The organism is Streptomyces sp. NPDC047981 (assembly GCF_040653315.1).
Classification (GTDB): domain Bacteria; phylum Actinomycetota; class Actinomycetes; order Streptomycetales; family Streptomycetaceae; genus Streptomyces.
On record NZ_JBEZNQ010000067.1, the window covers coordinates 1 to 43,668 of the forward strand.

Here is a 43,668-nt window from a genome sequence, read left to right on the forward strand (position 1 = left end):
GGGGCCGCAGGGGCGGTAGGGGTGCTGGCTTCGGGCGCAGGCTCGGGGCCTTGGGGGGCGGGGGGGGGGGCCCGGGGCCCGCGGGGCCCCCCCCGCAACCGGTCCAGACGAACCCACCCCCCCACCGCCCGTCCCTCCTCCCTCCCCACGGACCCCACGCGGCGCCCCCCCCGCGCCGCGCTCCCCATCGGCACCGCCGCTGCCCTGACACCGGTGCCGACCGCCGAGGGCCCCGTGCCGCGACCGGAATCGCGCCACGGGGCCCTTGCGCATGCCCGCCCGCCCACATGCCCGCGCACCCGCCCGCCCGCGCGCACGCATCCACGCCCGCCCGCCCGCATAGTCATGTGACGCGTGTCACATGACATTTCCTGTTCTGGCCTACAACCAATCCCCCTGGCCACAGGTCATGCATGCAGCACCACCCAGAAGCTGGAGAGGCGCTGCACTCGGAGGGGGGTGCAGCGCCTCTTCCGTTGTCACGGCCTGCGGCTACGCCTTCTTCGGCGGGACCGCCGGCATCCCCAGGAACGGCAGCTTCAGCGCGCCGAAGGCGTCCGCCGGGACCACCGGGGCCTTCGGGGCGACGGCCGCGACACGGACGTACGCCTCGCCCTGGCCGGGGCGCGGGTCCGCCTCGCCCTTATTGGGCCACAGCGACATCGCCCGCTCCGCCTGCGCCGTGATCGTCAGCGAGGGGTTGACCCCGAGGTTGGCGGAGACCGCCGCCCCGTCCACGACCGAGATGCCCGGGTGGCCGAAGAGCCGGTGGTACGGGTCGATGACACCGGACTCCGCGTCCGCGCCGATCGGGCAGCCGCCCAGGAAGTGCGCGGTGAGCGGGGTGCCCATGAGCTCGCCGATGTTGGAACCGGCGAAGCCGTTGATCTCCTCGGCGAGCAGGGACGCGGCCCGGGTCGCCTCGGGGATCTGGTTCGGGTTCGGCGCGCCGTGTCCCTGCCGGGCCGTGAGCAGGCCCTTCCCGATGCCGCCCGGCTTGCGGTACGTCGTCAGGGAGTTGTCGAGGGACTGCATGACGAGCCCGATGATGGTCCGCTCCGACCAGCGGCGGTTGGAGAGGGAGCGGGCGGCGAGGGTGGGGTGCTTGACCAGTTCCAGGAGCCAGTTCCGTACCCGATGGGCGCCGTACGGCACCTGGAGGACGGTCATGCCGCCCATGGCGTTGGAGCCCTTGCCGTAGCGGACCGGCTCGATGTGGGTGTTCTCGTCCGGGTGGATCGAGGAGGTGATCGCGACCCCGCGGGTGAAGTCGACCTTCTCCGCGCCGTGCTTCCTGCGGTAGCGCCGGTCGGTGGTCTGGGAGCCGACCAGGGCCTCCGAATTGGTCCGGGTCAGCTCGCCGAGCCGGGCCGAGATCCTGGGCAGCAGCCCGGTGTCCTTCATCCGGTGGAGCAGGGTCTGCGTGCCGTACGTACCGGCCGCCACGACGACCCGCGGGGCGGTGAAGGTACGGCCCTTCCCCTTCTTCCTGTTGTCCGTGGGCAGCGTCTTGACGGCGTAGCCGCCCCGCGAGTCCTCCGTCAGGGCGACGACGGAGGTCATGGGGTGGACGACGGCGCCGGCCTTCTCGGCGAGGTGGAGGTAGTTCTCGTTGAGGGTGTTCTTGGCGCCGTGCCGGCAGCCGGTCATGCACTCGCCGCACTCGGTGCAGGCCTTGCGCGAGGGCCCCGCGCCACCGAAGTACGGGTCGGGCACCTCCGTGCCCGGCGCGGCCTTCACCGCTCCGCCGGCGTCCTCGCCGTCCCCGAAGAACACTCCGACCGGCGCCATGTGGAAGGTGTCGCCGATGCCCATGGCCTGCGCGGTCGCCTTGAGGTGGACGTCCGAGGGGGTCATCGTCGGGTTGAGCCGGACGCCCAGCATCCGCTTGGCCTGGTCGTAGTACGGGGCCAGCTCGTCCTGCCAGTCCGTGATGTCCCGCCACTGCGGGTCCTCGAAGAACGGGGCGGGCGGTACGTAGAGGGTGTTGGCGTAGTTCAGCGAACCGCCGCCCACGCCCGCGCCGGCCAGGACCATGACGTTGCCCAGCAGGTGGATGCGCTGGATGCCGTAGAGCCCGAGGGCGGGGGCCCAGAGGAAGTTCTTCAGGTCCCAGGAGTTCCTGGGCAGCTCGGCCCGGGTGAAGCGGCGCCCCGCCTCCAGGACACCGACCCGGTACCCCTTCTCGGTCAGGCGCAGGGCCGTGACCGAGCCCCCGAAGCCGGAGCCGACGACGATCACGTCGTAGTCGTACGCGTCGTCCGCCTGGTCGAGGTCGTCCTCGGCCTGATTTCGGGCAGGGGGTACCGCGGTCATGGCTCTCCTCGTACGAAAAGGGACGGAAGCGGAAACGGCGTCAGCGCAGGCGCAGGGCCTTCATCGCCTTCAGGGACAGGCTCATGAACGCGGCGTACTTCTCGTCGTCCATCCCGAAGGAGGGCGCGATCGGCATCAGCCGCTGCTGGGCCACGGTCTGGGCCTCGGTGAACTTGAGGATGCCCTCCGAGCCGTGGCGGCGGCCCAGCCCGGAGTCCTTCATGCCGCCCATCGGCGCCTGGACGCTGCCGTAGGCCGGCGCGTAGCCCTCGTTGATGTTGACGGTGCCGGTGCGCAGCCGCGCGGCGACGGCGTGGCCGCGCCGGGAGTCCTTGGTCCAGACGGAGGAGTTCAGGCCGTACGGCGTGCCGTTGGCCAGCTCGACGACCTCGTCCTCGTCCTTGAAGCGGTAGATGGAGACGACCGGCCCGAAGGTCTCCTCGGTGCAGACGGCCATCGGGGACTCGACGCCGTCGAGGATGGTCGGCTCGTAGAACAGCGGGCCGACGTCGGGGCGGGCGACACCGCCCGCGACGAGCTTGGCGCCCTTGGCGACGGCCTCCTCGACGTGCCGGGTGACGGTCTCCAGCTGCCGCTCGCCGACGAGGGAGCCCATGTCGGCGCCGTAGGAGAGCGAGTTGCCGAGGCGCATCGCCTTCGTACGGGCGGCGAAGCGGGCGACGAAGTCGTCGGCGACCGACTCGTGGACGTACAGCCGCTCGATGGAGATGCAGAGCTGTCCGGCCGAGGAGAAGCAGGCGCGGACGGCGCCGGCGGCGGCCTTCTCGATGTCGGCGTCCTTGAGGACCAGCATGGCGTTCTTGCCGCCGAGTTCGAGGGTCACGCCGACCAGCCGGGCGGCGGCGCCCTGGGCGACCTGGCGGCCGGTACGGGTCGAGCCGGTGAAGGAGACGTAGTCGGCGTGCTTGACGACCTCGGGGCCGACGACCGGGCCCTCGCCGATGACGACCTGGAACACCTCGGCGGGCAGCCCGGCCTCTATGAGCAGGTCACGGGCCCACAGCGCGGTGAGCGCGGTCTCGGTGTCGGGCTTCATGACGACCGCGTTGCCCGCGACGAAGGCGGGCAGCGCGTCGCCGACCGACAGCTCCAGCGGGTAGTTCCAGGGCGCGATCTGGCCGACGACACCGCGCGGCTGGCGGAGCTCGGTGACCTTGGTGAGGGTCGGCACGACGCCGGTGTGGTGCTTGGGGCGCAGGTAGGAGGGGGCCTTGCGGCCGTAGTGGCGGGCGGCGACGGCGACCGAGAGGACCTCCTCGTGGGCGTGCAGCCGGGCCTTGCCGGTCTCCAGCTGGATGAGGTCGAGGACCTCGGCCTGGCGCTCGAGGATCAAGTCGTGGAAGCGGAGCAGGACGGCGGCGCGGGCCTTGACGGGGGTCGCGGCCCAGGCGCCCTGGGCGGCACGGGCGCGGGCGAAGGCCTCGGCGACATCCTCGGGGGTGGACTCGGGCAGGTCGGCCAGCTTCTCCCCGGTGAACGGGGTGTGGTTCACGGTGCGGCCGGAACCGGCGACACCGCGGGTCAGCTGGGCGACCACCTCCGGGGTGACCACGTCGGCGGCGGTACGGGCGCCGGCCGGCGAGGGCGCGAGGGGGTTCGTGCCGGGGGTGGTGGTGGCCGTGACCGTGGTGGTGGCCGTGACCGTGGTGGCGCGTGCCTGCGAGTCCGTCATGAGGGCGAGAGTAGGCCGCATTCCGGCCTTTGGGTACCCGTCGGTAACGCGTTTTCACCGGGTGCGCACAATCGCGCCAGCGATCACTGGCATATAAGCCCTGATCAGGGGCTTACGGTCGGCCGGGAGTGCGATTCCGTTCGTTCCGCGAGTTCATCGGTCCTCCTGTTCGCCCGGCGCCCGCCAGTGCTGCAGGACGATGTCGAACTGCTCTCTCGTGGTCTCCCAGCTCGACTCCGGTGACGCCATGTACACGGCGTACTCGGTGCCGTCGTCCCCGAAGTACAGCTGGTCGATGGCGTGCCTCGGGCCCGGGAACTCCTGCTTCTCGTACCAGGTGAACTCCCACCGGGCGGAGCGGACCTGGTCCCGGTAGGTGTTCTGGTTCAGCCGGAGCCGCTTGTACTGGAGCCGCTTCTTCAGCGTCTTCTCCAGGTCGAGGACGTGCATGTACGGGTTCTCGAAGTCGGGCGTGCGGTCGATGCTGATCCGGATCCGGTGCCGGCCGTTGTCCGGTGTGTAGTCGACGCTGTCGCCCTCCGTCTGCCGCTTCCACCCCTTGGGCACCACCAGGCTGAAGCCCTTTTGGTCCACGACGCGGTGCCAGCCCGCGGGAACGCCCGCCTCGCCCTCCGGCGTCACTGCGGGCTGCGTGGCCTGGCCGCCCTGGGTGTCCCGCCCGCCTTCGCCGCCCCCGGAGTAGTTCATGGCCGCGAAGACGGCTCCACCGGCGAGCAGGCCGGCGAGGACGGCCGCCAGGACCGCCGTACGCCACCGCCCGCGGCCCTTGGGCTCGGGACGGGTGGTCCGGGGCACCAGGGTGGGCGGGGACGGCGGGGTGGCCGCGGACGCGGGGGCGCTCTCCGCCGGGAGCGGCGTGGTCGCGGAACTCAGCTCCACGTGTCCGACCCGCTGCGTCGGGACGTACGCCTGAGCCGCCTCCGGGGCACGGCCCTCCATGGCGTCCAGCAGCATCCGCTCGGCCTCGTCGGCGCCCGGCCGGTCCGCCGGGTCCTTGCGGAGCAGGGCGACGATGACGGAGGCCAGCGCGCCCGACTTCGCCGGGTGCGGCGGCTCCTCGGTCACGACCGCCTGCATGGTGCTGATCGGCGAGGTCCGCCGGAACGGCGAGGTGCCCTCCACCGCCGTGTACAGCGTCGCGCCCAGCGACCAGAGGTCCGAGGCCGGGCCGGGGTCGCCGCCCCGTACCCGCTCCGGCGCCAGATAGTCGATGGAGCCGACGAGTTCGCCGGTCCGGGTGATCGTCGAGTCGCCCTCGATCGCCGCGATGCCGAAGTCGGTGAGCAGGACCCGCCCGTCGCGGGCCAGCAGCACGTTGCCGGGCTTGACGTCGCGGTGCAGCACTCCGGCGGCGTGCGCGGCCCGCAGGGCACCGAGCACGTGCAGCCCGATACGGGCCGCCTCGCGCGGCTCGATCGTGCCGGCCTCCTTCGCGGCGTCCGCGAGCGAGGGCCCGTCGACGTACTGCATGACGATCCACGGGCGTTCGTCGTGCTCCAGGACGTCGTGCACGGTGACCACGCCCGGGTGGGTGATCCGCGCCGCGGCGCGGGCCTCCTTCTGCGTGCGGGCGTGCAGCACCAGGCGGTCGGCCTCGGCGACGAACCGACCCGCCGTCAACTCCTTGACCGCCACCACCCGGTGCAGGACCTCGTCGTGCGCCCGCCAGACCTTGCCCATGCCACCGCGACCGATGGTCTCGCCGAGTCTGTACCGTCCGGCCAGCAGCAGGCCCGCGCCCGTGTCCGTGCCCTGAGAATGTTCCACTGTCCCCCGCCTGTTCCTTCGGATGCCAGGTTACGGAGGGGGAGACCGGGGACGGAACCTCGGGGCGGGCAAAGGAACAGCACTGTGACCGGCGGGGAGCGGGGGAGCGCCCTCGGGCGAGCCGCTCGGCGGTCGCTCGGCAGGCCGTTCGGCGAGGTGCTAGCGGGTCGCCCGGTAGGCCTTCACCGCCTGGTCGTAGATCTCGGACACCTTGTCGCGCTCGCTCTCCGGGCCGATGACCTGCACGACGTGGTAGCGGCCGCCCTCGATCAGGGCCAGATTGCGGACGAAGACCTCGCGCCCCGTGCTGTCCTGCCAGGTGAACTGGCCCACCGCCATGACCTGCTGCCCGACCTCGATCCGGCGCAGCCCGGAGGCGCTCGACCAGGAGGAGTCCCGCCACGGCTGGAGCTCGCGCTCCTTGGTGCGCTGGTACGCCATCGGGTCCGAGCCGTTGGCCTGCACGGTGTCCCGGCCGGGGACGACGACGAGGACGAAATCGCCCCCTGTGTAGCGGATTTGCCCGGCGTCGTTGATCGGGCTGCGCCGCCAGCCCTCGGCGACACCGACCTCGAAGCCCTCCGGGTCCTTGCGCAGCGTGTACCCGGGGGCGAGCGCGGCGGCGCTCGGGTTCGCGGTGGCGGCGGGCGGTGTCGTCCTCGACGGGCTCGGCCGGGAGCCGGGGGTGGACGCGGGCGGGGAACCGGGCTTCGGGCCGGCGGTCCCGCCCGGCGCGGACGTCGGTCCACCGGTCGGCGTGACGGACTGCCCGGCGGGCCGCCGACCCTCCGCGCCGTCCTTCGGCAGGAACAGCACGGCGTACGCCAAGGCACCGACGAGCAGCAGAAGGATCACCAGGAGCAGCGTCAGGCCGAGGGAGCGCGGGGAACGGGCACCGGCGCCGCCGCGCGGGGAGCGGGGCGCGCGCGGGGAGCGCGGGGCACGCTGCGGAAGCTCCTCGTGGAAGCGCTCCTCGGGGAGATGGTCCCGCGCGCCCCCGTGCGGGAACTCCGACCCGAACTCCGGCTGGAACCCCCTCTGGTGCTCCCGCTGGTACTCCCCCTGGTACTCCCTCTGCTGCTCGCTCCGGAACTCCTGTCGCTGCTCCTCGCGGGCGCCGGCCTCCTGCCGGCCCCTGCCCTTGCGGTGGCGGTGGCGACCGCCCGCCGCTCCCCCGCGCCGCCGGCGCACCAGCTCGCCACGGCGCCGCACGATCGGCAGCTTCGTCTCGTCCACCGACGGCAGCGGTACGACACCCAGGCCCGCGTCCGGCTCGGGGGCGGAGCGGACGAGGGAGCGGAGCCAGCCGCTCAGCTCCTCGAAGTCGGGGCGCTCGGTGGGGTCCTGGCGCAGCAGCGACTCGACGACGGGCCGCAGCGGGCCGCACTCCTCGGCGAACGCGGGGGGCTCGGCGCAGACGAGCTGGACCAGCTCGGCGGCGCTGTCTTCGGGATACGGGGCGTGGCCCTGGACGGCACGGTAGAGGAGCGCGCCGAGCGCCCAGAGGTCGGTGGCGGGGCCGATGGGCGGGGCGAGGCGCCAGTTCTCGTGGACCGGTCCGGCCTGTTCGGGCGCCCAGCGCTCGGTGACCGCGCCGACGACGGCGATCCGCGCCTGGCGGGCCCGCTCGGCGGCGAGCCGGGTGGCGGGACCCCGGTAGACGGCGAGGGACGCGTCGTCCGGCCCTGCCGCCCCGTCCCAGCCGTCGGAGGCCGGGGCGGGTACGTGTACGGGGGCGGGCTCGGGGTCCGGAAGCCGCGCGGGGGTGTAGCCGGCCGGCAGGGCGGGCAGCGCGGGGCCGCCGCCGCCCGCGGGGACGGGAGCGGAGGAGTCGCGCGAGGCGTGCGGGCCGTCGCTCCAGGTCCCGGCGAGCATCGCGCGCGTGGGGCCGCCGCCTTCGTCGCCGTACCCCTGGCGGTACGGCGCCGGGTACTCGTCCTCGTCGACGTCGTCCTCGTCGTCCCCGCTCTGGGACCACCAGTGCGGCTCGGGACCGAGGCCCTGGGCGGGCACGGGAGCGGGCGCGGGCGGCATCACCGGGTGCGGGGCCGTGGCTTCGGCGGCGGCTTCGGGAGGGGGCTCGGGGGTCGGGCGCTGGACGGGGACGACCCCGGTCTCGCCGATGTGCGCGGCGGCGCGGGCGCCCGCCCGGTACGCCGCGATGGCGCCCGCGCGGGCGGCCCGGACGTCGGCGGCGGGCGGGGGGACGGCCGGCGGAGCAGCGGCTGCGGGCGGGAGTTCGGGCCACGGGGCGGGCGCGTCGACGTCCGCGGCGCCGGACTCCGGGTCCGCCGCCGCCTCGGGCTCGACGGGCCACGTACCCGCCCCGTCGCCCTCACCCCCGCCGCCGTCGAACTCGCGGCGGTGTTCACCGCCGTATGCGTCGCCGTCCTCGCCGCCGGGCTCGCCGCCGGACTCGTCGCCGAACTCGCCGCCGTAGTCGCCCTCGTACTCCCCGTCGCCCGCACGCTCGTCCTCGTCGGCGAAGGGCACCGGCGCGTAGCCGCACAGGGCCTCCTCCGCCGCGCCGGCCGCGAGGCCGGTGAGCACGACGCGTCCGTCGTCGCAGACGAGGACGGTCCGGGGCGTGATGTTCCGGTGGGTCCAGCCGTGCGCGTGCAGCGCGCGCAGGGCGGTGAGGACGTCGGAGCCGATCTCGGCCGCGCGGTACGGGGTCAGCGGCCCTTCCGCGAGGAGCGCGGCGAGCGGCCTGGCGGCGACCAGTTCGCTCACTATCCACAGCGAACCGGCCTCCGCGAACACGTCGAAGACCTGGTCGAGCCTCGGGTGGTCCGGGATCTGCGCGGCGGCCTGGGCGGCCTCGACCGCGCGGCGCACGGCCGGGTCGGCGGGACGGCGCGTCGCCCGGCCGGAACTCGCCCCGTACGGGGCGTATCCCCTGCCGTCCTCGTCGACCACTTCCGCGTCGATCACCTCGGGCAACGGCACCTGGTGGACCAGGACTTCCTGCCCGCTGTAGGTGTCGAAGGCGCGGGTCTCGACGAGTTCGTACGCGTCCTGGGGCGGTACGGGCAGGCGATAGCGGTCGGCGAGCACCCTTCCCGCGTAGTCCTCCACGACGCCTCCCCACCGAGCGCGCTGTCCCCCGGGTCGCACGGATCCCGCTCAGCTCATGATCCGCGCGGATCGCGCGGATCGCGCGAACCCGTCAAAACCGGTCCGGGACCGTACAGTTGACGATGCTTTTCGGCTGCGTACGGTCCACGACCTCTCACGATACGTGGCGCCGGTCAGTCCTTGGGGCTGAACGTGGCGAACGCCGTGTCCCGCAAGGTCTTGCACGCGGGGCCGTCCCACTCGTCCGCCTTGCAGCTCACCATGATCGAGTAGCCGTGGGTGGCGTCGACCTTGAAGCCACGGTTCAGTATCCGGACACGCATGCCCTTCTCGGTGCGCTCGAACTCCCAGTCGGCGACCGTCGGGTAGCCCTTGTACTCGACGGGCTTGATGCCGATGTGCCGGTAGCCGTTGCTGCTGGCGGCCACGGCGGCCATGGCCGCGCTCCACGCGGCGGCCGCGTCGTCCTTCGGGCTGTCGTTGTAGTCGACCTGGACCCGCGGGTATCCGCCGCCGGCGTTGAAGATCCCGCCCGAGTTCCGGCCCGCTATGGCGTTGAGCTTGAACGTGGCCGGCATCGCCATCGAGAAGTGGAACCGGGCGTTCGTCACCATCGCGTAGCCGGCGGGCAGCTGCGCCCCGGGCGTGCCCGCGCCGGGATCGCCGGACGGCGTACCGCTCTGCCCGCCGGAGCCGGAGCCGGAGTCCGAGCCGGAGCCCGGGTCCGCCGACTCCTCGCCACCCTGCTGACCGGGGTCGCTCGGGGTCTGGCCCTTGCCCTGCGTGGCCGCGTCGCCGTTGCCGGCGGTGGCGCCCGCGGAGGCCGTCTTGTCGGTGCCCTTGCCGCCGCCCTTGTTGTCCTTCTCGTCGCCGCCGCCGAGGGCGACGGCGAGGATCGTGCCGAGCAGGGCGAGGACAACGATCCCCGCGATGATGACGAGCGTGCGGCGCGGCACGACGTCGGTGAGCGAGGCCCGCCGCTGCGCCGGCCGGTACGCGCCCTGGATCGGCTCCGGCTTGGGGCGCTGCTCGGAGCGCGCCGTCGCGGCCGCGTTCCGTACGGACTTCAGCGCGCCGCGCATCCGCTCGGCTCCGGCGTCCAAGGCCGACTCGCGCGCGGCGGTCTTCGGCTGCTTCGGCGGCTCCGGGGGAACCGGCGGCAGCGGTACGACCCTGGTGGCCTCGGCGGACGGCTCCGGCTCCACGACCGGGACGGGCGCGTCGAGCACGGCGCGGAGCAGCACCCGCGCGCCGGCGTCGTCGAGCCGCTGGTCGGGGTCCTTGGCGAGGAGGCCGTAGATGACCTTCTCGAGCAGCGGCCCGGCGTTCTTCGGCGGGTCGACGGGCTCGGTCATCACGGCGGTCAGCGTCGCGATCGCGGAGCCCTTGTCGTAGGGCGGGCTGCCCTCGACGCTCGCGTACAACAGTCCGCCGAGCGACCACATGTCGGCGGCGGGACCCGGCTTGTGGCCGCGGGCCCGCTCGGGCGAGATGTACGAGGGCGCGCCGACGAGCATGCCGGTGGAGGTGATCGACGGGTCGCCCTCGACCTGCGCGATGCCGAAGTCGGTGAGGACGACCCGGCCGTCCTCGGCGATGAGCACGTTGGACGGCTTCACGTCGCGGTGCAGGATGCCCTGGCGGTGGGCGGAACGGAGCACGTCGAGGATGGCGAGGCCGACCTCGGCGGCGCGGTGCGGGGTGAGCGTGCCGTCCTCGCGGACGGCGTCGGCGAGGGACTTGCCCTCGATCAGCTCCATGACGATCCAGGGCCGGTCGTCCTCGTCGACGACGTCGTAGACGGTCACGGCGCCGTTGTTACGGATCCGGGCGATGGCCTTCGCCTCGCGCAGGGTCCGGGTGATGAGGCGTCGCTTCTCCTCGTCGTCGATGCTGTTGGGGAAGCGGAGCTCCTTGACGGCCACGGTCCGGCCGAGGGTCTCGTCGACCGCGCGCCACACCGTGCCCATGCCACCGCGCCCGAGCACCCCGTCGAGCCGGTACCGCCCGGAGAGCAGCCGCCCCTCGGCCGGCACTCCACCGCTCGCCGACGCCCCGGACTTCCGGAACGACGTCGTCGCCGTGTCGGCCGGCCGGGCGTCCGCCTTCTTCGCGGCTTCGGGCTTCTTCTCCGGCTCGGGCTTCTTCGCCGGCTCGGGCTTCTTCTCCGCCGCGTCGCGCGCCGGGGCGTCGGCCGCGCCGTCGGCCGCCTCGCCGGCCGTCTCCGCGCCCGCGTCCGTGTCCACGCCGGACTGCACGTCCGGCTCCGCCTCACGTGCCGCGGGGACCACGCCCCGGTCGCCGTCGGTTCCGGCACCCGCGCCGGCGTCCCGCCGAGGGTCCCGCGCCGTGTCCCGCGACTGCTCCGCCTCCGACATGCGTCCCCTCTGCGATCCCTGATCTTCGCCCGCGCCCGCCGCTTGTCGCGCGATGCGGTAACCCGCCCTGGAAGAGAGCCCATTGTCTCTCACCCCGGGACCGTTCCCGCTCCCGGGTCCGCACTCCGAGAGGACGGCCTCGCAGGAAAGCGCTCCCACTCCGACACCCGACGCCGGCGCGCCCCCTTCGGGTTCCACACCCGTACGGACAGGATGCCGCACACCGCCTCCAACGTCCCCTCCCGGAGCTGGAGTTCGTACCGGACCGGCCAGAACGGCTCAGAGCGGCACGATGTCCGGGGCACCGAGCCGGGCCGCGTCCGCCGTCAGGTCGTCCGGCTGCCGCTGCGACTCGCGCTCCGCCTCCACCCGCTTCTCGTAGTGCTCCACCTCCTTCTCGATCTGCAGCTCGTCCCAGCCGAGCACGGGGGCCATCAGTTCGGCGCACTCCCGGGCGCTGCGCGTGCCGCGGTCGAAGGTCTCGATCGAGATCCGGGTACGCCGGGTCAGGGCGTCGTCCAGGTGCCGGGCGCCCTCGTGCGACGCGGCGTAGACGATCTCGGCCCGCAGATAGTCCTCGGCGCCCGTCAGCGGCTCGGCGAGGCCGGGGTCGGCGGCGATGAGCTCCAGGATCTCCTCCGTCAGCGAACCGAACCTGTTGAGCAGATGCTCGACGCGCACGACATGGAGCCCGGTCCTGGCGGCGATCCTGGCCCGCGCGTTCCACAGCGCCTTGTAGCCCTCGGCGCCCAGGAGCGGGATGTCCTCCGTGACGCAGGCGGCGACCCGCTGGTCGAGCGCGTGCACGGCCTCGTCCACGGCGTCCTTGGCCATCACCCGGTAGGTCGTGTACTTGCCGCCGGCCACGACGACCAGGCCGGGGACCGGGTGCGCGACGGTGTGTTCGCGCGAGAGCTTGCTCGTGGCGTCCGACTCGCCGGCCAGCAGGGGCCGCAGCCCGGCGTAGACGCCCTGGACGTCGTCCCGGGTGAGCGGCACCGCGAGGACGCTGTTCACATGCTCCAGGAGGTAGTCGATGTCGGCGCTGGAGGCGGCCGGATGGGCCTTGTCCAGGTCCCAGTCGGTGTCGGTGGTGCCCACGATCCAGTGCCGTCCCCACGGGATCACGAACAGCACGGACTTCTCGGTCCGCAGGATCAGTCCGCTGTTGGAGTGAATGCGGTCCTTGGGCACGACCAGATGGATGCCCTTCGACGCCCGCACATGGAACTGCCCGCGCTCCCCGATGAGGGCCTGGGTGTCGTCGGTCCACACCCCTGTCGCGTTCACGAGTTGCTTGGCCCGGATCTCGTACTCGCCGCCCGCCTCGACGTCCTGGACCCGGGCGCCCACCACCCGCTCGCCCTCGCGCAGGAAGCCGATGACCCGGGCGCGGCTGGCGACCTTCGCTCCGTAGCTCGCGGCCGTCCGGACCAAGGTCGTGACGAAGCGGGCGTCGTCCATCTGGGCGTCGTAGTACTGCAACGCGCCGACCAGGGCGTCCTTCCTCAGACAGGGGGACACCCGCAGGGCGTTGCGGCGGGAGAGGTGGCGGTGCACCGGCAGGCCGCGGCCGTGGCCCGAGGAGAGGGACATCGCGTCGTACAGCGCGACGCCCGAGCCCGCGTAGAGCCGCTCCCAGCCCTTGTGCTGGAGGGGGTAGAGGAAGGGGACCGGCTTGACCAGGTGGGGTGCGAGCCGCTCAAGGAGCAGCCCGCGCTCCTTCAACGCCTCGCGCACCAGCGCGAAGTCGAGCATCTCCAGATAGCGCAGGCCGCCGTGGATCAGCTTGCTCGACCGGCTCGACGTGCCGGACGCCCAGTCGCGGGCCTCGACGAGACCGGTCGAGAGCCCTCTCGTGACCGCGTCGAGGGCCGTCCCCGCGCCGACCACTCCGGCGCCGACGACCAGCACGTCCAGTTCCCGCTCGGCCATGGCCGCGAGCGCCTCGGCGCGCTCGGCCGGTCCCAGTGTCGCTGTCCTCACCGCTGCCTCCCGTCGTCCCCCGCCTGATCGGGCCCACAGCCTCGATTCTGGCCCCGGCCTCCGACTTCAGCCACCGCCTGTGGATAACACTCGGCGACCTTTGACTTCACAATGCGGCACATCGGTCATATTTACGCCTAGTCTGACATTGCGCTCGCCTCGTTCTGTCCACCGGGCTTGCGCGTCTCGTCCCCTCCGGCTACAGGGAAGGACGGCCCACCCCCCATGCCCGCTGACCTCGCCGTCATCGGCCTCGGCCACCTCGGACTCCCCCTCGCCCAGGCAGCGACAGCCGCCGGCATCGCCACCATCGGCTACGACACCGATCCCCGGCCCGTCGCCGAACTCGCCGCGGGACGCCCGCCCGTCGACGGCTCGCTCACCGCATCGGAGATCCGCCGGATGCTCTCGGGGGGCTTCCGGCCCACCACCCACCCGGCCGAACTCGGCCGGGTCCGCACCGCCGTCATCTGCGCCCCGACCCCGCTCGGCCCGGACCGCACCCTCGACCTGACCGCCGTGCTCGACGCCGCCCGCGCCCTCGCCGCCCGGCTGCGCCCGCACACGACGGTGCTGCTCGAATCACCCGTGCACCCCGGCACCACCGAAGGTGTGCTGCGGGACGTCCTGGAGGAAGGCTCCGGGCTGCGCGCCGGCCGCGACTTCCACCTCGCGTACTCCCCCGGCCGCCTCGACCCCGGAAACCGCGCGCACGGCTTCGCGGGCACCCCCAAGGTCATCGGCGGGCTCACCCCCGCCTGCACGGAGTCCGCCGCCGCCTTCTACGGCCGGCTCACCGACAAGGTGGTACGCGCGCGTGGCCCGCGCGAGGCCGAGACCGTCAAGCTCCTGGAGACCAACTTCCGGCACGTCAACATCGCCCTGGTCAACGAGATGTCGGTGCTCTGCCACGAACTCGGCGTCGACCTCTGGGACGTCATCCGCTGCGCCGAGACCAAGCCCTTCGGCTTCCAGGCCTTCCGCCCCGGCCCCGGCGTCGGCGGCCACGGCGTCCCCGTCGACAGCATCGGCCCCCACCGCCCGCTCCGCATGGTCGAGCTGGCGGGCCAGGTCAACGACCGCATGCCGGGCTACGTCGTCCAGCGCTGCGCGACCCTCCTCAACGAGCACGGCAAGTCGGCCAGGGGCGCCCGGGTGCTTCTGCTCGGCATCACGTACAAACCCGATCTCGCCGACCGCGAGAGCTCCCCGGCCGACGAGATCGCCCGCCGGCTGATGGACCTCGGCGCCGTGGTCAGCTACCACGACCCGCACATCCCGGACTGGCGCGTCCGCGACCTCCCGGTCCCCCGCGCGGACTCGCTCTACGAGGCCGCCGCCCACGCCGACCTGACGGTGCTTCTGCAGCACCACCGCACGTACGACCTCCAGGGCCTGGCGGTCAAGGCCCAGCTCCTCCTCGACACCCGGGGCGCCACCCCGGCAGGAGCGGCCCACCGCCTCTGACCTCGCACAAGGGAGGGGCCCCGCACCACCCGGTGCGGGGCCCCTCTCCTCACGTACGAGACGTACGAGCCGTACGAGTCGTTACGGGAACGCGTCAGCGCTTGTGCTGCGAGTCCGCGACCGTCACCTCGACGCGCTGGAACTCCTTGAGCTCGCTGTAGCCCGTCGTCGCCATCGCGCGGCGCAGGGCGCCGAAGAAGTTCATCGAACCGTCCGGGGTGTGCGAAGGACCGGTGAGGATCTCCTCGGTGGTGCCGACGATGCCCAGGTCGACCAGCTTGCCGCGCGGCACGTCCTCGTGGACGGCCTCCATGCCCCAGTGGTGGCCCTTGCCCGGCGCGTCGGTCGCGCGGGCCAGCGGGGAGCCCATCATGACCGAGTCGGCGCCGCAGGCGATCGCCTTCGGCAGGTCGCCCGACCAGCCCACACCGCCGTCGGCGATGACGTGCACGTACCGGCCGCCGGACTCGTCCATGTAGTCCCGGCGGGCCGCGGCCACGTCGGCGACCGCGGTCGCCATCGGGACCTGGATGCCGAGCACGTTGCGCGTGGTGTGCGCCGCGCCGCCGCCGAAGCCGACCAGGACACCCGCGGCGCCGGTGCGCATCAGGTGCAGGGCCGCGGTGTACGTGGCGCAGCCGCCGACGATGACCGGGACGTCCAGCTCGTAGATGAACTGCTTGAGGTTCAGCGGCTCGGCCGCGCCCGAGACGTGCTCGGCGGAGACCGTGGTGCCGCGGATGACGAAGATGTCCACGCCGGCGTCGACGACGGCCTTGGAGAACTGCGCGGTGCGCTGCGGGGAGAGCGCGGCGGCGGTGACCACGCCCGAGTCGCGCACCTCCTTGATGCGCTGACCGATCAGCTCTTCCTTGATCGGAGCGGCGTAGATCTCCTGCAGACGGCGGGTCGCGGTGGCCTCGTCCATCTCGGCGATCTCGTCGAGCAGCGGCTGCGGGTCCTCGTAGCGGGTCCACAGGCCCTCGAGGTTCAGTACGCCGAGGCCGCCGAGCTCGCCGATGCGGATCGCGGTCTGCGGCGACACGACCGAGTCCATGGGGGCGGCCAGGAAGGGGAGCTCGAAGCGGTAGGCGTCGATCTGCCAGGCGATCGAGACCTCCTTCGGGTCCCGGGTGCGCCGGCTCGGTACGACGGCGATGTCGTCGAACGCGTACGCCCTGCGGCCGCGCTTGCCGCGCCCGATCTCGATCTCAGTCACGATGTGTGGCCTTTCCCTCTACGTCTGCGCCTACCAGTATCCCCGACACACGCGCGTGGGGCGGTTCCGGCCGCATGCCGGAACCGCCCCACGCGTCGCGCCGCGTTACTTCCTGCTGTAGTTCGGCGCCTCGACCGTCATCTGGATGTCGTGCGGGTGGCTCTCCTTGAGGCCCGCAGAGGTGATCCGGACGAACCGGCCCTTGGTCTCCATCTCGTCGATGGTGGCCGCACCCACATAGCCCATCGTCTGGCGCAGACCGCCGACGAGCTGGTGCAGCACGTTGGCGAGCGGGCCGCGGTAGGGCACCTGGCCCTCGATGCCCTCGGGCACGAGCTTGTCGTCGGAGGCGACCTCGGCCTGGAAGTAGCGGTCCTTCGAGTACGACCGGCCCTGGCCGCGGGACTGCATCGCGCCGAGCGAGCCCATGCCGCGGTACGACTTGAACTGCTTGCCGTTGATGAACTGGAGCTCGCCGGGCGACTCCTCGCAGCCCGCGAGCAGGCTGCCGAGCATCACCGTGCTGGCACCGGCGGCGAGCGCCTTGCCGATGTCGCCGGAGTACTGCAGGCCGCCGTCGCCGATGACCGGGACGCCGGCCGCGCGGGCCGCGAGCGCCGCCTCGTAGATGGCGGTGACCTGCGGGACGCCGATACCGGCGACCACGCGCGTGGTGCAGATGGAGCCGGGCCCGACGCCGACCTTGACACCGTCGACACCGGCGTCGATCAGCGCCTGGGCGCCGTCACGGGTCGCCACGTTGCCGCCGATGACGTCGACCTTCACGGTCGACTTGATCTTCGCCATCCAGCTCAGGGCGTTGCTGTTGTGACCGTGGGAGGTGTCCACGACCAGGAAGTCCACACCGGCGGCGGCCAGCCCCTGGGCGCGCTCCAGGGCCTCCGGGCTCGCGCCGACGGCGGCACCGACGATGAGGCGGCCCTCGGAGTCCTTGGCCGCGTTCGGGTACTGCTCGGCCTTCACGAAGTCCTTGACCGTGATGAGGCCCTTGAGCACACCGGCGTCGTCGACGAGCGGCAGCTTCTCGATCTTGTGGCGGCGCAGCAGCTCCATGGCGTCCACACCGCTGATGCCGACCTTGCCGGTGACCAGCGGCATCGGCGTCATGACCTCGCGGACCTGACGGCCGCGGTCGGACTCGAAGGCCATGTCACGGTTGGTGACGATGCCGAGCAGCTTGCCCGAGCCGTCCGTGACCGGGACACCGCTGATCCGGAACTTGGCACAGAGCGCGTCCGCCTCGGCGAGCGTGGCGTCCGGGTTCACGGTGATCGGGTCGGTCACCATGCCGGACTCGGAACGCTTCACGAGGTCGACCTGGTTGACCTGGTCCTCGATGGACAGGTTGCGGTGCAGCACGCCGACGCCGCCCTGCCGCGCCATGGCGATGGCCATGCGGGACTCGGTGACCTTGTCCATCGCGGCGGAGAGCAGGGGGATGTTCACCCGCACGTTGCGCGAGATGCGGGACGAGGTGTCGACCGCGTTCGGCAGCACTTCCGACGCGCCGGGCAGCAGCAGCACATCGTCGTAGGTCAGCCCGAGTGTCGCGAATTTCTCGGGCACTCCGTCGACGTTGGCAGTCATGACACCTTCCCCAGATGGCCTTGATCGGTGCGGATGTCCATGCTAACGGGCCTCGACGGTGTCTCATTCCACGATCAAGATCAGAGAGCAGCTTTGGACGTTCGTACGTGTACGTGAGGGCCACCGGCCCTCGCCGACCCTTACTGCTCGGCCAGTGCCCGCAGCCGGCTGAGTGCGCGGTGCTGCGCGACCCGTACCGCCCCCGGGGACATGCCGAGCATCTGTCCCGTCTCCTCGGCCGTCAGACCCACCGCCACCCGCAGCACCAGCAGCTCCCGCTGGTTCTCCGGGAGGTTGGCGAGGAGCTTCTTGGCCCATTCGGCATCGTCGCTGAGCAGCGCACGTTCTTCCGGGCCCAGGGAGTCGTCGGGCCGCTCGGGCATCTCGTCGGACGGGACGGCCGTCGAGCCCGGGTGCCGCATCGCGGCGCGCTGGAGGTCGGCGACCTTGTGTCCGGCGATGGCGAAGACGAAGGCCTCGAAGGGCCTGCCCGTGTCCTTGTAGCGCGGCAGCGCCATCAGGACGGCGACGCAGACCTCCTGCGCCAGGTCCTCGACGAAGTGGCGAGCATCACCGGGCAGCCGGTTCAGTCGCGTACGGCAATAGCGCAGGGCGAGCGGGTGCACGCGCGCCAGAAGGTCGTGCGTGGCCTGTGCGTCGCCCTCGACGGCACGGTGAACGAGTGCACCGATCACCGTGGTCTCGTCGTCGCGCATCGCTCCATGGTGCCTTGACGCCTCAGAATCCGTGGCACCGCGTCCATAGTTGTGCACCGAAGCGTTATGAGCAGGTGCGCCGGAACTCATCGCCTGCGCCCTCCCCTTCCGCTCGATCGACTCGTCCCCGAGGAACTCCACACCCTCAAGGATGCGGCATCCCGCGCGGAAGTGACACAAGCCGACGCAATCGGCGTCCCGGGCCGCCGCCGTCGCGGTGGTCCGGACTGCCGCCCCGCCCGCTCGCGGCGGACGGGGACGTGGCCGGCCGTCGCCGTCACGCGAGGTCCTAGCGGACCAGGCCCCAGCGGAAGCCGAGGGCGACGGCGTGCGCCCGGTCCGAGGCGCCCAGCTTCTTGAACAGCCGCCGCGCGTGCGTCTTGACCGTGTCCTCGGAGAGGAAGAGCTCGCGCCCGATCTCCGCGTTGGACCGGCCGTGGCTCATGCCTTCGAGCACCTGGATCTCGCGCGCGGTGAGCGTGGGCGCCGCGCCCATCTCGGCCGACCGCAGCCGGCGCGGGGCGAGCCGCCAGGTCGGGTCGGCGAGCGCCTGCGTGACGGTGGCCCGCAGCTCGGCGCGCGAGGCGTCCTTGTGCAGGTACCCGCGGGCGCCGGCGGCGACCGCGAGGGCGACGCCGTCCAGGTCCTCGGCGACGGTCAGCATGATGATGCGGGCGCCGGGGTCGGCGGAGAGCAGCCGGCGCACGGTCTCGACGCCGCCCAGACCGGGCATGCGTACGTCCATCAGAATCAGGTCCGAGCGGTCCGCGCCCCAGCGGCGGAGGACTTCCTCGCCGTTGGCCGCGGTGGTCACGCGCTCCACACCGGGCACGGTCGCGACCGCGCGGCGAAGAGCCTCTCGGGCAAGCGGGGAGTCGTCGCAGACGAGGACGGATGTCATGGCCGCCCTCCGCAGCTGTTGCGCGTCACCTAGAGCCTCCAGGGCTGGTACGTATCGTCACCTGTGCGGTTGACGCCCTCGGACACCTGCCCGAGCGCTTGTTCCTTCAACCGCCTCCGCACTCTCAACGACGGTCACTCGAAAGAGTTACGGGTCGGACGGGCACCTTCGGCACTCTACGTGAGGGAGCGAACGCGGAGGAGAGCGTCGCAGGTCATCCGTCCTTCAGTGGAAGCTATGCCCCATTTAGCGGGATTTCTTCCCTTTTTGAGGTGTCTGTGGCTAGATTCGCAATGAGTCATATTTACATCTACTTAGACAGTAGTTGTACGGTCGGATCGAACCCGCCGGAGCGGGTACGCGAGACCCACGGGGGGTGAAGGGCCCCCGGTTGATCAGCCATCCACCCGCCCACCTATCCGTTCGACACGGTTTCAAGGGGACAAGCGCAATGGCAGATTTCTCCCGCCTTCCCGGACCCAACGCCGATCTGTGGGACTGGCAGCTCCTCGCGGCCTGCCGCGGAGTCGACAGTTCCCTGTTCTTCCACCCCGAGGGAGAGCGCGGCGCGGCACGGAGTGCGCGTGAGAACTCGGCGAAAGAGGTCTGCATGCGGTGCCCGGTACGCGCGGAGTGCGCGGCACACGCACTCGCCGTACGCGAGCCCTACGGCGTATGGGGCGGCCTCACCGAGGACGAACGCGAAGAGCTCATGGGACGAGCCCGCAACCGCCTGATCACGGCTTCGGCCACGACCTCGTCGCCACGGCCGGCGACGGCGTCGGCAGCGGGTCCGGCAGGTCTGGGGCGAGCCTGAGCCCACGGACACGACAGACTGAAGGAACGTTTCTGCAAGGGCGGTGACGGCCGGGGACGGTGTCGCGCCGCACGCGGCCCGGGGGCGCGCGGCGCGGCACGGGCCGGGCCGCGCCCCCGTCGGCCCCGGAACGAGAGCGTGCACGAGAGCGCGAACGCCGTCGCCGCGCCCGTGTACGAGAGCGGGAACTCCGTCGCTACGCGCGCGTGACCGAGCGGCCGGCCGCGCGGGTCAGCTCGTCCAGGGTGGCCGCGACCGCCGGGACCTGGGCGAGGTCGGGCAGGGTGAGGGCGACGATCTCCCGCTCCACGGCCGGTTCCACCACCACGGTCCTGGCCCCCTTGGGCCGTACGGACTCGATGGCGAGTTCCGGCAGGACCGCGACGCCGAGACCGGCGCCGACGAGCCCGACCACGGCGGGGTAGTCGTCGGTGGCGAAGTCGATGCGCGGGGCGAACCCGGCCTCCTCGCACACGTCCACCAACTGGCGCCGGCAGCGCGGGCAGCCCGCGATCCAGGACTCGTCGGCCAGTTCGGCGATGGAGACCGCCTCCGCGTCGGCGAGCCGGTGCCCCTCGGGGACCAGGCCCACGAGGCGGTCGGCGAGCAGCGGGCGCACGATCAGGTCGTCCCACTCGGCCTGCCCCGCTCCGTAGCGGAACGCCAGGGCCACGTCGCAGTCGCCCTCGCGGAGCATCTCGATCGAGCGCGGCGGCTCGGCCTCGACCAGGGAGACGCGCGTGCCCGGGTGCGCCGCGCGCAGCGCGGCGAGGGCGGTGGGGACCAGCGTGGAGCTGCCGCTGGGGAAGGAGACGAGCCGGACGCGGCCGGCGCGCAGTCCGGCGATCGCGGCGACCTCCTCCTCGGCGGCGGTGAGCCCCGCGAGGATGCCTGCGGCGTGCCGGACGAGGGCCTCGCCGGCCTGCGTCAGACGCATCTCGCGGCCGGTCCTGATCAGCAGGGGTGTGCCTGCGGAGGTCTCCAGCGCCTTCATCTGCTGGCTCACCGCGGGCTGGGTGCAGCCCAGTTCACGCGCGGCGGCGGAGAAGGAGCCGGTCGCGGCGACGGCGCGCAGGACGCGGAGATGGCGGGCCTCGATCATGGGTCAAGCATAAGCCAGGCTTGGATCGTCGGGTCAATATTCGCTCGACGCTTTGAGTGGGGTCGGCCTATTGTTCCCTCATGAAGCTTCTGTCCCTGAACCTGGGCCGCCCGAAGACCGTCGCGTACACCGACCATCCCGAGGGTGTGACCGGCATCGACAAGCAGCCGGTGGCGGGGCCCGTACGGGTGTCCGCGCCCGGGCCCAAGGGGATCGGCGCGAGCGGGGTCGCCGGGGACACCGTGTGCGACACCCGCCACCACGGCGGGAACGACCAGGCGGTCTACGCGTACGCGCGCGAGGACCTGGACACGTGGGAGAAGCTGCTCGGCCGGCCGGTCCCGAGCGGTGCGTTCGGCGAGAACCTCACCACCGAGGTCGTCGACGTCTCCGGCGCCCTGATCGGCGAGCGGTGGCGGATCGGGCCCGAGCTGCTCCTCGAGGTCTCCTCCAGCCGGATCCCGTGCCGGACCTTCCAGGGGCACCTGGACGAGAAGGGCTGGGTCAGGCGGTTCACCGCGGAGGCCGTGCCGGGCGCGTACCTGCGGGTCGTCGAGCCCGGCGAGATCCGGCAGGGCGACGCGATCGAGGTGGTGCACCGCCCGGACCACGAGGTCACCGTGGCCTTCGAGTTCAGGGCCGTCACGCTCGAACGGCCTCTGCTGCCGCGCGTGCTGGCCGCCGGGGACGCGCTGCACCCGGACACCCTGCGCAAGGCGCGCGGCTACGTGGAGAAGTACGGCACAGGCTCCTGACCTCCGGTGCCGCCGCGCGGGGCACTAACGTTGCCCCGTATGACGACTGCACTGATTACGGGCGCGACGGCGGGGATCGGGGCCGCCTTCGCGCGGAAGCTGGCGGCGGACGGACACGACGTCGTGCTCGTGGCCCGCGATGTGACGCGGCTGCGGGAGCAGGCGACCGAACTGCACGACCGGCACGGTGTCGAGGCCGAGGTCCTGGCGGCTGACCTGGCGGACGAGAAGGGGATCGCGGCCGTGGAGGCCCGGCTCTCCGACCCCAAGCAGCCGGTGGACCTGCTGGTGAACAACGCCGGGTTCGGCAACAAGGGCAGGTTCCTGGAAGTCTCCATGGCCGACGAGTTGAAGATGCTGACCGTGCACTGCGAGGCGGTGCTCCGGCTGACCTCGGCGGCGGCGGAGTCCATGCGCGCCCGCGGCCGCGGCGGCGTCGTCAACGTGGCCTCGGTGGCGGCCTTCGTCCCGCGCGGCACCTACGGCGCGTCGAAGGCGTGGGTCGTGCAGTTCACCCAGGGCGCGGCGCGCGACCTCGCGGGCAGCGGCGTACGGCTCATGGCGCTCTGCCCGGGCTTCGTGCGGACGGAGTTCCACGAGCGGGCCGGGATGGGGACGGACAACATCCCGGGCTGGATGTGGCTCGACGCCGACAAGCTGGTCGCGGACGCCCTGAGCGACCTGGCGCGCGGCAAGACGCTCTCCATCCCCGACCCCCGCTACAAGGCGCTGATGGGTGTGGTGAAGCTGGCGCCGCGCGGTCTCCTCGGCGGGGTCTCCTCCCGGGCGGGCCGCAAGTACGGACCGAAGTGACCGCCCCCGCTCCCTGATCCGGCCTGATCCGAACGGAAGGCCCTAGGTGCCGCGGGGCCCCGCCCTGCCGGCGAGGGCCTGGAGGTCGAGTTCGGTCGTGGTGCCGTCCTGCCAGGTCACGTGGAGGGTACGGGCGGTGATCCGGACGGTCGCGAGGGCGGTGACGGGGACCGGGTCCGGTTCGGCGGTGAGGGAGGCCAGGGCCACGAAGAGGGAACCGGGTCCCGCGGTGGTGCCGTGCAGGGCCGCCGTGCGGGTGGCCGGGCCGCCCTGGAGCGTGGCGCCGGTGGCCAGTTCGACGGTCTCGGTCGCGGGCGGGTAGCCGTGGACGGCCTGGAGCTGGGCGGTCGGGCCGTCGGGAGTGGTGGCCCAGCCCGTCTGGCGTACGGGGGTTCCGTCGGGGGCGTCGAGGACGAGATGGGCGCGCACCTCGGCGCGGCCGTGGGCCAGGGTCGCGGAGACGACCCGGATCCCCGGGAGCGGGGTGTGCAGCGAGGCGGCCCAGTCGGGTCCTGTGCCCAGGGGTGTCGCGGGGCCGCGTCGGGTGACCCGGCCGTCGACGACCAGGGCGAAGTGGTTGTCGGTGGGGTCGGGCGCACCGGTGGGGCCGGTGCGCGTGGAGTAGGCGAAGCGGGCGTAGCCGGCGTCGTCGTCGCCCGCCGGGGCGCTGCCCACGTGGTTGCTGCCGTGGTTGTGGAGCCGTACGAGTCCGTCGGCGGCCGTGGTCTGCAGGAGCAGCGCGGCCGGGGCGACCGGGCGCACGGTGTCGGCGCGCTCGGCGGGGAGGGGTTCCTCGGGGTCGGTCCAGGCCGGGTGGCCGGCGGGCAGGAGGAGGCCGAGGAAGCCCTTGGCCGCCCAGTAGGGGGAGCCGGGCCCGGAGTAGCTCTGGACGACAGGCGGGTACGGGCCGTGCCAGCCGAGGGTGAGGAGCCCGCGCTCGTCGCACGCGCCCCGGTCGAGGAAGTACCGCAGCGACCCGGAGGCGAGGCGGCGGGTGGCGCCCGGGGCGAGCGGGGTGTGGCCGGTGAGCGCGCCGAGCCAGGGCGCGGCCGCCGCGGCGAAGCGGTAGATCAGGGAGCGCCCGTACGGGAGGGGGGCGCCGCTCGCGTCGAAGAGGTGGACGTGGTCGGCGAGATGGGCGTTCAGCCGGGGGCCGTAGCGGGCGAGGAGGTCGCGGTCGCCGGCGAGGTGGGCGTGGAGGACGGGGTAGAAGTGCAGGGCCCAGCCGTTGTAGTGGTCGAAGGCGCGGTTGTCGCCGTCGCTGTACCAGCCGTCGCCGAGGTACCACTGCTCGATCCGGTCGAGGGAGCGGTCGATCGTGCGGGCCGCGCGGTCGGTCTCGATGCCGGCGTCCTGGAGGAAGCCGGCGACGGTGAGGCCGAAGAGCCACCAGTTGTTGTCGACCGGGGACGGGTCGAGGGCGGGCCGCAGCCAGTCGACGACGCGCTGCCGGGCGCGGTCGTCCAGGGTGTCCCAGAGCCAGGGGCGGGTCAGCCGCAGCCCGAGCGCGACGGAGGCGGATTCGACCACGGCCTGGCGCACATCGGTGAGGAGCGGCCAGGAGTCCGGTTCGTGGGTGCCCGACGCGGGGTCGGCGGCGGCCGGCGCCACGGTGCCGGCGGTGAGGCCTTCGGCGTAGCGGGGCAGGTGTCCGTGCGGGTCCGCGCCGTCGGCGCCCGCGACGCGCAGGGCGGCGAGCAGGAACGTACGGGCGTGGCCTTCGAGGCCGTCGGAGCGGACGCCGGACCAGCTGGGGCGGGGTCCCGGCAGGTCGAAGCGGCCGTGGCGGGGTGAGGCGTACGGCCGCACGGCGAGGAGGAGCCGGTCGGCCGCGTCCTCCCAGTGGGCACGGGTCCAGCCGGTGAACGGGCTGAGCTCTCGGTTCTCGGGTGGCGTGGGCATGGTGCTGAAGCTCCCTGAGGCGGACGGCGTCGCCGGGAATCATGAACAGCCCTTCGATCGAACGTCAATGAGATCGGAGCGAATGATCGAAACTCCTTGCGTTCGATCATTCTGGCGTAGGCTCCGCTGCGAGTACGGCGCCCGCCGGACCGACCCACCGCGAGGGGATGCGCCGTGCGCGAGAGTGCCGCCGAACGACACGACCGACTGCTGGCCCTGGTCCGCGAGCACGGCACCGCCCGGGTCGCCGAACTGGCCGACCGGCTCGGCGTCTCCCCCGTGACCGCTCGCCGCGACGTCGAGACGCTGGCCGGCCAGGGGCTGCTCGACCGGGCGCACGGCCGGGTGTCGTGGCCCGAGCGCCGGGGCGACCCGGGCCGCGCGGCCGCCCGCCCCTCCGGCGAGGGCCTGGTCCTCGGGCTGCTCGCGCCCGCCGCCACGTACTACTTCGCCGAGGTCATCCGGGGCGCGCACGAGGCGGCCGCGCGGGCGGGGGCCCGGCTGATCCTGCGGATCTCGGACTACCGCCCCGAGGAGGACCGCCCGCGCACCGAGGGCCTGCTCGCGGCCGGCGCCCAGGGCGTGCTCGTCGCGCCCGGCTGGCGGGGACCGGAGGACCGGCCCTCGTACGGGACCTGGCTGGCCGAACTCCCCGTGCCCGCCGTGCTCCTGGAGCGCCGGGCCGAGCCGGGCAGCCCGCTCGACGCCCTGGACCGGGTGGTCTCCGACCACGGCCACGGCGTCCTGCTCGCCCTGCGACACCTCCTCGGCCTCGGCCACGGCACCCCGCTCCTCGTGGCGCGCGGCGACAGCCCGACCGCGCTCGCGGTGCGCGCCGGCTACGCGGAGGCGCTGGCCACGCTGGACCTGGCGGCGCCCGGCCCGGTGATCGACTCCGTACCGGCGGACCAGGACCCGGCCGCGTTCGAGCGCGCGGTCCGGTCGCTGTACGAGGCGGTGAGCGCGGGCCGGGCGAGCGCGGCCCTGGTCCACAACGACGTGGACGCCATCGAGATCGTGCGGCGCCTGGCGGAGCTCGGCGTGAAGGTGCCGGAGGACCTGGCCCTGATCGCCTACGACGACGAGGTCGCCGCGCTCGCCGACACCCCGCTCACCGCGGTCGCCCCGCCGAAGCGCCAAGTGGGCAGGCACGCCACGGAGTTGCTGGTGGAGCGGCTCACGGAGGACCCGGCGGAGGAGCCCGCCCGGCGCCACCTGAGCCTGCTGCCACGGCTGCGCGTGCGGTCCTCGTGCGGGGCGCCGGGCGGGAGCGCCTGAGGCTCCGCCCCCGTGCGGATGGCCACCCCGGACCTAAGATGGAAGGGTCCACCCGGTCCGGGAGGCACCATGACTTTCGTACAGATCATCGATTGCAAGACCAGTCGGTTCGACGACCTGAACCGGCTCATGGACAAGTGGGTCGAACAGACCAAGGGCAAGCGGACGGCCACGCACAGCGTCATCGGCAAGGACCGCTCGGACGCGTCCCACCTCGTGGAGATCGTGGAGTTCCCCTCCTACGAGGTCGCGATGACCAACTCGCAGCTTCCGGAGACGGATCGCATCTTCCGGGAGATGGTCGCGCTCTGTGACGAGATGCCGACGTTCACGGACCTCGACATCGTCCGGGACGAGCAGCTGTACAAGACCAGCGCCCGCCGTCTCTTCGAGCTCATGGCCACCGAGGGCGAGCTGCCGCCCCTCGACGAGGTGCTGGCCGAGGGGTACCACGACCACGATCCGACCAACGAGCAGGACGTCATCGGGATGGACGCGGTCCGGCGCGAGGTGGAGATGTGGCGGGCCGGATTCGACTTCGGTTTCACCATCAACGACCAGATCGCCGAGGGCGACCGGGTGTGCACGCGGTGGACCTGGATCGGCACGCACACCGGCGACTTCATGGGGCTCCAGCCCACCGGCATGAAGGTCTCCATGACCGGGACGACCATCCACCAGTGCCGGCAGGACGGCAAGATCACCGAGGGCTGGTGGCAGTACGACCTGCTCGGCCTCATGGGGCAGCTCGGCGCCGTGGAGGCGTAAGGGGCGCCGTGGAGGCCTAGGGAGCGAGGAGCCGTAGGGAGCGAGGAGGCGTAGAGGCGTCAAGGAGCGAGGAGGCGCGGGAAAACGCCGAGGTCCGGTGCCCCTCCCGGGACACCGGACCTCAGCGATCGGCTACGGGCGATCAGCCGTCAGCGCGTGCGTCAGTGCGAGTGACCGTGGCCGTGGCCGTGGCCCGCGTCCGCCGGCTCCTCTTCCTTCTTCTCCACCACGAGGGTCTCGGTGGTGAGCAGGAGGGAGGCGATCGAGGCGGCGTTCTCCAGCGCGGAGCGCGTCACCTTGACCGGGTCGATGACGCCGGCCTTGACCAGGTCGCCGTACTCGCCGGTGGCGGCGTTGAAGCCGTTGCCCTTCTCCAGCTCCGCCACCTTCGAGGTGATGACGTAGCCCTCGAGGCCGGCGTTCTCGGCGATCCAGCGCAGCGGCTCGACGGCGGCGCGGCGGACGACCGCGACACCCGTGGCCTCGTCGCCGGTCTTGTCGAGGTTGCCCTCGAGGACCTTGACGGCGTGGACCAGAGCGGAGCCACCACCGGAGACGATGCCCTCCTCGACCGCGGCGCGGGTCGCGGAGATGGCGTCCTCCAGACGGTGCTTCTTCTCCTTCAGCTCCACCTCGGTGGCGGCGCCGACCTTGATCACGCACACGCCGCCGGCCAGCTTCGCGAGGCGCTCCTGGAGCTTCTCGCGGTCCCAGTCGGAGTCGGTGGACTCGATCTCGGCCTTGATCTGGTTGACGCGGCCCGCGACGTCCTCGGAGTTGCCGCCACCGTCGACGATGGTGGTGTCGTCCTTGGTCACGGTCACGCGGCGGGCGGTGCCCAGCACGTCCAGACCGGCCTGGTCGAGCTTGAGGCCGACCTCCTCGGCGATGACGGTGGCACCGGTGAGGGTGGCCATGTCGCCGAGCATCGCCTTGCGGCGGTCGCCGAAGCCGGGGGCCTTGACGGCCACGGCGTTGAAGGTGCCACGGATCTTGTTGACGACCAGGGTCGACAGGGCCTCGCCCTCGACGTCCTCGGCGATGATCAGCAGCGGCTTGGAGGCGCCGGCCTGGATGACCTTCTCCAGCAGCGGCAGCAGGTCCTGGATCGAGGAGATCTTGCCCTGGTGGATCAGGATGTACGGGTCGTCGAGGACGGCCTCCATACGCTCCTGGTCGGTCACCATGTACGGGGACAGGTAGCCCTTGTCGAAGGCCATGCCCTCGGTGAAGTCGAGCTCCAGACCGAAGGTGTTGGACTCCTCGACGGTGATGACACCGTCCTTGCCGACCTTGTCCATCGCCTCGGCGATGAGCTCGCCGACCTGCTGGTCCTGCGCGGAGAGCGCGGCCACGGCGGCGATGTCGGACTTGTCCTCGATCGGACGGGCGGTCGCGAGCAGCTCGTCGGAGACGGCCTTGACCGCGGCGTCGATGCCCTTCTTCAGGGCGGCCGGGGAGGCGCCGGCGGCGACGTTGCGCAGGCCCTCGCGGACGAGCGCCTGGGCGAGCACGGTGGCGGTGGTGGTGCCGTCACCCGCGATGTCGTTGGTCTTGGTCGCCACCTCCTTCACCAGCTGGGCACCGAGGTTCTCGTACGGGTCCTCGATCTCGACCTCGCGGGCGATCGTGACACCGTCGTTGGTGATGGTGGGGGCGCCGAACTTCTTGTCGATGACGACGTTGCGGCCCTTGGGGCCGATCGTCACCTTCACCGTGTCGGCAAGCTTGTTGACGCCGCGCTCAAGGGCGCGACGGGCGTCCTCGTCGAACTTCAGGATCTTCGCCATGGGAGCGATTCAGCCCTCTCGGAAATCGTGTGTAAACGAACTGCGCCCCCGGACGCCCAGTGCGGGGTCAAGGGGCGCAGCTCAAAGCATCTGTCTCAGATACTTCGGTGAATTACTTCTCGATGATCGCGAGCACGTCGCGAGCCGAGAGGACGAGGAACTCCTCGCCGTTGTACTTCACCTCGGTGCCGCCGTACTTGCTGTACAGCACGACATCGCCGACCTGGACGTCGAGCGGAAGGCGCTCGCCGTTCTCGAAGCGGCCCGGACCCACGGCGAGGACGGCGCCCTCCTGGGGCTTCTCCTTCGCGGTGTCCGGGATGACCAGGCCAGAGGCGGTGGTCTGCTCGGCGTCGAGCGGCTGGACCACGATGCGGTCCTCGAGCGGCTTGATGGCAACCTTGGAGCTGGTGGTCGTCACGATCCGACCTCCCCCTTCGGAGATCTCACGGGGTTAACTGTCTGAGGTGGCGACCAGGTGGATCCGTCGTCGCGGGTGCCGGACCTGCCCGTCGCTGTGTTGGCACTCTCCAGTGGGGAGTGCCAGAGCCGAGACTATGACTGCGATTAGCACTCGGTCAAGCGGAGTGCCAATTCAGCACCGCGTGGCGGCTCGGCGGGCGGGTGCGATGCGCCGGCGGGTGCGATGCGCAGGCGATGCGGCGGCGGGTCCGATGCACCGGCGGTTCGGTGGCGGGTGGCGTTCGATCCGGTCCCGGTACGGGCAACGGCCCGACGGACCCTGAGGTTCCGTACGAAGGCGCGGACATGACGGCCTCGCGCCCCGACCCTTCAGGGCCGGCCCGCCCGGCGCGGCTCGTCCGCGCCACGCACCCCGCGACGCGGCCCGTCCTCGGCGATCCCGTCGTCCAGCCGGGAGAGTCGGTGCAGGACGCGGGCCGCCGCCCCCGAGAGCGCGCCGCCCGCGGGCCGCTCCCCCGCGCCGGTGTCGGTGTCGAGCCGCTGCGCCGCCTTCCGCCCCAGGCGCTCGATCGGGTCCACGGACGACGCGCACCCCGAGATCCCCAGGAGCGCGCCGGCCAGGACGAGGCCGATGACCGGCCGGCGCGCGCGGCTCACACGTAGTCCTCGAGCTTCGCGACCGCGTACCCCTTGGCCGTGATCGTCTTCATCACCCGGCGGATCATGTCGGGCATCGTGCCCTTCCAGTCCTCCTTGCCCCGGAAGTGCGTGAGCACGATGTCGCCGGGGTGCAGGTCCCGGTCCCACTCGCGCCACTCCATCCGGTCCGGGAACGCCTCCGAGGCCCACAGCGGGACCGCCTTCACCCCGCACGTCGCGGCGGCGCGCAGGGTGTCCTCGTTGTAGTTGCCGTACGGCGGCCGGAAGAGCGGGGGCCGCTTCCCGTACCGCTTCTCGATGACGTCCTGCATCCCGCAGATCTCGCGCTTCTGCGCGCTGTACGAGAGCCCGGGCAGGTAGCGGTGGTTGAGGGTGTGGTTGTGCAGGGCGACCCCGGCGTCCTGCATCTTCTTGAAGTAGCCGTAGTCCTCCTTGACGAGGTAGTCGCTCAGGAAGGCGCTGTACGGGATCTGCAGGTCGCTCATCATCCGCAGCAGCTCGGGGTCCTTCTCCGCGCCGTCGTCGATCGTCAGGAAGACGACCTTCTCCTTCGTCGGCACGGTGGTGAACACCGGCGGCAGCCCTTCGCCGTCCGTCTCGAAGCCCTTGCGCGTGGTGATCTTCGGCTTCACGGCCGGCGGGGCGGGGGCTTCCAGCGGCGGCCGGTCCAGGCCCCACTTCTTGGCGGCCAGGGCCCGGGCGGTGCGGCGCTGGCGGACCTTCTCGACGTAAGCGGCGAGCGCCCCTGACGCGCCCTCCGCCTGTGGCTGACCGGCGGCGGGCCGCGCGGGGCCCTTGCGGCCCTCCGCGGGGGACCCCCCGTCGCCGGAGGGGCCCGCGCAGGCGGAGCCGAGCGCGGCGACGACCAGGGCGGCGCCGACCGAGCGGCGGAGGCGTGCCGCCGCCCGCTTCGAGCGCTTTTCTTCTGCTTGTCGTACTAGCTGCATGGCGCCGCATCCTGTCAGCGGAATGCCCCGCACAGCCGTCGACACCTCCACCCGGCCCCCACCATCCCCCGGCTGGCCCACAATGGGACGGGTGACCGACCTCGCCGACTTCACCGCCCTGCTCGCCCCCGAGGGCCAGACGCTGCTCGCCGCCCTGCGCGACTACGACCCCGCCCAGGAACTGGCCGTCGCCTCCCGGCTGCGCCGCGAGCACCCCGCCGAACTGGTCTCGGCCGCGCTCGGGCAGGCCCGGCTGCGGCAGCGCGCGGTGGCGAAGTTCGGCGCCGAGGACGCGTACCGGATGTACTTCACCCCGCACGGCGTCGAGCAGTCGACCCGGGCCACCGTCGGGACCTACCGCGCGGAACGCCTCCACGCGCTCGGCGTGCGCTCCGTGGCCGACCTGTGCGGCGGGATCGGCGGCGACGCCCTCGCGTTCGCCCGGGCCGGGATCTCGGTCCTCGCCGTGGACCGCGACCCGCTGACGGCGGCCGCCGCCCGCGCCAACGCCGAGGCGCTCGGCCTCGCCGGGCTGATCGAGGTGCGGTGCGCGGACGTGACCGAGATCGACACGAGCCCGTACGACGCCGTCTTCGTGGACCCGGCGCGGCGCGGCGGCCGGGGCAGGATCTTCGACCCGGAGGCGTACTCCCCGCCGCTCTCCTGGGCCGTCGAGGCCGCCCGCAAGGCCCCGCACGCGGCGCTGAAGATCGCCCCCGGCATCCCGCACGAGGCGGTGCCCGAGGAGGCCGAGGCCGAGTGGATCTCGGACGGCGGGGACGTGAAGGAGGCCGTGCTCTGGTTCGGCACCTCCCCCGGCGCGCGCCGCGCGACCCTCCTGCCGTCCGGCGCGAGCCTGACCGGGCGCGGCCTGCCCGACCCGGCGGTCCGCCCGCTCGGGCGGTACCTCTACGAGCCTGACGGCGCGGTCATCCGCGCGCACCTGGTCGCCGAGGTCGCCGAGGAGCTGCCCGGCGGCCTGATCGACGAGACCATCGCGTACGTCACGGCGGACGCCCTCACCCCGACGCCGTTCGCCACGGCGTACGAGATCACCGACGAACTCCCCTTCAACCTGAAGAAGTTGAAGGCCCTGCTGCGCGAGCGGGAGGTCGGCACGCTGACGGTGAAGAAGCGCGGTTCGGCGGTCGAGCCGGAGGAGATCCGCCGCCGGGTCAAGCCGAAGGGCCCGAACGCGGCCACGGTCTTCCTGACCCGGGTCGCGGGCGCCCCGACGATGCTGATCGGCGGACCGGCGGTGGCAGACCGTGGGTGAGCTGCCCCCGCTCCACGAGGAACCGTTCCCCGAGCTGCGCGGCCATGCCTCCCAGGTGACCGTCAGCGCCGACGGCCGGTGGATCGCGGTCAGTTCGGTCCTGCACCAGCAGAGCCGGGTCGCCGTCCACCGCGCCGACGACCTCTCCTGCGCGCACCTGCTCATGTTCGCGATGGACGCGGAGTCGATCGCCTTCCACCCCACGCTCCCGCTGCTCGCCGTCGGCCTCGACAACTACGACGAGTACGACCGCGCGGGCGGACTCACGCTCTTCGAGCCCGACAACGGCCGGCGCGTGGACTTCGCCGACCCCCGGTGGGGCGTCGACCCGGTGCGCTGGCTGGACGCCCGCACCCTCGAACTCACCTTCTTCCGCGTGGACGAGCACGACGAGTACGTCCGCTACGCGTCCCGGGGCACCCTCGTACGGGACGACTGGCTCGGCCTCGCCCCCGACGCCCTCGACCTGACCGCCCTGGAGCGGGAGCCGCTCGATCCCGAAGCCACGGACACCTACCCCGACCAGCCCGGCTCGCCCGCGGGACCGCTCCTCGCGGAGATCGCCGAACGGGCGGGGCGGACCTACGACGGCCTCGGCGGCGTCCGGGCCGTGGCCGGGCTGAGCGACGGCCGGGTGCTCGCCACCCGCCGCGACACGGCCGTGGAGTGCTGGGCGCCCGACGGCACCCTGCTCTGGCGGGTTCCCGCGGAGCCGAGGGCCCACGGCACGCGCATCGAGGTCGCCGCGGACGAGCGGACGGCCAGGATCACCGTCCCGGGCCCCGACGCCCGGGCCCGGACCGACTTCCCGCTCGTCTCCACGGCCGACGGCACGGTCCTCGACCGCCCCTCGGTCCCGTTCTCGGCCGCGCTGCAGGCACGTACGGACGGGGTCTGGGCGATCCGGGACACCTACAACCGCTCCATCGAGGTCGAGCCCCCCACCCCGCCCAACACGCGCTTCTTCGCCCCCGACGGCACCCCGCTGGGCGGGGTCCAGGAGCCGAACCGCTACGACCTCGTCCCGCTCGACGTCCGCCGCTGCCCCGAGCTGCTCTACGGGCGGCGCGGCAGGGACGTGGTCGCGCTCGACCCCCGTACCACCGCCGAGACGACGCTCCACTCCGTCGACGCGCCGCTCGGCCCCGCGGTCCACACCGTCGACGCGGAAGGCCCCGCGCTGCTGCACGGCCGGAAGGAACTGGTCCGCCGCGCCCACCCCACGGGGGAGATCGCCTGGACCCGGCCCTTGGAGTCGGAGGTCGTCGCCCTCGACGCGCACGACGGCATCCTGCACGCCCTGTGCGCCGACGACACCCTCGTCTCGGTCGCCACCACCGACGGAACCGTCCTCGCCCACCGCCCCCTGCCCCCGTACGGCCTCCTGTCCCTGCACGCGGCCCCCGACGGCACGGTCCTCATCGGCACCTCGGCGGGCCGGATCCTGCGCTACTGACCGCCCAGGTCCCGGGCCCGCCCGAGCAGGAGTTCACGTTCCCGTTCGTTGCGGGTCAGGGCGGCCGCCCGCTCGAACTCCTCGCGGGCCTCCGCCTCCCGTCCCAGCCGCGCCAGCAGGTCGCCCCGGACGCTCGGCAGCAAGTGGTAGCCGGACAGGGCGGGTTCTTCCCTGAGGGCGTCGACGAGGGCGAGGCCCGCCTCCGGTCCCTCGGCCATCGAGACGGCGACCGCGCGGTTCAACTCGACCACGGGGGACGGTGTGAGGGCCGCGAGGCGGCCGTACAGCGCGGCGATCGTCCGCCAGTCCGTGGCCTCGTACGCGGGCGCCTTCGCATGGCAGGCGGCGATGGCGGCCTGGAGGGCGTAGGGACCGTACGGACCGCACTCGGCCGCCCGCGCGAGCGCCTCGAAGCCGCGGAGGATGAGCCGCCGGTCCCAGCGGTTCCGGTTCTGCTCGGCGAGCAGGACCGGCTTCCCGTCCGGCCCTGTCCGGGCCGCCGTCCGGGACGCCTGGATCTCCAGCAGGGCGGCCAGGCCGTGGACTTCGCCCTCCTTCGGCATGAGCCCCGCGAGCACCCGGGCGAGCCGCAGCGCGTCCTCGCACAGCGCGGGGCGCAGCAGGTCGTCGCCGGCCGTCGCCGCGTACCCCTCGTTGAAGACGAGGTAGATGACGTCCAGGACCGAGCCGAGCCGGGCCGCCCGCTCCTCCCCGTAGGGCACCTCGAACTCCACACCCGCCTTCGCCAGCGTCCGCTTCGCCCGCACGATCCGCTGCGCGACCGTCGCCTCCGGCACGAGGAAGGCCCGGGCGATCTCGTCCGTGCGCAGCCCGCCGACGAGCCGCAGGGTCAGCGCGGTCCGCGCCTCGGCGGAGAGCACCGGGTGGCAGGCGGTGAAGACCAGCCGCAGCAGGTCGTCGTCGATGTCGCCGGGCCCGGACGGCTCCGGGTCGTGACGGGACTCCGGCAGCTCCCGCCCGACCTCGGCCAGCTTGCGCGCGTACGTCTCCCTGCGCCGTACGAGGTCCACCGCGCGGTTCTTGGCGGCGGCCGTCAGCCAGGCGGCCGGCCGGTCCGGGACTCCCGTGCGCGGCCACTGCTCCAGGGCGGCGACGAAGGCGTCCTGGGCGATCTCCTCGGCGATGCCGACGTCCCGGACGATCCGCGCGACGGCGGCGATGATCCGCGGCGACTCCATCCGGAAGACGGTCTCGACGATCTCGACGGCGCCGGGGGCGGGTGCGGTCATGGATCCACCATGACACCACCCGCCCCGGCCGCGTCAGATCACATCGCTGCTCACATCTCTTCGATCTCGCGGACCTCGCAGCCCACCTTCCACTGCGGCGGGTGGACCTCGAGGAACCGCTTCGCCCACTCGACGGCCTCGGCCAGGTCCCGGCACTGGGTGATCGAGTAGCCGCCGATGACCTCCTTGGTCTCGGTGAAGGGGCCGTCGGTGAAGGAGGTCCTGCCGCCCTCCCAGAGGATCCGCCTGGCCTCCTTGGTCGGCTTGAGGCCGGCCGTCTCCAGCATCACGCCGGCCTTGGTGATCTCCTCGAAGAGCGCGCCCATGCGGGCGTCGAAGCCGGGGTCGGCGTCCTCCAGCTCGAAGGAGCCCTCCTCGATGCGGATCAGCGTCAGGTAGCGGGGCATGGTCGTTCTCCTTGCGTGGCGGGCGGGGCCGTTCCCCGCCTTTCACTCATACGTCGAACGGGCCGGGCCCGCATCGACACCACGCGCGGAAAACTTCTCAGACGTAGTCCTCCAGGCGGGCCACGGTGAAGCCCTGCTCCTGGATGCGGCGGAGCATGTCGGCCGTCATCCGGGTCATCGTCGTGCCCTTGAGCTCGGCGGGGCCCCGGAAGTGGGCCAGGATGATGTCGCCGGGGTGCAGCTTCTTGTCGCCGCGCTGGTACTGCATGTTCTTGATCTGCATCGACTCGCGCCACAGCACGATCGCGTCCACGCCGCACGCGCCGGCCGCCGCGCGGGTGTCCTCGTTCCAGTTGCCGTAGGGCGGGCGGAAGAGCCGCGGGGTCGTCCCGTACTCCTTCGCCAGCTTCGTCTGCTGGCCGCAGATCTCCCGCTGCTGCGCGGACCGGCCGAGGGTGCGCAGGTTGGGGTGGGTGAGGGTGTGGTTGGCGACGCCGTTGCCGAGGGCGGCGAGCGGCTTGAAGTAGCCGTAGTCGGTGCGTATCGCGGAGTCGGTGAGGAACATCGTCACCGGGACCTTGAGCTCCTGCATCATCTTCACGAACTCGGGGTCCTTCTCGGCCCCGTCGTCGATCGTGATGAAGACGACCTTGTCCTTGGTCGGTATCTCGCTGATGACGGGCACCGGCCCCCCGGGCACGCGCTTCACCGGCTTGTCCTTCGGCGGGGCGGGCGGCGCGGCGAAGGGCTTCAGACCCCACTTCTCGTACGCGGCGGCCTCGGAGGCCCGGCCGGGCGCCGCGCCGCCGGCGGGGGGTGTCGCGGGCGAAGCCGGTCTCCCGGAGGCCGTGGGCGCCGACTCGGAGTACGCGCCCGCCGTGCCGCCGCAGCCGGATATGAGCAGTGCGGCGGCGGTCAGCGCCGCCCAGGTCACGATCTTCTTGTCCACGCCGAGAGTCACGCCGTGGAGGATGCGGGAAGGCGCCCCGGGGTTGCCTCAGGCCATGGCCTCGAAGCGCCAGCGGTGCACCGGCCGGGTGATCAGCTCCGCCGCGGGCTCGGGCAGTTCGGGCAGCTCGGCGTCGAGCGTCTCCGCGTCCCACCAGGTCAGGACGAGCACCCGGTCCTGCGGGGCGCGGAAGAACTCGCGCCGCACCGGCTCGTAGGGCAGGACCTGGGCCCGCGCCCACTCCAGGAGTTCGGCGCCCCGGCCCTGGACCGCCCTGGCCTCCCACATCAGGGTGACCCTCATGAGTAGAGGTTCTCCTTGCTGATCTCGTGCACGTGGTCGTGGTCGTGCCCGTGACCGTGGCTGTGGGCGCCCGGCACGTGCGGGTCGGTCACCGGCAGCGACGAGTCTGCGGACAGCTCCCAGTCGGAGGCCGGCCGGTTGCGGGCGACCATCTCCGCGCCCAGGGCCGCCACCATCGCGCCGTTGTCGGTGCACAGCTTGGGCCGGGGCACCCGCAGCCGGATGCCGGCCCGCTCGCACCGCTCCTGGGCCAGCGCCCGCAGCCGCGAGTTGGCCGCCACTCCGCCGCCGATCATCAGGTGGTCGACGCCCTCGTCCTTGCAGGCCCGAACGGCCTTCCGGGTGAGCACGTCGACGACGGCCTCCTGGAAGGACGCCGCCACGTCCCGTACCGGCACCTCCTCGCCCGCCGCCCGCTTGGCCTCGATCCAGCGCGCCACGGCCGTCTTCAGGCCGGAGAAGGAGAAGTCGTAGGCGGGGTCCTTCGCGCCGGACAGGCCGCGCGGGAAGTGGATCGCCGTCGGGTCGCCCTCCTTCGCGAGCCGGTCGATGACCGGTCCGCCCGGGAAGCCGAGGTCCAGGACGCGCGCGATCTTGTCGAAGGCCTCGCCGGCCGCGTCGTCGATGGTGGCGCCCATCGGGCGGACGTCGGCGGTGATGTCGGGGGCGAGGAGCAGCGAGGAGTGCCCGCCGGAGACGAGGAGCGCCATCGTGGGCTCGGGCAGCGGGCCGTGCTCCAGCTGGTCCACGCAGATGTGCGAGGCCAGGTGGTTCACGCCGTAGAGCGGCTTGCCGAGCGCGTACGCGTACGCCTTCGCGGCCGAGGTCCCGACGAGCAGCGCGCCGGCGAGGCCGGGACCGGCCGTGACGGCGATGCCGTCGAGGTCGCGGGCCGAGACGCCGGCTTCCTTCAGGGCGCGCTCGATGGTCGGGACCATCGCCTCCAGGTGCGCGCGGGAGGCGATCTCGGGCACGACCCCGCCGAAGCGGGCGTGGGTGTCGACGCTGGAGGCGATGGCGTCGGCGAGCAGCGTCGTCCCCCGGACGATACCGACGCCGGTCTCGTCGCAGGAGGTCTCGATGCCGAGTACGAGGGGTTCGTCAGCAGCCATCGGAATCAGTCTCAGTCTCAGTTTCGGTCTCGGTTGCTTGGACGGTCAGCCGCATCACGAGGGCGTCCACGTTCCCCGGCTGGTAGTAGCCGCGGCGGAAGCCGATCGGCTCGAAGCCGAAGCGCTCGTACAGCTTCTGGGCCCGGGTGTTGTCCACCCGCACTTCGAGGAGCACCTCTTCGCATTCGAAGGCGGTGGCGTGCTGGAGGAGGTCGGTGAGGAGCCGGGCGCCGAGCCCGGTGCCCCACTGGTCGCGGGCGACGGCGATCGTCTGGACGTCGCCGAGGCCGCCGGCCGCGGCCAGCCCTGCGTAGCCGACGAGCTTCCCCCCGGCCTCCGCGACGACATAGCGGCGGGTGGCGGCCGGCCCCCGGGCGTGGGCCAGCTCGGACCAGAACATCCCCGCGGACCAGGCGTCCTCGGGGAACAGTTCGTGTTCCATGACGAGCACGGGCGCGATGTCCCACCAGCGCATCTCGCGCAGGGTCGCGGCCGCGGTCGCGGAGGTCGGGGCTGTCACTTGGGCGTGACCACCTTGTAGTTCTTCGGCACCTGGGCGTCGGGGCGGCGCAGGTACATCGGCAGCGGGTCGAGGAAGCCGTCGCCGCCGGCCGCGAGCCGCTCGGCCGCGAGCGCGGCCAGCGCGCCCGCGGACTGGTGCTCGGGGTCGCGGGCGTCGGGGAAGACCTCGGGGTACAGCAGGGCGCCCGCGCCGACGACGGGGAGCCCGGCGACCTGCTCGGCGATCTCGGCGGGCCGGTCGACGGCCGCTTCGGTGACGCGCGTACGGGCGTTGTCGTACCGCGCCCAGTAGACCTCCTTGCGGCGCGCGTCCGTCGCGACGACGAACGGCTCCTCGATCCCGGAGGCATAGGCGAGGCCGTCCAGGGTGCACAGGCCGTGCACGGGCACGCCGAGCGCGGAGGAGAAGGTCGCGGCCGTGACGAGCCCGACGCGCAGTCCGGTGTACGGACCGGGGCCGACACCGACGACGATGCCGGTGACCGCGTCCAGCTTGAGACCGGCCTCGGTGAGGACCCGGTCGACGGCGGGCAGCAGCAGCTCTCCGTGGCGGCGGGCGTCGATCTGCCGCGACTCGGCGACGACGGAGTCGCCGTCGTGGAGGGCGACGGTGACGGCGGGTGTGGCGGTATCCATGGCGAGCAAGAGCACGCAAACAGCCTACGGCTCCCGGGCGGTCCGCACGGCGCCCCGTCCCGCCCGCCCGCGACTGCTACCGTCACGACCGATACGTACGTACGAAAGAAGGTGGGCGCGCGGTGGCACGGAGCAGCTCGGGATTCGTGGCCGGGCTCACGGCGGCGGCGGTCGCCGCGGTCGCCTTCCTCGCCTACCAGGCGTCGGCGAACGCTCCGGCGGACGTCTCGGCCAAGCCGAAGGCCCCGAGCACGGCGCCGTCGACGGCCGCGACGGGCGGCCCCAAGAAGCCCGTCAAGGACCCGCTCTCCGTACCGGCGGACTCGGGCAGCGGTGCGCGCGTGGTGTACGCGCTGACCGAGAAGCGGGTGTGGCTGGTGGACGCGAAGGGCCAGGCCACGTCCACCTTCTCGGTCGTGCCGAGCACGGTCCACCCGGCCCCGGGGGCGTACAAGGTGACGTCCCGCTCCGGCGCGGTCACCGGCTCGGACGGCGTGCAGATCGAGCACGTGGTGCGGTTCACGACCGAGCAGGACGTCTCGATCGGCTTCAGCGCGGCGGTCGACGGCACGCTGCCGACGCCTGACCCGACGCGGAAGACCGGCGGCATCCGGATGAAGCGCGCGGACGGCGACGCGATGTGGACCTTCGCGTCGATCGGCGCGAAGGTCGTCGTCGTCCCGTAGGACGGCTCGGTCGGCTGCCCTACGGGACGGTTCCCGTAGGACGGCTCCGTCGGCTGCCCCACGGGACGTTCCTCACCCGTACGGGTTACGCCGCCTCGCGCTCGATCCCGGGCTCGCGCGACGGGTGCGAGGGCTCACCGGCGTCCGGTTCCGGCGTCGGCTCGGGGGTGCGCGGCGGTCTCGACACCGCCTCCGCCGCGGCGCAGGACGCCAGCAGCTCGCTCATCGACGTACCCCTCCGCGTCCGCGCTTCCGCGTGCGCGCGCTCCGGCGTCGCCATGCATGCCTCCCGTAGGTTAGGTTCACCTAACCAGCTCGTGCATCCATGTCACCACGACGCGTACGACCGACGCAACATCTTCCCGACACCTTGTCGGAACCTACGTACGTTCAGCTCGGCGCGCGACCCGGTCCTCAGGCCAGGACGAGGTCCTCGTCGGCCCAGCGCGTGCCGATCCCGCGCAGCACGACCGTGCGCCGGTCGTCGTCGGTGTCGCCGACGACCCGGTGGATCAGGACGTGCAGCCGGTCGTCCGTGAGGTCCTCGACCTTGCCGTCGCCCCACTCCACGACGACCACCGACTCGGGCAGCGAGACATCCAGGTCGAGGTCCTCCATCTCGTCCAGGCCGCCGCCCAGGCGGTACGCGTCGACGTGGACGAGCGCGGGCCCGCCGACCAGCGACGGGTGGACGCGGGCGATGACGAAGGTCGGGGAGGTGACGGCGCCGCGCACACCGAGGCCCTCGCCGAGGCCGCGGGTGAGCGTCGTCTTCCCTGCGCCGAGTTCGCCGGTGAGCATGACGAGGTCGCCGGGCCGGAGCAGCTCGGCCAGCCGGCGGCCGAGCCCCTGCATCGCCTCGGGCGAGTCGACGGCGAGCTCGGCGGTGGAGTGCGGGGTCCCCCCCGCGTGCGGTTCTTCCATACGGCCCAACCTAACTGCTGCCGGCCCCCGTGTCGGCCGCCGTCGCGGGCACCGCCCCGACCTTCGCGAGCAGGTCGGCGAGCCGGTCCGTCACGGCCTCCGGGTGCTCCAGCATCACCAGGTGCCCGGCGTCGGGCACGATGACCAGCTCCGCGTCGGGCAGCAGATCGGCGATGGCCTCCGTGTGCGAGCTGGGGGTGACCAGGTCCCGGTCGCCGGCGAGCGCGAGCACCGGCAGCTCACGGAAGACCGCGAGCGCGAGCGCCTTGTCGTGCTCGGCGAAAGCCGGGTAGAACTCCGCGACCACGTCGATCGGGGTGGCCTCGATCATCCGCTCCGCGAAGCGGGCGACCGCGGGGTCGACGTCCCGCGAGGAGAACGAGTACTTCTTGATCAGCCCGGCGAACAGGTCGGCCGTGGCCCTGCGCCCCCGCTCGACCAGCTCCGCCTGCGAACCGAGGGCCTTCAGGACGCCCGGCAGGACCCGGCGCACCGCGTTGACCCCGGCGGTCGGCAGCCCGTAGTTCACCTCGCCCAGCTTCCCCGCCGACGTCCCCACGAAGGCGACCCCGACGACCCGCTCGCGGACCAGCTCCGGGTAGCGGTCGGCGAGCGCCATGATCGTCATGCCGCCCATCGAGTGCCCGACCAGGACCAGCGGACCCTCCGGCGCGGCCGCGTCGATGACGGCCTTCAGGTCGCGGCCCAGCTGGTCGATGGAGACCGGCAGCCCGTCGGGGCCGGACTGGGCGCGGCCCCGCTCGGACCGTCCGTGGCTGCGCTGGTCCCAGTAGACGGTACGGACCAGGCCTCGCAGCGCCGCCCGCTGGAAGTGCCAGGAGTCCTGGCCGAGGCAGTAGCCGTGGCTGAAGACGACGGTGACGGGCGCGGGCGCCCTGCGGCCGAAGAGCCGTCGGCGGCGCGGCGCCGGGGCGTCCGACTCGACCTCGTCGGTCTCGTAGTGGAGCGCGGTGCCGTCGTCGGCGAGCGCCTTGCCGGGCGTACCGCGCAGGGAGCCGTAGGGCGCGGACGCGTCGAGGGCCAGCCGGGCCTTCTGCCGCATGCCGCGCCCGACCGTGAGGCGTTCGATGGCCACGCCGGCCGCCGCGCCCGCGGCCAGTACGCCTATCGCGGCACCGGCGAGCCCGGCACGCCGCCAGTTGTCGGTGCTGGACTCGCTCACGCCACTCCCCTGTTCGGTAGGTGCCCAGCCGCTCGCTCCGGCAGCCGGCAGTCGGCCGTCAGCCGTTCACATAGACGCGCGGAACGCGCGGGCCGATGCGGGTGACGATCTCGTACGCGATGGTGTCGGCGGCCTGGGCCCAGTCCTCGGCGGTCGGCTCACCCCGGTCGCCGGGGCCGAAGAGCACCGCCACCGCGCCGGGCTCGACGGCGTCGCCGCCGAGGTCGACGACGAACTGGTCCATGGCGACCCGCCCGGCCGCCCGCCGGATCCGCCCGCCGACCAGGACCGGGCCCCGGCCGGAGGCGTGGCGCGGGATGCCGTCGGCGTACCCGAGCGGGATGAGGCCGAGGGTGGTCTCGGTCTCGGTGACGTAGTGGTGTCCGTAGCTGACCCCGTGCCCGGCCGGGACCTCCTTGACCAGGGCGACGCTGCCGATGAGGGACATCACCGGCCGCAGCCCGAAGTCGGCGGAGGTGCCGAGCTCGGGGCTGGGCGAGACGCCGTACATCGCGATGCCGGGCCGCACCAGGTCGAAGTGGGTGTCGGGGAGGGTCAGGGTGGCCGGCGAGTTGGCGATGTGCCGGACCTCGGGCTCGACGCCGGCCTTCTCGGCGTAGTCGAGCATCGAGCGGAAGACGTCGAGCTGGGAGGCGATGGAGGGGTGGCCCGGCTCGTCGGCGCAGGCGAAGTGCGACCAGAGTCCGGTGACCGTGACCAGCCCGTCCTTCTGGGCCTTGAGCGCCTCGCCGACCAGCTCGGGCCAGTCGGCGGGCTGGCAGCCGTTGCGGCCGAGGCCGGTGTCGGCCTTGAGCTGGATCCGGGCGGTCCGCCCGGTCTCGCGGGCCGCCTGGGTGACCTCGCGCAGGGCCCACATGCCGCTGACGGTCATGTCGAGACCGGCCTCGATGCCCGCGGCCCACGGGTCGCCCGGGGTCCACAGCCAGCACAGGATCCGCGCGTCCGTGATCCCGGCGGCGCGCAGCGCGAGCGCCTCGTGCGGGGTGGCGGTACCGAGCCAGTCCGCGCCCGCCTCGAGCGCGGCGCGGGCGCAGCGGACGGCGCCGTGGCCGTACGCGTCGGCCTTGACCACGGCCATCAGCTGGACGTGGGGCGCGACACGGGCACGCAGCGTGCGGACGTTCGCACGCAGCGCACCGAGGTCGATCTCGGCGCGGGCGCGGAGGGGCGGCGGTGTCTCAGTCATCGCGCCCAGTCTCTCAGGTGTCAGCTCTCGGGCCGCTTTCCCCAGATGTAGACCCGGTCACCCTTGCGCAGCACGCCCCAGAGTTTCTTGGCGTTGGCGTGGCTCAGATTCACACAGCCGCGGCTGCCGGTCGGCGTGGCGAGCTGGCCGTAGACGGCGTGGAAGGCCTGACCGCCGTCGAAGAACTGGGCGTACGGCATCGGGGTGTTGTACAGGGTCGACCAGTGGTCCTTGTTGCGCCAGTAGACCGTCTTCCAGCCGGTACGGGTGCGGTACCCGGGCCTGCCGCTGCGGATGTTCACGACCCCGAAGGTGATCTTTTTCTTCTTCTGGACCCACATGAGCTCACGGTCGAGGTCGACGCAGACGACCGTGTACGTCTTGACCGGGCACTTCCCGGCGGCATTCGGGTTCTTGCGGGCGGCGAGCAGCTCGGCGCGGGCCCAGGTGACGGGGCCGGCGTAGCCGTGGGCCGGCTTGATCTTCTCCCTGACCTGGAAGGCGCGGATGGCCTTGCAGTCGGCGGCGGACTGCTTGCCGTCGACCTTCAGCTTCAGGAGCCTCTCGACACGGCGCTGGTGGGGCCCGACGAGCGCGGTGCAGGCGGCGGCGAGCGCGCTGCGCGGCAGGTACTCGACCAGCTCGTCGACGGTCTCCTCGGGCTCGGGCACGGGCACGGGGGGCCCGTCCTGCGGTACGGGCGGCAGCACCTGGTCGGGCGTGTCCATCGGGTACTCGGGCTGCCCGGCCCCTTCGACCCCGGGCACCAGGGGCTCGGCGGAGGCGGTCGCGGAGGCGGGCTCGGGCTCGGGCTCGGGCTCAGGCTCGGGCTCGGGCTCGGCGGAGGCGGTCGCGGCGGCGGGGTCGGGGGGCACGGGGTCGCCGGGGCGGCCGGCGGCCGAGGCGGCCGGTGCCGCGGGGAGCACGGTCGCGGCGACGAGCAGCAGGGTCACGGCACGGGAGGACGCGGTCCATCTGATCACCCGCCCAGTCGAACCCGCCGTCCCCCGCCTCGCCCGCCCAACCCCCCTCCCGGCCCAACGGGTTCGCCCACCCGGGGGGTGCGGGCCGCGCCAGGCGCCCCGCGGCGCGCGTGGGTGCGCCCGACCGGGCGGGCACACACCCTCCGGCCCCCGGCCCCCGGCAGGGTTTCGGGAAGGGGTGGGGTGGGGGCCGCTACCCGGCCACCACGTCCCGCCAGGCGCCCGGCAGCGCCTCCGCCACGTCACCCGCCACGATCGGTGCGCCGCCCGACGGGCCGCCCGACGCACCGCCCGCCCCCGCCCCCGTGCCCGCCGACGCGCGGCGCGCCGCGAGGCCGTGGAGGTACGCGGCGACCGAGCCCGCGTCCC

The 43,668-nt window shown here is 72.9% G+C and carries 37 protein-coding genes; 9 read left to right on the plus strand and 28 right to left on the minus strand.

Annotated elements, in window-relative coordinates; translation table 11 throughout:
• Positions 1–492: 492 nt before the first annotated feature.
• The 6 genes from AB0E14_RS30145 to AB0E14_RS30170 all read right to left on the minus strand — a co-directional run bounded on the left by AB0E14_RS30145 (position 493) and on the right by AB0E14_RS30170 (position 13,239).
• Complete coding sequence (locus AB0E14_RS30145) at positions 493–2,316, minus strand: GMC family oxidoreductase (RefSeq protein WP_362425130.1); 1,824 nt, start codon at positions 2,314–2,316, stop codon at positions 493–495.
• 40 nt (positions 2,317–2,356) lie between these two features.
• Positions 2,357–4,009 carry a succinic semialdehyde dehydrogenase gene (locus AB0E14_RS30150; protein ID WP_362425133.1) on the minus strand — a complete coding sequence of 551 codons (1,653 nt, stop codon included), beginning with the start codon at positions 4,007–4,009 and terminating at the stop codon, positions 2,357–2,359.
• Positions 4,010–4,162: 153 nt separating this feature from the next.
• Entirely contained in the window at positions 4,163–5,797 is a 1,635-nt protein-coding gene (locus AB0E14_RS30155; RefSeq protein ID WP_362425137.1) for a serine/threonine-protein kinase, read from the minus strand.
• Between the two features lie 159 nt (positions 5,798–5,956).
• A complete protein-coding gene (locus AB0E14_RS30160; RefSeq protein ID WP_362425140.1) occupies positions 5,957–8,875 on the minus strand; it encodes a serine/threonine protein kinase in 2,919 nt (972 codons plus the stop codon).
• A 173-nt stretch (positions 8,876–9,048) separates the two neighbouring features.
• Positions 9,049–11,253, minus strand: coding sequence for a serine/threonine-protein kinase (locus AB0E14_RS30165; RefSeq protein WP_362425143.1), 2,205 nt, complete (start codon positions 11,251–11,253; stop codon positions 9,049–9,051).
• A 279-nt stretch (positions 11,254–11,532) separates the two neighbouring features.
• Entirely contained in the window at positions 11,533–13,239 is a 1,707-nt protein-coding gene (locus tag AB0E14_RS30170) for a glycerol-3-phosphate dehydrogenase/oxidase (RefSeq protein WP_362425146.1), read from the minus strand.
• 225 nt (positions 13,240–13,464) lie between these two features.
• On the opposite strand from AB0E14_RS30170, the gene AB0E14_RS30175 reads away from it, so the two are divergent.
• The gene (locus AB0E14_RS30175; protein WP_362425149.1) at positions 13,465–14,706 is read left to right on the plus strand and encodes a nucleotide sugar dehydrogenase; all 1,242 of its coding nucleotides are present in this window, start codon (positions 13,465–13,467) and stop codon (positions 14,704–14,706) included.
• Positions 14,707–14,800: 94 nt separating this feature from the next.
• Here AB0E14_RS30175 and AB0E14_RS30180 read toward each other — a convergent pair whose 3' ends face one another.
• From AB0E14_RS30180 to AB0E14_RS30195, 4 genes are all read right to left on the minus strand, one after another.
• Entirely contained in the window at positions 14,801–15,925 is a 1,125-nt protein-coding gene (locus AB0E14_RS30180; RefSeq protein WP_362425152.1) for a GuaB3 family IMP dehydrogenase-related protein, read from the minus strand.
• Between the two features lie 105 nt (positions 15,926–16,030).
• Complete coding sequence (gene guaB, locus AB0E14_RS30185) at positions 16,031–17,533, minus strand: IMP dehydrogenase (RefSeq protein ID WP_362425155.1); 1,503 nt, start codon at positions 17,531–17,533, stop codon at positions 16,031–16,033.
• 140 nt (positions 17,534–17,673) lie between these two features.
• Entirely contained in the window at positions 17,674–18,249 is a 576-nt protein-coding gene (locus tag AB0E14_RS30190; RefSeq protein WP_362013722.1) for a sigma-70 family RNA polymerase sigma factor, read from the minus strand.
• Positions 18,250–18,538: 289 nt separating this feature from the next.
• Positions 18,539–19,150, minus strand: a complete 612-nt coding sequence (locus AB0E14_RS30195; protein ID WP_003948568.1) for a response regulator transcription factor — start codon at positions 19,148–19,150, stop codon at positions 18,539–18,541.
• 451 nt (positions 19,151–19,601) lie between these two features.
• Between AB0E14_RS30195 and AB0E14_RS30200 the strand changes: the two genes are divergently transcribed.
• Positions 19,602–19,967 carry a WhiB family transcriptional regulator gene (locus tag AB0E14_RS30200; protein ID WP_362425159.1) on the plus strand — a complete coding sequence of 122 codons (366 nt, stop codon included), beginning with the start codon at positions 19,602–19,604 and terminating at the stop codon, positions 19,965–19,967.
• Positions 19,968–20,163: 196 nt separating this feature from the next.
• Here the strand turns inward: AB0E14_RS30200 and AB0E14_RS30205 are convergent, their stop codons facing one another.
• Entirely contained in the window at positions 20,164–21,069 is a 906-nt protein-coding gene (locus tag AB0E14_RS30205; protein WP_362425162.1) for a LysR family transcriptional regulator, read from the minus strand.
• Positions 21,070–21,149: 80 nt separating this feature from the next.
• On the opposite strand from AB0E14_RS30205, the gene AB0E14_RS30210 reads away from it, so the two are divergent.
• Positions 21,150–21,824 (plus strand): MOSC domain-containing protein, encoded by a 675-nt coding sequence (locus tag AB0E14_RS30210; protein WP_362425165.1) that lies wholly within the window; start codon positions 21,150–21,152, stop codon positions 21,822–21,824.
• A 39-nt stretch (positions 21,825–21,863) separates the two neighbouring features.
• Entirely contained in the window at positions 21,864–22,637 is a 774-nt protein-coding gene (locus tag AB0E14_RS30215) for an SDR family oxidoreductase (protein WP_362425168.1), read from the plus strand.
• Positions 22,638–22,679: 42 nt separating this feature from the next.
• On the opposite strand, the gene AB0E14_RS30220 is transcribed toward AB0E14_RS30215, so the two are convergent.
• Positions 22,680–24,539, minus strand: a complete 1,860-nt coding sequence (locus tag AB0E14_RS30220) for a DUF2264 domain-containing protein (RefSeq protein WP_362425171.1) — start codon at positions 24,537–24,539, stop codon at positions 22,680–22,682.
• A gap of 174 nt (positions 24,540–24,713) precedes the next feature.
• On the opposite strand from AB0E14_RS30220, the gene AB0E14_RS30225 reads away from it, so the two are divergent.
• Positions 24,714–25,817, plus strand: a complete 1,104-nt coding sequence (locus AB0E14_RS30225; RefSeq protein ID WP_362425174.1) for a substrate-binding domain-containing protein — start codon at positions 24,714–24,716, stop codon at positions 25,815–25,817.
• A 69-nt stretch (positions 25,818–25,886) separates the two neighbouring features.
• Positions 25,887–26,585 (plus strand): ester cyclase, encoded by a 699-nt coding sequence (locus AB0E14_RS30230; protein WP_362425177.1) that lies wholly within the window; start codon positions 25,887–25,889, stop codon positions 26,583–26,585.
• A gap of 161 nt (positions 26,586–26,746) precedes the next feature.
• Here AB0E14_RS30230 and groL read toward each other — a convergent pair whose 3' ends face one another.
• From groL to AB0E14_RS30250, 4 genes are all read right to left on the minus strand, one after another.
• On the minus strand, positions 26,747–28,375 hold the full coding sequence (gene groL, locus AB0E14_RS30235; protein ID WP_362425180.1) for a chaperonin GroEL: 1,629 nt from the start codon (positions 28,373–28,375) through the stop codon (positions 26,747–26,749).
• A 112-nt stretch (positions 28,376–28,487) separates the two neighbouring features.
• Positions 28,488–28,796 (minus strand): co-chaperone GroES, encoded by a 309-nt coding sequence (groES, locus tag AB0E14_RS30240; RefSeq protein WP_024756677.1) that lies wholly within the window; start codon positions 28,794–28,796, stop codon positions 28,488–28,490.
• Positions 28,797–29,167: 371 nt separating this feature from the next.
• The gene (locus AB0E14_RS30245) at positions 29,168–29,455 is read right to left on the minus strand and encodes a hypothetical protein (RefSeq protein WP_362425184.1); all 288 of its coding nucleotides are present in this window, start codon (positions 29,453–29,455) and stop codon (positions 29,168–29,170) included.
• A complete protein-coding gene (locus tag AB0E14_RS30250) occupies positions 29,452–30,405 on the minus strand; it encodes a polysaccharide deacetylase family protein (RefSeq protein WP_362425187.1) in 954 nt (317 codons plus the stop codon). The genes AB0E14_RS30245 and AB0E14_RS30250 overlap by 4 nt, the downstream gene beginning before the upstream one ends.
• An 82-nt stretch (positions 30,406–30,487) precedes the next feature.
• Here AB0E14_RS30250 and AB0E14_RS30255 point away from each other — a divergent pair, with 82 nt between their 5' ends.
• Together AB0E14_RS30255 and AB0E14_RS30260 are read left to right on the plus strand one after the other, a co-directional pair.
• A complete protein-coding gene (locus AB0E14_RS30255) occupies positions 30,488–31,681 on the plus strand; it encodes a class I SAM-dependent methyltransferase (RefSeq protein ID WP_362425233.1) in 1,194 nt (397 codons plus the stop codon).
• A complete protein-coding gene (locus AB0E14_RS30260; protein ID WP_362425190.1) occupies positions 31,674–33,137 on the plus strand; it encodes a PQQ-binding-like beta-propeller repeat protein in 1,464 nt (487 codons plus the stop codon). Before AB0E14_RS30255 ends, AB0E14_RS30260 begins: the two co-directional genes overlap by 8 nt.
• Here the strand turns inward: AB0E14_RS30260 and AB0E14_RS30265 are convergent.
• The 7 genes from AB0E14_RS30265 to tsaB form a co-directional block, all read right to left on the minus strand.
• Complete coding sequence (locus AB0E14_RS30265; RefSeq protein WP_362425193.1) at positions 33,131–34,387, minus strand: RNA polymerase sigma factor; 1,257 nt, start codon at positions 34,385–34,387, stop codon at positions 33,131–33,133. The genes AB0E14_RS30260 and AB0E14_RS30265 overlap by 7 nt on opposite strands.
• A gap of 50 nt (positions 34,388–34,437) precedes the next feature.
• Positions 34,438–34,794 (minus strand): YciI family protein, encoded by a 357-nt coding sequence (locus AB0E14_RS30270; protein WP_362425196.1) that lies wholly within the window; start codon positions 34,792–34,794, stop codon positions 34,438–34,440.
• Positions 34,795–34,891: 97 nt separating this feature from the next.
• Positions 34,892–35,755, minus strand: coding sequence for a polysaccharide deacetylase family protein (locus AB0E14_RS30275; RefSeq protein WP_362425199.1), 864 nt, complete (start codon positions 35,753–35,755; stop codon positions 34,892–34,894).
• Between the two features lie 36 nt (positions 35,756–35,791).
• Entirely contained in the window at positions 35,792–36,046 is a 255-nt protein-coding gene (locus AB0E14_RS30280) for a hypothetical protein (RefSeq protein WP_362425203.1), read from the minus strand.
• Positions 36,043–37,158, minus strand: a complete 1,116-nt coding sequence (gene tsaD / locus AB0E14_RS30285; protein ID WP_362425206.1) for a tRNA (adenosine(37)-N6)-threonylcarbamoyltransferase complex transferase subunit TsaD — start codon at positions 37,156–37,158, stop codon at positions 36,043–36,045. The genes AB0E14_RS30280 and tsaD overlap by 4 nt, the downstream gene beginning before the upstream one ends.
• On the minus strand, positions 37,148–37,633 hold the full coding sequence (gene rimI / locus AB0E14_RS30290; protein ID WP_362425236.1) for a ribosomal protein S18-alanine N-acetyltransferase: 486 nt from the start codon (positions 37,631–37,633) through the stop codon (positions 37,148–37,150). Before rimI ends, tsaD begins: the two co-directional genes overlap by 11 nt.
• Before the next feature lie 41 nt (positions 37,634–37,674).
• Positions 37,675–38,331 carry a tRNA (adenosine(37)-N6)-threonylcarbamoyltransferase complex dimerization subunit type 1 TsaB gene (tsaB, locus tag AB0E14_RS30295; RefSeq protein WP_362425209.1) on the minus strand — a complete coding sequence of 219 codons (657 nt, stop codon included), beginning with the start codon at positions 38,329–38,331 and terminating at the stop codon, positions 37,675–37,677.
• Positions 38,332–38,438: 107 nt separating this feature from the next.
• Here tsaB and AB0E14_RS30300 point away from each other — a divergent pair, with 107 nt between their 5' ends.
• Positions 38,439–39,002, plus strand: coding sequence for a hypothetical protein (locus AB0E14_RS30300; protein WP_362425212.1), 564 nt, complete (start codon positions 38,439–38,441; stop codon positions 39,000–39,002).
• An 85-nt stretch (positions 39,003–39,087) separates the two neighbouring features.
• Here AB0E14_RS30300 and AB0E14_RS30305 read toward each other — a convergent pair whose 3' ends face one another.
• The 5 genes from AB0E14_RS30305 to AB0E14_RS30325 all read right to left on the minus strand — a co-directional run bounded on the left by AB0E14_RS30305 (position 39,088) and on the right by AB0E14_RS30325 (position 43,299).
• The gene (locus AB0E14_RS30305) at positions 39,088–39,228 is read right to left on the minus strand and encodes a hypothetical protein (protein WP_362425215.1); all 141 of its coding nucleotides are present in this window, start codon (positions 39,226–39,228) and stop codon (positions 39,088–39,090) included.
• 188 nt (positions 39,229–39,416) lie between these two features.
• Entirely contained in the window at positions 39,417–39,926 is a 510-nt protein-coding gene (gene tsaE / locus AB0E14_RS30310; RefSeq protein WP_362425218.1) for a tRNA (adenosine(37)-N6)-threonylcarbamoyltransferase complex ATPase subunit type 1 TsaE, read from the minus strand.
• 10 nt (positions 39,927–39,936) lie between these two features.
• Positions 39,937–41,109 carry an alpha/beta hydrolase gene (locus AB0E14_RS30315; RefSeq protein WP_362425222.1) on the minus strand — a complete coding sequence of 391 codons (1,173 nt, stop codon included), beginning with the start codon at positions 41,107–41,109 and terminating at the stop codon, positions 39,937–39,939.
• 58 nt (positions 41,110–41,167) lie between these two features.
• Positions 41,168–42,316, minus strand: coding sequence for an alanine racemase (gene alr, locus AB0E14_RS30320; protein ID WP_362425226.1), 1,149 nt, complete (start codon positions 42,314–42,316; stop codon positions 41,168–41,170).
• 20 nt (positions 42,317–42,336) lie between these two features.
• Positions 42,337–43,299 carry a L,D-transpeptidase family protein gene (locus AB0E14_RS30325; protein ID WP_362425229.1) on the minus strand — a complete coding sequence of 321 codons (963 nt, stop codon included), beginning with the start codon at positions 43,297–43,299 and terminating at the stop codon, positions 42,337–42,339.
• Positions 43,300–43,668: the final 369 nt, after the last annotated feature.

Excerpts from the sequence above, each read along its gene's own strand:
- AB0E14_RS30215 (WP_362425168.1), top strand. The coding sequence starts at position 21,864 with ATGACGACTGCACTGATTACGGGCGCGACGGCGGGGATCGGGGCCGCC.
- AB0E14_RS30200 (WP_362425159.1), top strand. The coding sequence starts at position 19,602 with ATGGCAGATTTCTCCCGCCTTCCCGGACCCAACGCCGATCTGTGGGAC.
- AB0E14_RS30145 (WP_362425130.1), bottom strand. The coding sequence starts at position 2,316 with ATGACCGCGGTACCCCCTGCCCGAAATCAGGCCGAGGACGACCTCGAC.
- AB0E14_RS30205 (WP_362425162.1), bottom strand. The coding sequence starts at position 21,069 with ATGATCGAGGCCCGCCATCTCCGCGTCCTGCGCGCCGTCGCCGCGACC.
- AB0E14_RS30190 (WP_362013722.1), bottom strand. The coding sequence starts at position 18,249 with ATGCGCGACGACGAGACCACGGTGATCGGTGCACTCGTTCACCGTGCC.
- rimI (WP_362425236.1), bottom strand. The coding sequence starts at position 37,633 with ATGCGCTGGTGGGACATCGCGCCCGTGCTCGTCATGGAACACGAACTG.
- AB0E14_RS30220 (WP_362425171.1), bottom strand. The coding sequence starts at position 24,539 with ATGCCCACGCCACCCGAGAACCGAGAGCTCAGCCCGTTCACCGGCTGG.
- AB0E14_RS30270 (WP_362425196.1), bottom strand. The coding sequence starts at position 34,794 with ATGCCCCGCTACCTGACGCTGATCCGCATCGAGGAGGGCTCCTTCGAG.
- AB0E14_RS30250 (WP_362425187.1), bottom strand. The coding sequence starts at position 30,405 with ATGCAGCTAGTACGACAAGCAGAAGAAAAGCGCTCGAAGCGGGCGGCG.
- AB0E14_RS30305 (WP_362425215.1), bottom strand. The coding sequence starts at position 39,228 with ATGAGCGAGCTGCTGGCGTCCTGCGCCGCGGCGGAGGCGGTGTCGAGA.
- alr (WP_362425226.1), bottom strand. The coding sequence starts at position 42,316 with ATGACTGAGACACCGCCGCCCCTCCGCGCCCGCGCCGAGATCGACCTC.
- tsaD (WP_362425206.1), bottom strand. The coding sequence starts at position 37,158 with ATGGCTGCTGACGAACCCCTCGTACTCGGCATCGAGACCTCCTGCGAC.
- guaB (WP_362425155.1), bottom strand. The coding sequence starts at position 17,533 with ATGACTGCCAACGTCGACGGAGTGCCCGAGAAATTCGCGACACTCGGG.
- AB0E14_RS30195 (WP_003948568.1), bottom strand. The coding sequence starts at position 19,150 with ATGACATCCGTCCTCGTCTGCGACGACTCCCCGCTTGCCCGAGAGGCT.
- AB0E14_RS30210 (WP_362425165.1), top strand. The coding sequence starts at position 21,150 with ATGAAGCTTCTGTCCCTGAACCTGGGCCGCCCGAAGACCGTCGCGTAC.
- AB0E14_RS30265 (WP_362425193.1), bottom strand. The coding sequence starts at position 34,387 with ATGACCGCACCCGCCCCCGGCGCCGTCGAGATCGTCGAGACCGTCTTC.
- AB0E14_RS30230 (WP_362425177.1), top strand. The coding sequence starts at position 25,887 with ATGACTTTCGTACAGATCATCGATTGCAAGACCAGTCGGTTCGACGAC.
- AB0E14_RS30255 (WP_362425233.1), top strand. The coding sequence starts at position 30,488 with ATGGGACGGGTGACCGACCTCGCCGACTTCACCGCCCTGCTCGCCCCC.
- AB0E14_RS30280 (WP_362425203.1), bottom strand. The coding sequence starts at position 36,046 with ATGAGGGTCACCCTGATGTGGGAGGCCAGGGCGGTCCAGGGCCGGGGC.
- groL (WP_362425180.1), bottom strand. The coding sequence starts at position 28,375 with ATGGCGAAGATCCTGAAGTTCGACGAGGACGCCCGTCGCGCCCTTGAG.
- tsaE (WP_362425218.1), bottom strand. The coding sequence starts at position 39,926 with ATGGAAGAACCGCACGCGGGGGGGACCCCGCACTCCACCGCCGAGCTC.
- AB0E14_RS30165 (WP_362425143.1), bottom strand. The coding sequence starts at position 11,253 with ATGTCGGAGGCGGAGCAGTCGCGGGACACGGCGCGGGACCCTCGGCGG.
- AB0E14_RS30150 (WP_362425133.1), bottom strand. The coding sequence starts at position 4,009 with ATGACGGACTCGCAGGCACGCGCCACCACGGTCACGGCCACCACCACG.
- AB0E14_RS30175 (WP_362425149.1), top strand. The coding sequence starts at position 13,465 with ATGCCCGCTGACCTCGCCGTCATCGGCCTCGGCCACCTCGGACTCCCC.